General features: G+C 34.2%; 28 protein-coding genes (2 of these 28 running past the window's edge). 1 reads left to right on the top strand and 27 read right to left on the bottom strand.

The features are described 5' to 3' along the window. The 4 genes in view from FGM02_RS02405 to FGM02_RS02420 are tightly spaced (at most 56 nt apart) and all read right to left on the bottom strand, a layout consistent with a single transcriptional unit that may run on beyond the window. Positions 1-656, bottom strand: the 5' portion of a protein-coding gene (locus FGM02_RS02405; RefSeq protein WP_166461118.1) for an alginate lyase family protein. It extends 598 nt beyond the left edge of the window; 656 of the gene's 1,254 nt are visible here — the first part of the coding sequence; the start codon lies at positions 654-656; the stop codon falls past the left edge of the window. A gap of 56 nt (positions 657-712) precedes the next feature. Further along, the gene (locus FGM02_RS02410) at positions 713-1,447 is read right to left on the bottom strand and encodes an SGNH/GDSL hydrolase family protein (protein ID WP_139956584.1); all 735 of its coding nucleotides are present in this window, start codon (positions 1,445-1,447) and stop codon (positions 713-715) included. A 5-nt stretch (positions 1,448-1,452) separates the two neighbouring features. Next, positions 1,453-4,725 (bottom strand): family 78 glycoside hydrolase catalytic domain, encoded by a 3,273-nt coding sequence (locus FGM02_RS02415; RefSeq protein WP_139956585.1) that lies wholly within the window; start codon positions 4,723-4,725, stop codon positions 1,453-1,455. Positions 4,726-4,761: 36 nt separating this feature from the next. Further along, positions 4,762-8,034 (bottom strand): family 78 glycoside hydrolase catalytic domain, encoded by a 3,273-nt coding sequence (locus FGM02_RS02420; RefSeq protein ID WP_166461119.1) that lies wholly within the window; start codon positions 8,032-8,034, stop codon positions 4,762-4,764. Positions 8,035-8,207: 173 nt separating this feature from the next. On the opposite strand from FGM02_RS02420, the gene FGM02_RS02425 reads away from it, so the two are divergent. Continuing rightward, positions 8,208-9,092, top strand: a complete 885-nt coding sequence (locus FGM02_RS02425; RefSeq protein WP_139956589.1) for an AraC family transcriptional regulator — start codon at positions 8,208-8,210, stop codon at positions 9,090-9,092. Between the two features lie 10 nt (positions 9,093-9,102). Here the strand turns inward: FGM02_RS02425 and FGM02_RS02430 are convergent, their stop codons facing one another. From FGM02_RS02430 to FGM02_RS02540, 23 genes are all read right to left on the bottom strand, one after another. Next, positions 9,103-11,019, bottom strand: coding sequence for a hypothetical protein (locus FGM02_RS02430; protein WP_139956592.1), 1,917 nt, complete (start codon positions 11,017-11,019; stop codon positions 9,103-9,105). Positions 11,020-11,073: 54 nt separating this feature from the next. After that, entirely contained in the window at positions 11,074-14,286 is a 3,213-nt protein-coding gene (locus FGM02_RS02435) for a BNR-4 repeat-containing protein (RefSeq protein WP_139956594.1), read from the bottom strand. Positions 14,287-14,469: 183 nt separating this feature from the next. Continuing rightward, positions 14,470-15,171, bottom strand: a complete 702-nt coding sequence (locus FGM02_RS02440; protein ID WP_139956596.1) for a fibronectin type III domain-containing protein — start codon at positions 15,169-15,171, stop codon at positions 14,470-14,472. Between the two features lie 6 nt (positions 15,172-15,177). Continuing rightward, on the bottom strand, positions 15,178-18,993 hold the full coding sequence (locus FGM02_RS02445; protein ID WP_139956598.1) for a T9SS type A sorting domain-containing protein: 3,816 nt from the start codon (positions 18,991-18,993) through the stop codon (positions 15,178-15,180). A 240-nt stretch (positions 18,994-19,233) separates the two neighbouring features. Further along, positions 19,234-21,984, bottom strand: a complete 2,751-nt coding sequence (locus tag FGM02_RS02450; protein ID WP_139956600.1) for a family 78 glycoside hydrolase catalytic domain — start codon at positions 21,982-21,984, stop codon at positions 19,234-19,236. 6 nt (positions 21,985-21,990) lie between these two features. Next, positions 21,991-23,445, bottom strand: coding sequence for a sulfatase family protein (locus FGM02_RS02455; RefSeq protein WP_139956602.1), 1,455 nt, complete (start codon positions 23,443-23,445; stop codon positions 21,991-21,993). A gap of 34 nt (positions 23,446-23,479) precedes the next feature. Further along, positions 23,480-25,408 carry a sulfatase family protein gene (locus FGM02_RS02460; RefSeq protein WP_139956604.1) on the bottom strand — a complete coding sequence of 643 codons (1,929 nt, stop codon included), beginning with the start codon at positions 25,406-25,408 and terminating at the stop codon, positions 23,480-23,482. 230 nt (positions 25,409-25,638) lie between these two features. Next, positions 25,639-26,454 carry a T9SS type A sorting domain-containing protein gene (locus tag FGM02_RS02465; RefSeq protein ID WP_139956606.1) on the bottom strand — a complete coding sequence of 272 codons (816 nt, stop codon included), beginning with the start codon at positions 26,452-26,454 and terminating at the stop codon, positions 25,639-25,641. A 162-nt stretch (positions 26,455-26,616) separates the two neighbouring features. Continuing rightward, positions 26,617-27,378: a T9SS type A sorting domain-containing protein gene (locus FGM02_RS02470; protein WP_139956608.1), complete on the bottom strand. Its 762-nt coding sequence runs from the start codon at positions 27,376-27,378 to the stop codon at positions 26,617-26,619. 699 nt (positions 27,379-28,077) lie between these two features. Then, positions 28,078-29,208, bottom strand: coding sequence for a glycoside hydrolase family 88/105 protein (locus tag FGM02_RS02475; RefSeq protein ID WP_166461120.1), 1,131 nt, complete (start codon positions 29,206-29,208; stop codon positions 28,078-28,080). A 5-nt stretch (positions 29,209-29,213) separates the two neighbouring features. After that, positions 29,214-31,484 (bottom strand): glycoside hydrolase family 3 N-terminal domain-containing protein, encoded by a 2,271-nt coding sequence (locus FGM02_RS02480; protein WP_139956610.1) that lies wholly within the window; start codon positions 31,482-31,484, stop codon positions 29,214-29,216. Between the two features lie 30 nt (positions 31,485-31,514). Beyond that, a complete protein-coding gene (locus tag FGM02_RS02485; protein ID WP_139956612.1) occupies positions 31,515-32,864 on the bottom strand; it encodes a family 43 glycosylhydrolase in 1,350 nt (449 codons plus the stop codon). 187 nt (positions 32,865-33,051) lie between these two features. Next, positions 33,052-35,154, bottom strand: coding sequence for a BNR-4 repeat-containing protein (locus FGM02_RS02490; RefSeq protein ID WP_139956614.1), 2,103 nt, complete (start codon positions 35,152-35,154; stop codon positions 33,052-33,054). A 132-nt stretch (positions 35,155-35,286) separates the two neighbouring features. Further along, the gene (locus FGM02_RS02495) at positions 35,287-38,799 is read right to left on the bottom strand and encodes a sulfatase-like hydrolase/transferase (RefSeq protein WP_139956616.1); all 3,513 of its coding nucleotides are present in this window, start codon (positions 38,797-38,799) and stop codon (positions 35,287-35,289) included. A gap of 319 nt (positions 38,800-39,118) precedes the next feature. After that, on the bottom strand, positions 39,119-40,168 hold the full coding sequence (locus FGM02_RS02500; RefSeq protein ID WP_166461121.1) for a DUF5627 domain-containing protein: 1,050 nt from the start codon (positions 40,166-40,168) through the stop codon (positions 39,119-39,121). A 35-nt stretch (positions 40,169-40,203) separates the two neighbouring features. Then, entirely contained in the window at positions 40,204-41,925 is a 1,722-nt protein-coding gene (locus FGM02_RS02505) for a RagB/SusD family nutrient uptake outer membrane protein (RefSeq protein ID WP_139956620.1), read from the bottom strand. A 22-nt stretch (positions 41,926-41,947) separates the two neighbouring features. Next, positions 41,948-44,989, bottom strand: coding sequence for a SusC/RagA family TonB-linked outer membrane protein (locus FGM02_RS02510; protein ID WP_139956622.1), 3,042 nt, complete (start codon positions 44,987-44,989; stop codon positions 41,948-41,950). Positions 44,990-45,027: 38 nt separating this feature from the next. Then, the gene (locus FGM02_RS02515; RefSeq protein ID WP_139956624.1) at positions 45,028-46,896 is read right to left on the bottom strand and encodes a RagB/SusD family nutrient uptake outer membrane protein; all 1,869 of its coding nucleotides are present in this window, start codon (positions 46,894-46,896) and stop codon (positions 45,028-45,030) included. Positions 46,897-46,908: 12 nt separating this feature from the next. Beyond that, positions 46,909-50,043 (bottom strand): SusC/RagA family TonB-linked outer membrane protein, encoded by a 3,135-nt coding sequence (locus FGM02_RS02520; protein ID WP_166461122.1) that lies wholly within the window; start codon positions 50,041-50,043, stop codon positions 46,909-46,911. A gap of 566 nt (positions 50,044-50,609) precedes the next feature. Further along, complete coding sequence (locus FGM02_RS02525; RefSeq protein ID WP_139956628.1) at positions 50,610-52,091, bottom strand: FG-GAP repeat domain-containing protein; 1,482 nt, start codon at positions 52,089-52,091, stop codon at positions 50,610-50,612. A 126-nt stretch (positions 52,092-52,217) separates the two neighbouring features. Then, on the bottom strand, positions 52,218-53,525 hold the full coding sequence (gene fucP / locus FGM02_RS02530; RefSeq protein ID WP_139956630.1) for an L-fucose:H+ symporter permease: 1,308 nt from the start codon (positions 53,523-53,525) through the stop codon (positions 52,218-52,220). Between the two features lie 43 nt (positions 53,526-53,568). Next, positions 53,569-57,603 carry a hybrid sensor histidine kinase/response regulator transcription factor gene (locus FGM02_RS02535; protein ID WP_139956632.1) on the bottom strand — a complete coding sequence of 1,345 codons (4,035 nt, stop codon included), beginning with the start codon at positions 57,601-57,603 and terminating at the stop codon, positions 53,569-53,571. 3 nt (positions 57,604-57,606) lie between these two features. After that, on the bottom strand, positions 57,607-57,671 hold the 3' portion of the coding sequence (locus FGM02_RS02540) for a metallophosphoesterase family protein (protein WP_139956634.1). 1,801 nt of this gene lie beyond the right edge of the window; the window shows 65 of its 1,866 coding nt (coding positions 1,802-1,866); its start codon lies beyond the right edge, outside the window — the gene reads right to left on this strand; the stop codon is at positions 57,607-57,609.

Genomic DNA, 57,671 nt, shown 5'->3' on the forward strand with positions numbered 1-57,671 from the left:
ACGTCAATTGGTAGAATCCCATCGTTTTCAAACATTTGCATTGCTGTGATTACTTGAGATTGCTGACACCATTCCTGTACTCCGGCCTTTCTTCCATCTGCAAGTCCTGGAACTGCTTGACCAAAATTAATATTGGGATTTACCCTAGTTTCAAGATTCAAATACCAAACCTTTATCAATTCAATCGCTTTTTCTGCAAACCTTTTATCTTCTGAAAAATAATAAGACCATGTTAGCTTCTCTATGGCATCAAAAAAAGCTGTATTTCTGCTAAAATCTGTATCTGCACCAAGTGACACAGGATTAATTATACCGTCGCGAGCAATCCAAGGCAAGCCATCTGGCTTAGAATTATCTGGCCATCTATAAGGCGCGTAACTTAAATAATCGTGTAGATCTTTACTAGGTGGTATTTGGGTTTTATTTGTTACAGGATCCGCCACATAATCCAACGCCGCATGCCCTTCTTTTAACACCTCATGGTACTTATTAATGAAATAACTATCCTTTTCTTTTATTCGTTTTTTTACTAATTGTAAATGAAGTTCATTGTAATAAATCAAGATATTAGACTTATCATCTGCAATGCTATTTTCACCTATTGAGTTTAAACTCTTTTTCCCTGAAGCGTTACAAGATGTTAGTATTAAAACCATTAGTAGAGTATTAACTAATATACTTCGCAATAAAAAATGTTTCATATAATCTTTATTTATTCAAAATATTTAATAATTTGGTTTGCAATTAACTCATGTCCTTTTTTATTAGGATGATTTATTTGTGCCATATAACTATTCAATTCCTCTTTATCAGCATAAAGAAATTCGAATACTTTATAGCTATCTACCAAACCAACATTATACTTTTTGGCGAGCAACCTTATTTGATTTACATGCTGTTTTAATTCGTTTTCAGGGTTATTATAATCAACTCTCGTGTCTGGAGAAGGTGTTAATAATATAACAAGTATATCATTTTTTAATGCCTTTACTATCATGTACTCCCACGCTTTTTTAGCTTTTTCTAAACCAACACGTCTATCATTTAAAGCGTAGTCTATAAAAAGCACATCTGGTTTGTGGTTTAAAACAGTATTTTTAAACCTAGCAACACCCTTTACAGAGTTTTCTCCACCAATACCTGTTACAATAGTATTTATTACCGCATACGGATATTTTTCTTTTAACTTTTCTAAAACCAAATGCGGATATGCAGCTAGTGTATTTACATTTGGTGTTTTAAAATACCCCGACGGCACACTATGACCGTGAAATACAATGTTTATGGTTTTATTATCTGGCCACTCTTTTAAAAGTTCTTGTTTTACTTTAGACAAATAATTATGTGCATCTACCTCTTTAGCAATTACAATACGAGACGCTGTGCAACCACAAAAAAGGGCTACACAACATAAAGTGATAAAATACCTAAATCTTAAGACCTCCATTTTATTTAATTAGATTGATCTATTTTTATTTCTGAAATTGATGGTGCTTTTTTAGCATCTCTAATATAAATTCTACATTTTGTAGCTGTAACAGCATCGAATTTATGCGTTTTATTTGCACCACAAGTGGTACCAATTACAATATCTTTCCATTTGCCATTTTCCCAGTATTGTAATTTATATGAGGTAATATTATTCTCATATTCATCAATAATAATTTTATTAAATTTTTGAGGTTTTACCCACTCTACTTCTAGGTATTGATTTTTGGTTTCTGTAGCAAACCAACGCGTTTCTTCATCTTCATCATTCACTCTAAAAGCTTCAAAAACGGGTAGTTTTTCTGTTTGAATAAACATAGAGGATGCATTCATTCTACCTAATTTTGCCAAATTCTCTGTGTTTTGTAACGGTTCTATAAATTGAGTTACAGGCAATTCATCTACTTTAAAATTGTAAACTCCTGAGGTAACATTATAAATCACATAATTACCAACAGCTTTATTTTTTTCTGTTCCTACATAAGTTATGTTTTCAGTATTCTCAGCTAAAACACCGCTTTCTTTTATAACCTCTTTACTTATTGCTGGCAAAAACACTTTTGCTGTTGTATTTACAGGAACTTCAATATGAAACGTAGCTGTGTTTGCTTTCTTTGTCCAATTAACAACCACATTACCATACATCGATTCATATGCTGTATTGGCATAGGTTAAATCGCCAACAGGAGCTGGTTTTATAATCATATTTTGCATTCCTAAACTTTCCGGATTTGGTCTAATTCCACCAAAACCTTTAATAAAATACCCACCAATACCTGTGTAACAAGTGTGAATTTGACTATTTCCTACCGCAGACCAACGCTCTGGCCATACTGTTTTACCTTGTTCTAGGAAGTAACCATAACTTGGGTGGTGTTTGTCTCTTAACAACTCATAAATTAAATCCATACGCTCACCAGACTCTGTAAAATAGCGTGTATAAAGGGCTTGCCCAGAACTACCTGTATCGTAATATGGAAAATCATACAAGACATTATTAACCAATTGCGCCTCTGCTTTTTCTTTTTCTGATGCTGGTGTTACTCCCGATAAAAGTGCAAAAGCTTGATCTACTTGATACCCCTTTAAATATTTACCCGTTTCTGGATTGTAAGACAATTTATGGGTTGCTTCTTGCTGCACTTTCAATCTATTTTTATAAGCTAGCGCATCTTCAGTTTTATTCAGTGCCTCTGAAATATGCATCGCATTTTCTAACATAAAAGCATATAAACAATTGTTAAAATGTGCTGCGTCTGGAGAATTACTACTTGTCCAGAAATTACCACGTGGCGTACACCAATCTCCCAAACCTGGCATTTCTCTTTTTCCTTGTTCACCAATTATTAAAGCACCACCAGTTTTGTAATTAGAATGCTCATACAACCAAGTCATCCATTTTTGCATCGATTCGTAATTATCTTCTAGTACTTTTTTATCGCCTAACATTCTGTAAGTTTCCCAAACTGTTAGTGGGTTATTTGCTTTCCACATTAAAAACGGACGATCTTCTTCATTTAATACGGCTCTAGTTTGACCATCTGGAAATTGTGCATCTCTAGTATATTGTAAATATTGATCCATATACGCGCCACTTTCAAAATTGGGCAACGCGTCACCATACATTGCAGCTACAGTAACTTCTCCCCAACCACGTCGTTCACGGTGTGGACAATCGACCAAAATACCATCCATAGTATTGGCTAAATAGGTATTTAAATTAACTTGATAAATTTGATTCAATTGCGCACTTGAAGATTCAAATTTGCTGATTTGCTTACGATTGTTAGTCACTACATAACCTCTTGCATCTGCTATTTTAGGTTCATATTTTAACCCATAAACGGTAACCCAACGTCCTCCTGCAACATTAAACCGGTTGGAAAACTTTCCTTTTCCTGATTTTCCAAAAATATATTTACTTTTTTGACTCCAATTCATAATTCTTTCGGTCTGATCACTAATTTCAAACAAAATAGAATCACCTTCCTTTCCATTATACAAATCCATTTCAAAAAAACCTGTATAGTTTTCTCCTAAATCAATACGATAGGTTCCATCATCATTTTTAGCAACCCCAATAGCTTTTATCTTCTTAAATTTTACTTGAGGCTCTACCATTTGAGCGCTTAACTCAGCTTTTATTGGGCTATACAATGCACGAACTTCTCTGTTTTTATTACTGTTTAAGGCAAAACTTATATTGTTACCTTCAGGTATTTTAGCATTTAAAACTTCATAATCGTACACACTTGCATTCATCCAATTGCTGTCATTATATTGTGCAGTATTCCAATCGTCTTCTCTTTTGCTATCATCAATCGTTTCACCTCCAAAACGCAGTATATCCCAATCTCCATAATATTCAGAATTACTTTTTTTAGTTTTCCAAGTTTCATCTGTACTTAAAGTAATATTTTCTCCTCCTGCAACAATTTCTGCTTGTGCTTTAAATACAAACGGAACCATTCTATATTCTCGAATACGTGTCCAACGTGCCCAACCAGCAGCGTGCCATACCGCAATAACATTGTTTCCTTTTTTTAATTTATCAGCAATATCATATGTTAAATAAGGAATCCTTTTTTTCATATAAGATGCCACAGGATTCAATACATTATCGGTAACTTTTTCACCGTTCACATACAATTCATGATAACCAAAAGATCCTACGTGCACAAAAGCCGAAGTCGCATTTTCTGAAAGTGTAAACGTTTTTCTATACCAGTTATGATCGGTCTTTTTTTGATCTGCTTTGTAAATCCAATCCCCTTTCCAATCTTCTGATTTTAAAAGTCCCATTGAAAATTTACCAGAATCACTCCAATTAGATTCCTTGTTTGTAGCATCCCAAACTTTTACTTTCCAAAAACAGGCTTGGTTAGATGCTAATTTTTTACCCGCGTAAACATTATTTACAGACGCATTGGTTTCCGTTTTTCCAGAATCCCATAAATCGCCAATATTATTGTTCAAATTATCTAAACTACTCGCAACAAGTATTTGAAACGCTGTTTGTTTTTGTCCTCTTTTTTGATGTTGATCAACTAACTTCCAACTTAATCTTGGCGCAGTATTATCTATACCTAAAGGATTTACTCGGTATTCGCAACGCAAATCATTCACTTCAAGTATTTCTGAATTATCAGATTTACAACTAGATAGTAATGCTAAAAAAAGTATAGTCAGCATAGTACCGCCTACCCATTTTAGATTTGTATTGAAGAAATTATTCATTTTATAAATTTTGTTTGTAGTATGATATTCAACTATTTATTTTTGATACACTTCAAATTCTGAAACACTAGGTTTATCTTTAGCGCTAGTGATAAATAATCTACATTTTTTAGATGTAACCGTTTCAAAATTGAATGTTTTAAGATCTCCAATAGAAGTTCCGTTAGCAAGATCTACCCATTGGTTTTCTTTTAAATATTGAATTTTATAATTGGTGATATGCTTGTCTATTTCTTTAAGTACAATAGTATTGAAAGTTACAGGCTTCACCCATTCTATCTCTAACCATTCCTTTTCTAAACCACTTGCTTTCCAATGCGTTTCAATATTTTCATCATTCGCTCTAAAAGCTTCAAAAACTGGTAATTTATCAGATTTAATAGTCATTGAAGACGCATTCATTCGTGCTATTAAAGCTAAATTTTCTTGCTGATTTAACGGCTCTGGATAGGTTGTTTTTGGAAGTTGCGTCACGTTAAAATTGTACACACCAGAACTAACTTCATAAATAACATAGTTTCCAACGGCATCACTTTTTTCTGTGCCTGTATAATTAATTCCATCAACATCTTCTGCAATAACATTACCTTCTAAAACATCTTGACTTGAAGTAGCCGGAATGTATATTTTAGCTGATGTATTTACAGGAACTTCAACTTGAAAAACTGCTGAATTATCCGTTTTTTTCCAATTTACAGCAATATCGCCATACATCGATGTATAAGCTGTGTTAGCGTACGTTAAATCGCCTACCGGAGCAGGTTTTACAATAAAACGTTTCATTCCAAATGTTTCAGAATCTGGTCTTATACCTCCAAAACCTTTGATAAAATAACCACCAATACCTGTGTAACACGTGTGTATTTGACTGCCACCTACCGCAGACCATCGCTCTGGCCATACCGTTTTTCCTTGCTCAATAAAATACCCATAACTTGGGTGGCGTTTATCTTGAAGTAGTTCGTAAATTAAATCCATACGCTCGCCGTACTCGGTAAAATAACGCGTGTAAAGTGCCTGACCAGAACTACCTGTATCATAATATGGAAACTTATACAATACTTGGTCTACCAAATTATCATATACCTTTTGTTTTTCTGATTCTGGCGTAATACCTGCAATTAATGCAAAAGCCTGATTTACTTGATGTCCTTCGCCATATTTCCCTGTTTCAGGATTGTAAAGTTCATTATGCGTAGCCTTACGTTGCACCTCTAAACGGCTTGCAAAAACTTTTTCATCTTCATCCTTATCTAATGCTTCGGCAATATTTTTTGCTGATTCTAGCATAAAAGCATACACACAATTATTAAAATGAGCTGATTCTGGGGAGTTACTAGATGTCCAGAAATTACCTCTTGGCGTACACCAATCTCCTAAACCAGGAAAAGCCATAGAACCTTGCTTCCCTACTTTTAACGCTCCGCCTGTGTTGTAATTTGAATGTTCGTATAGCCAATGCATCCATTTTTTTAATGCTGGATAATGGTTGTTAAGTAATTTTTTATCGCCCAACATTCTATACGTTTCCCAAATGGTAATTGGGCTGTTTGCCATCCACATTAAAAAGTTAAAATCATCACCATTAATTACGGCTCTCATTTTACCATTATCTGCTTGGGCATCTTGCATAAACTGTGCGTATTGCTCCATATAAGCACCGCTTTCAAAATTAGGTAAAGCATCACCGTACATAGCTGCTACGGTAACTTCTCCCCAACCACGTCTTTCACGATGCGGACAATCTACCAAAATACCATCAATAGTATTTGCGATATAAGTGTCTAAATTAATTTTGTAAATTTTATTTAAAAGTTCGCTAGAGCTTTCAAATTTGCTAATCTGTTTACGATCGTTTGTAATTACGTACCCCTTAATATCTTTTAATTCTGGCTTGTAATTTATCCCCTGAATAGTAACCCAACGACCACCTGCTAAATTAAAACGATTGGTAAAATGACCTTTACCAGATTTATCAAAAATACACATACTTCTTTGTTGCCAAGAAGAAGTTTGCCCTAACTGGTCGCTAATTTCGAAGGTAACTGTATCGCCTTCTGAACCGTTAAATAAATTCATCTCGAAGAAACCTGTGTAGTTTTCTCCCATATCTACCACGTAAGTACCATCGTTATTTTTTTGAACACCAATAGGTTTTACCTCTTTAAACTTAACTTGAGGTTCTACCATTTGCGCACTTAGAGTCGCGGTTATTTTACTTGTTGGCGGATTATTATCGGTGCTTTCTACAACTTTAGCTCCTTTTAAACCCAAATAAATATCGGCTTTACCAATTTCTTTTGCATCAGACTGATTGAAAACAACGGCATTTGCCCAATTGCTATCGTCATAATCTGCTTTGTTCCAATCATCTTCACGTAAACGCTCATCAATGACTTCACCACCAAAATTTAAAATATCCCAAGGCCCGTAATACGCGCTGTAACTTTTTTTACATTTCCAGGTTGTATCTGTTGCTAAAACCAAATTATTACCTGCAACAGAAATAGTAGCTTGCGCTTTAAATACAAACGGCGCATCGTGATACTCAACCATTCTTCCCCATCTAGCCCATCCTGCGGCGTGCCAAATACCAATAACGTTATCTCCTTTTTTAAGGTGATTTTTTATATCATAAGTTAAATACGGTAAACGTTTTTTCATTACCGAATACACCGGATTCATAACAGCATTACTTACTTTTTCGCCATTCACATAAACTTCGTGGTATCCAAAAGAAGCCACGTATATAAGTCCAGATTCTGGAACATCAGTAAGTGTTACGTTTTTTCTGTACCAGTTATGATCTTTTTTTGTTTGGTCGTTTTTGTAAATCCAATCGCCTGTCCAATCTTTTTCATTTAACAATCCCATTGCAAATTTGGCTGGCTCGCTCCAATTAGAAACGCTACCAGATGCATCCCAAACACGAACTTTCCAATAACAAATTTGTCCGGAAGTTAATGCTTTACCTTGGTATATATTATTAACAGATTGCGCATCTGAAACCTGACCAGAATCCCATACATCACCTTTATTTGCGTTTAGATTTTCTATACTATTGGCTACTATTATTTGAAACCCTGTTTGATTTTGACCACGGGTTTTATTTTTATCTATAATTTTCCAACTTAATCTTGGTTGTACATTATCTATTCCTAACGGATCTTCACGGTATTCGCATTTAAGATCTATTGGTGTAACCTCGCTTTTAATTTTTGAATTACAACTGATTATTGTTAACATAAAAACGGTAACAATAACAACTTTAAAAACTGAATTAAATGGACTTAATAATTTATTTTTCATTTGTAATAATTTAAAAATCTTATAATACATGTTACCTGTTTGTTATCATAAAACACAGATTTGAAAACATGCTTTATTTTAAATTGAAGTAGGGACTTTATTTTTTTATAAATTTCTATAATTAAACACTATTTATCAATTAACAATTTGATATATTAGTTGCACAAAATGATATGAAAAACACGTACCGAAAATATCTAATAACTCTTGAAAATGATAAAAAATGGGGTTTTTACATAAATAACCTAGGACGAACTGTTATCGAAAAAAACAGTAATTACCCTCCAAAAGACCATCCAGATAATTATTTTTTCACTTGGAACAGAGGTCGTGTTTTAGATGAATTTCATGTTGTGCTTATAACCAAAGGCGAAGGTTTTTTTGAAAGTAAAGAAAGTGGACCTCTAAAAGTATCTGATGGGGACCTTTTTTTATTATTTCCTGGAGTTTGGCATAAATACAAACCGTTAAAAAAAACAGGATGGACAGAACGCTGGGTTGGATTCTCTGGTGACATAGCCAATCAGTTATTATCAAATGGTTTTTTTACGCCTAATGAGCCTGTAATATCTAAATGCAATAAACCTCAAGTTTTAAATTATTTTAATTCCCTTTTTAAATTATTTGATGAAGAACCTTTTGGGTTTCAAAAATTAGCCTCGGGTATATGTATGCAACTTATGGCAGAACTCCATAACATAAAGCACGGAGGAAACAACATAGAAGACCTAAACTCTATGGTCTCTAAAGCAAAAGGTTTAATGTATGAAAACATTAATAAAAACATTGACTTAAAAAAAATGGCTGCCGAATTGGGTGTGAGCTATTCTAAATTTAGATTAGACTTTAAAAAGCAAACGGGTGTTTCTCCTTTGCAGTATTATTTATTATTAAAAGTTGAAAAATCTAAAGAGCTATTGTTAAGTTCCGAAAAAAACCAAAAAGAAATAGCCTATGAGCTAGGTTTTGAATCTGATTATTATTTTAACAGATTGTTTAAAAGTAAAACGGGATTATCACCTGGTAAATTTAGAAACCTAAGTAAAATACATACTTAAAATTGTAGTTTTAGCTTACTGTTAATGAAATAAGCAGTTCCTTTATACCTTCTTCAAAAAATACTTCTAAAGGCAATGCTTCGACTCCTGGTACCATATTAAAAGTTCTTGAGCCTTCCATTTCTTTTATTCTGATAGGCACATTCGCTTTTACAGTAACCAATCCTTCCGATTTTTGAATACTTATTTCTGTATCGCTTACTTGATTAAAAACTTCTTTATTTGGAGAAACAATAGGTAACACAAATGCGGTTGGCTCTGAAACCACTTGTTTTGAATTTACTTTAATTTTCATAATATCTGCTGAACAGATATATGATATAAAAAACTCTGAAGCTGTATTTTCAATTACATTTCTATCAACATCTTTCAATTTTACATTTGCTAGTAATTCAACATTACCATTTTCATCTTTACTAGTTACAGTGGCTGGCAAATCATAAAGGTTTGTGTACCAAACCTCATCTTTAAATGTTTCAATTCGCGGCGTTAAACAAATATCTTTTCCAGGTTGTGACTGTTGATTATTTTTTTCAACCATATGATACTCTGCCATACTTGCAGCACATAATAGCCCAACTCTATTATGATACAACGCACCTAACGCACCTCCTGAAGCTTGACGATAATCATATTTATAATGGTACTCGGCATCATAAGCACTTACAGTTCCTCTCCAATCGCCTCGTGCAAAAAGTGAAACATCTAAATCGTCAAAGTGTTTTACGCCATCAGCCATTGTTCTTGGAAGAGCTGTGTTTGTATTTATTTCTGGCAGGTGTTCCCAGTGATCTAACATCGATGCCAAAGGTTTTGCATGCGCAAAGGTATGATGTACGCAAGGTTTTATTCCTGCCGACACAAAATGTGGTCCACCATGAATCAAACCATCTGCAGTGCAACGTTTTAATAATTCTGTATTTTTAACCGCTGCCGTTCCGAAAGCTGGATTTATGTGTGCCATCATTCCAAAGGCTGGCTGACTTCCATCACAAGTACGACTTCCCCAGTAACTCCATTTATACATACGATTCCCCCAACTATTGTCCCAAGCTCCATCTGGCATCATAAATTCTAAATGACTATTTAAAGATTTTGTAACGATTTGCAATAAATCTTCCTCCTTATGTTTTAAAGCATACATTACAAGACTATTCAATGTTTCTTCTACATTATACCCCAAATCTACCCCATGTAAACCTTTAGCACTTAACTTACTTGAACTTTTTTTACATTCGCCAAACAACAAGCCTTCATTTTTTGTAAAATACCTTTTTACCTCATTTGCTAGTTTTGCACTTTTTGTTTTAAAATCTTCATTCCCTATAACATCACCAATTAAATCCAATCCATAAATGGCGGTACCTCCGTAATTTATATTGGTAAAATCTATCGTAAATTCCTTATAAATAAACTGCCCTGCTTTCGTCAAACGTTCTGTCCAAGATTTACGTGTTTTTTCATCTAAAACATGACCATGATAATGCAAAGCCTCAGCCAAAGCTATAGCGCCAAAAACAGTAATTCCTTTCCACGATTTTGGATTTGGGATTACAGTCCAAGCTCCATTTTCTTGAGAGACATTATTTTCTGCCCAAGTCATCACTAATTTTGCAGCCTCTATATATTTTTTATCACCACTAATGTCTGCCATATACAAAAAAGGATAGACTGCGTCCATACAACGCCCGTGAATATGAAAACAAGAAGGACAATCTAGCGCACCATGCTCTTCTAAATTAGCGGGATTGTTTATTTGTACTTTTAGCATACCATCACACCAATCTTTTAGAAGCGCTGCTATCATTTTTTTAAATTCCACGGAATGTTCTGGGTGATTCGAACAAGAATTAAAAACACTTCCCGATGGAATTGACAAGCCTAATCCCGCCAGTGTTGACAATTGTATAAAATTTCTTCTTTCCATATTTCTTATTCCTATAATCCGTTCAACGATATCCCTATTCATTATTGACTTAAACTATTCAACAATTAATTTCGATTGAATCATTTTTTGATCGTCCGTTTTTAAAACGACAAGATAAATACCCCTTGTTAATTTTTCAGTTATCTCTGTACTATTTCCAACGACCTTTTTTTCAAACACTTTTGTTCCTAAAATGGTATAAATTTCAACCTTAAATCCATTTGATTTTTCACAAACTATGGTAAATTCATTTTTAGTTGGATTTGGATATACTTTTAAAGAAGAAATATTCGATTCGTATTTATGAACATTTAGCAATGGTCCGCCAGTACCTATAACTTGCCATTTACTTCTTTCATCATTTGCATCGACTGTAAGATTGTAAAACTTGTCATCTGTTTGGTGATACAAAAATCTACCTGTGTTTTTTGCTTCGAACCTAAAAGTATTGTCTGTTTCATCGTGATGAACAGTCCAAATTTTATCTGAATCATTCGCTGGCGGTGCTTTTGTTGTACTTACTACTAAATAAGCACCTGTTGCAAATCCACTTCCTGTAGCCCGTAATATCCCATTGTCCTTGCTATCTATATTATAATAATCTACCCCCTCTATAGTCGTTTTAACAAATTCCCATTTTCTATCTACGCCATCACCTGAATCACGCATCATAACGGGTTGGGAACTTCCCGCTGCACCCAAAAATTTTCCCGTTGCAACATTTACAAGCTGGTAAACGCCTACCTCACTACCTCCTTCATTTACTCCCCCACTAGATTGACCATTGGTTATTTTCATTCGATCAAAATTAAAACCACCGACTTCACCTACAATTTTAATTTTTTGAAGACCTTTTTTAAGTGAAATATTTGCTTTAGACCCCTTAAAAACGGTAAGACTTGGTGTTACTGTAAGCGAGATAGAACTAAGTTTGGTAGAACCACTCATGATTTTTAATTTTTTTAAAGATCCAGGGGATGCTGCAAAAACTTCGACTTGATAAGTTCCGTCGCTAGGCACATCAATCGTATATTCGGCAAAATCATCGGTATTCCAAGAATTCAAGTAAAAAATAGAATTACTCCATCTTGTAACATTTACACCATTTTTCGTTGTAAAATATTCAGCTTCAATCTCAGTTGGAAGAAGGTGCGTTTTTGGCTTTACAGTAATTGTTTTCGTGGCTTGAGCCGCAGTATAATATTCATTCTCCTCTGCCGTAACAGTAATTGTTGCACTTCCTGCGCCTAAAACTTCTCTTACCTGGTCATTCCAAACAATGGCAACTTGATTATTAGGACAAACAAATCTTAGATTTGCATCAGAATTATTACTCGTAGCTTGAAGACTAAATGGGCTATCTCCAGAAGTTACTTGTGGAATATCTTGAAAAGTAATTACTTGTTGACGCTTAGGAACATTAAATTCGTGACTTACAATAGGCGCAGCATTATACGTACTGTTGCCTATTTGTAAAGCATTAATTGCAGTAGTTCCTGCACGTTTCACCTGCAATTTTCCATCTACAACAACCGCAACATCAGTATTTGTACTTTCGTATTGCACAGGCAAACCTGAACTAGCTGTAGCGCTTAATACCTGGTCTGCACTATCCCAAGTATGTGTGCTTGACTGTAAATTGAATTCGATTGTTTGATTCGATTTTGAAACATTCGAATTTATCACTAAAGTTTTCGACCTATCGGCTGCTTTTTCATAAACGCCATTTCCACTTTGATGTGCAATTATATCACAAGTTCCAACTCCCATTATTCTTACTTTATGACCATCAACAATACGTGCAATATTCGTATTTGATGAAGTATAAGAAACCTCCAAACCAGAACTTGCCGAAGCACTTAGTATAAAATCCGGATCACCTTCTGTCTTTTCTAAATAGGCTCCAAAATTAATAGTTTGTGGCTGGTATTCTTCTTTTTGAATTCGAAGTACAAAACAATGAACTGGCACTTTATCACTACTTTTATTCTCACTAAAAACAGCTGCAATTACGCCATTGTCCATGATCGTAATACTTTTTTTAAGATTCACCCCAACACTCTTTCGAAAATCTTCACGCCATACATAGCTACCCGCCAAAGCACTTTTAATTACAAAATCACCACCTGTCATGATGAACTTATACATACGATTCCCGTACATAGCACCTAAAGAACCTTTATTTCGATCTACAGTAAATGTTGTTTCACCATCTTTTTTAAGGTAGTTATAATGATCAGTGTTTTTGGGTTTGATATACATATAGATATCATTTTTTGGAGAAATGGCAACCTGAGGACCACCTGCCCAACCTGCAGTACTCGGAACACTCCTAGGATCCGCTATAAAGAATGGAGCATGATCGATAATGGGTAAATCATAACTTTTACCATCAACAGTAGTTGCTTTATCATTCATACGTGCCCCTAGTTCCATTAAATAAATCCCCTCTCCCAAAGTAGTAGGTGATTCTGCCCATCTTGGTGAATATGCGTAGTAAAATTTACCATTGAAAAAATAGGCAGTCCCATAACAAAAATTTCGTTCTCCCTGACTTACTTCAGGCCCCGTTCCTTGTATAATAGTAGTTTCAGGAGACCAAGAATTCCCATCATAATACGTCATTACAATATTTCCACCAACAGCAGATCCAAGTCTTCTTTCAAAATACATTTCACCCTGATCGTTGTTAAATAAATCAGGATAGGTAACTCCATTAACTTTTTTCCCTGGAATTAAATAATTTTGTTGCGCAAGAAAATTGGCTGCGGTAAAGTCACTATCTGGACCGAAAGCAATGTTTTTCTTAGACTTTATATAATTTAAATCTTCATTATGATGATCGAACATCAAATGAACAGTGCCATCTATAGGGCAAATACCAATGTTTGTAGTTAAATGCGTATCTCCTTTACCTCCTACCAAACTCAACTTTGCAGGAAGTGCAACATGTATCCATGACCCTTCTCCAATTTTCTTACGGGAAACCATCAAAGTACGATCTGCCCAACCACCACGATACCAAGTATAAAAAACAAAACCATTAGAAACTTTGACACAGTTACCATGTGGATTAATAGCCGGCGCATAATGGTAGGGTTTTGGATCGTCTGCCTTCCAAAAGTAAAATGCTTCATCAGTTATTACAGAATTTTCCAAAAACGTTACTTGTGCTGAAATTTTCTTTGGAAATAAATTTGTGATCATTAACAAAAGGATGACAAAACTGTTAATTTTAAAATAATTTGAGTGCGTCTTTTTTTTCATAAAATCAATTAATTTACATCGGCAACGTTGGTTCTTTTTTTAATCGGCTAAAAAGAATTGCTATATACCTGAACTTCATCTCTAAAATTAAACAGAACCTCACTAGACATTGTCCTGCACTATCCTGCCAATTAAAATCTTAATCTATTTGATATAAGAAATTACTCCCCTTGAAAAAACCTGTTAATTCGTTTTAAAACTCCATATTTGACCAATGGTAACTCCACCTTTTCCATCTTTTACAACTACTTTAAAATAGTAAGTTGTTGCTGCCGTCAAACCTGTTGCATTAAATGTTGTGGCTGTTTGATTTTCTGAAATTTTTGTTACCGGCGCACTTGCCGTATCTAAATACACATCAAAAAGTAGTGAATCATTATCTACATCATTTGCAGTCCAACTCAAAGTTGCATTTGCTCCGCCTATTGTTTCATCTAATTCTGGCGAAACCAATTCTGGCGCAAATGGCAAATGATTGGAAACACCTTCTCCTTCCGTTAAAAACTGACTTACAGCTGAAAAATCACTCTCCATATTTCGAGCATCCAATGCTCTAACTCTCCAATAAAAAGATTTTCCCTTTTCTAATAAAATAGTCGTAGATCGACCACCTACTTCTTTCTCTTTTATTAAACTTGAAAAATCACTCATTTCTGAAATCTCTAATTCATATGATATCGCGTCTCCATCTTCATCTGACGAAGCATTCCACTGAAAATTTATTTCATTATCGATACAAAGTGTATTATTTAATGGATAAACTTGACTTGGCACTGTTGGTGCGTTATTAACCGAACTATCAGGACCTCCATCCTCTCCGTCTCCACCTCCACATGAATATGTTAAACTAACTAGTACTACTAAATATAAATACGCTTTTCTCATCTTTATTTATTTCTTTATTATTTTTACAAAAATCGGTTTATCTGAATTCAATTTCACAAAGTACAAACCCCTTGACTCATTCACTATATTCAATACTACTTTACCTTCTTTTACTTCGTAAGTTTTTGAGGCTATTAGTTGTGAGTATACATTATAAATCTCCAAGTAAATAGTATCTAAACTATAAGGGACATACAATATAAAAGTCCCCTTTGTTGGATTAGGATAGGCTTTGATATCTTCTAACAAATTAATTTGCTTTAAAAGTTCTCCTTGACAAGCAGATTTACTTTGAACCTGCAGATTATCTCCATGATCTACATTAATTGAAAAATTAGTTTCGTTGGTTACTAAAACAGTTTCTCCATTTTTAAAAACCGTATAGGGTGCGGTTCCTTCCAAAATACGAACTACGGCCGAATGCTTATTCACATCAATTTTACCACTTAAATTAGCTCCTCCTACAATTGTGACTTGATAACACTGCTCAAACGATTCTTCTTCCACAGCTATACACAAGTCATACGTACCGGGACCTAAGTTTTCAATACTTGTTTTTTTCGAAAAATGATAGGAATTTCCAGCTATACTAGCAACGTAATTACTCGTTACGGCAGCGTCTATTTGAATACTTCCATTTCTCTTAGAGGCACATGTTTCTCCAATAGATTCTATTAAGAAATTCTCAGCAGTAATTGGAAAGGTGTACGCATAATCTAAAGCAAGTTTTTTGATTCCTTTTCCTTCCTGATCTGCTTTAAAAACTTCTCCATTAAAACGAAGCTCTTCTCCTTCTCCTATGTACATTGACACATCGGTAACTCCATTTTTCACTTTCAATCGAACCACGGCGAACCTCCCTTTAAAACTAATATCATATGCTTTTAAGATACTATTCCCTGTCGAACTATCATTCGATAAAATTATATCTGTAACTCTTTCTCCATTTACTTCAGACACCACTTTAACTCCGACTACTTTGTCATTATAAAAAATAGTCGACGTTTCTATTATGGTACTTTCGGAATTTCCAGAGGATTCATAAATTGCTATAAAAGGTTTATCCCAAGCTTCTCCATATTTACGCATGATAAACATTTGCGTATCTTTTTTATCATAGCCATTTTTTACATCTTGTGTTGGTGGAGCTAAAGCAGAACTATATTCTTTATCAACACCTCCCGGAACGCTCACATGTAAATAAGCATTCGTTGCCTGTAAATCAAATCTAGCCGTAATAGCATCACTCGTAAGTGCCGATGTTTTTGGATTCGTATAATATTGCCAACCTGGTTGATTACGAGGGGCTCCTGACTCTGCTGGATAACGATTTGGAGTATTGGATAAAGCAAGTGAAGCTTCACCTGTTTTTATTTTCATTACATCTCCTAAGCCATGAAATAAATAATCATGAAAATTATTTGTTGCATTAGAAACAGATCGAAATATATCAACATAATAACCCGAGGTTGGACTTGTGCGTATGATGCTATTTGTTCTTTGTTGGTCTAAATCATTTATACCATCGTCTAAAAACTGCGTAGAAAAACTAAAATTTTCTGCTATTGGATTTGCTTTTACTTTTGGTTCACTTGCTTGCAATACAATGGGATCCACAATATTATCCCAGGTTCCAGAACTTGGAACACCACGTTTAGTAGTTCCATTTACTATAATGGTATTATGAGCGGCATGAGACACAGCGTATTCTTCATGAAGCGTTGTACCATAACCAGCAGCATCCCCACCATGATCTGGCCCGATTACATAACCTGCACCATAAAACTCCATATCTAACCCTGTTGCATGGGCATGTACATAAGTACCACCTCCAGTATAATACATGAGCCCATACTGTTCATTATCTGCCTTTACATAATTACGTTGCATTACAACACCAGCATGCGTAGCTGTAACTGTTCCATATTGAGGTTCGCCTAGAGCACTTACTTCGTCGCCTATATTAACACCCCATAATAATTGTAGTGGGTTGTTCCATTCTAGTCGCTGGTCTTCTATAAGGGGTGCGTAGCCTCCTGCTGCTGTATAAATTTTTCTAAGGGTTGAAGCCGCTCTTTCTTTTATATCCATATACCCATTTTTAGCTGCAATTGCCAAAACATTTCGAAAAATAGGTGCATGATCATTGAAATCTCTGCCAATATCTCCATAAGCCATAGTAGCCCCATTTGGATATAAAAAATTCTCATAAATAAAGATACTCTCTAACAGATCTTTATTATTATCTAATAAATTTAATTCTGGTTTGTAGCGATCTGCAATACTTAAAGCTTGTAAAAAAATAGAATGTGTAAACTTAGCATAACCTGTAGATTCCGGCCATAAACGATCCCCGTCGCTAAATCGATCCAACATCCAATTTATCCCAGGTTGTTTAGAATTGGCTGCCCCATTTAGCAATTTATCAAAATAAGCAGCTCTAATTGCGTCATCTTCCATACTCAAAACGCTATACAAACCTCCTGGTAATTCTAAAACAGGATGATTAGAATTATTCCCACCTACTTGTATCACATTATCAGCCATCACTTCAAATGCTTTTTGCGAAGTAGTAAAATTAAACGGTACATTTGTACCACTATCCAAATCATAAACTGTAGTTCCTTGTTTTGACAAAAAAGGTTGTACAAAATCATAAATCATAGCAACTCTTGGAAAAAGCTCACGTGGTGGAATTAAATGATTAAAACTCCCCGTATAAAACTCGAAGCTTAAAGGATCCTGAACACTTATTAATTTCACATATTGATTTAAAATATCTGCAGATAACTGAGCATAGTCTTCATCTCCTGTTAAGTAATATAAAAAAGACGATTCTGCTGCTGCATTAAGTCTATTACGGTGTTGTGTTCTGTCACCGGGTATTGCAGGAATTTGATTTAATATAGCAGTTGGATTGGAACTATGACTCGATTTAAGACTAGATTGCCTTGTTTTAAGCTGGTTAAACAGACTACTCGCCCATGTAAAGTTTGCAATATTATCCAATATCTTTTGCTTATCTGAATTTGTTACCCATATATGTGGGTGTACTAAGGATTTTGTAACTGGTTTAGGAGCATAATCATTTAAAAAATCTTTGTACTCAAAATTATCAAAATCTAAAGTAGCTAAAGGTAAAAATGAATTATTTTGTAATTTAAAACTACCTAATTCTAAGTCAGGATTATTGGCACTAATATCATTAAAAACTTTTGTTGTTCCTATCCATATTTCCCAAGTATCATTTGCAATAGTTTCTGTACTTGAATTTGGAGCTTCATAAGTTTGTGAAGTACCCGAATTATTTGCGACAAATGTAATTGTTTGATTCCCTGAAAACTCAGATGAACTTGTACCTGAACTTCCAATTAACTTTATAAAAAAGCTCCCTGAGGTTTCACTTATTCCTAGTCCAAAAGCACAAAATGATTTTGTAATTGAAGAAGCTTCGTTTGAGTAAGCTGGTCCAAAATAAAAAGGGATTTCTCTACGATTATCTGGGTGATTGGGATCATTATTTGTGACTTCAAAATCGAATTTTAATTGTATAAATGTTGGAGCTGGAGAAAGTGCAGGATTTGGTGTACGGTAAAAATAAGATGAAGAGACTGCCTTTTTTTCAAACCTTAATTTACCCCCGATTATACTTGTAGGTGTATTAGAGCTATTACTAACACCACTAAATTTCCCGACATCCGGCACACTGCTAACATAATCAGAAACTGTAGTTGATTCGCTAAAATTTTGTTTAAAAAGCTGAGCTTTTAAGGAAAAAGAAACGACTAATATGAAAGAAAAAATCAGAATATTCTTCACCATTTTCACTATTTATTTATCAATGAATTTTTATTTGTCATAGTATTCAACTGATTTTATTTCTATTTTTATAGCGTTCACTAAAAAAAAGCACTGCAATCGAAATCTATTGACCATAAAACTAATTTTCTAGTCAACAGATATCATCCTGTACTGTCCTGTTTAAAAACTTTACTTCAGTTTAAAACACTTCTAAACGGCAATCCATTTATGAAAAAACAATTAGGCACCAAATAACCTAAGCTATTTTTTAATATTGAATTTAAAAACACCTGATTTTACATCTACAGCTTTGTTAGGAAGTATAATTCTTGCAGTACAATTAACAGGAATTGTTCCTGAATATTCATAGGTGTCTTTAGCTGTTTTTTTCCATTCAGCTTTTATTTCTCCGTGAATCGAATTGTAACTTGCTTTCGCAAAATCCATTGCTTCTATAAAGTTGGGTTTTAGAATTATTTCTTTAAAGCCTGGTGTATTTTCGTCGAAATTAATACCGACCATATGGCGATAAAAAAAATTATCTACAGCCCCCATAAAATGATGAATATCTGAAGATTCAAACTTATATCCCTCTGGTAATGTTGTGGCTCCTTCTTTAATCAACCAACCAAAAGAAGGCCATTCTTCATTTACCACAACTTTATGCATCATATCTGCATAACCATTTTTCGGCAAATACTCGTAAGCAGAATGTACTGTAAACACACCTCCCCACAAATGGTAATTTTTATCTTTTACGATATTGTCAACTACTTTTCGCTCCAATTGTTCACGGTATTTTTCTGGAACTATATCATAATTAAGTGCCAAAATATTTACCACAGGTAAAAATTCATTAAACGGTTTTAACCCTGCGTATTCTACTTTTTCTTTATCAAAAGCCCATTTCTGAATTCCTGCATGGATACGTTTTACTTGTTGTTCTAAACGTTTTTTATCTTTTTTCTTAGCTAGCTTGTCTGCCATAATAGCCAAACGTTTTAAAACTAAATAAAAATTCATAGAAGCTATCACCTCATTTCCTCCTGGTTTACCTCCTCCTTTATATGTTCTATCATAAGGGGTTACCCAGTCGTTATACATTTCAGTAAACATGCCATCTTTTTCTGCTACATTGTTATGTTTCCAAGAATAGTCTACCCATAACATCATTTTTTTCCAATATTCATCAAACAACCTTGTATCTCCATAATAGGTATACATATACCAAGGCACATGTACACCTGCCGAAGACCATAAAGTAGACCTCCCTGTTCTATAATCATTTGCTGGTGCAATGGCTGCCATTCCACCTGCTTCATTTTGAGTATCCCAAATATCACGAGTAAACTTGGTCATTAATGCTGCCAAATCATAGTTTGCCATACCAAATTCCATACCTGTAACTACGTCTCCTAACCATCCGTTTTTTTCTCTGTTTGGGCAGTCGGTAGCAATACTATGTAAATTAAAAATTAAAGACTTTCTACAAATAGCATCAACCGCATTTACTACTTTATCCGAAGATTCAAAATGCCCTACTCTTGGCACATCAGAATGTACAATTTTTACCTCAACGTCATCTTTCGTTATTTTGGTTTTATACCCTTTAACCTGTACGTAACGATACCCTTTATAGGAAAAACGACATTCTGCAAATTCTTCTTTTGCTCCTTTACCAATGTACCCCATTTGTTGCCAACGACCTGGTTGACCACTAGAAGTTGGGTCTTCATGTTCTCCATAAAAAATTAAAACTTGCTGTCCTTTTTTTAAGTTTTTAAGACGAAGTTTGATCCAACCCGAACTATTTGTACCGGTATCAATCCATTGCCCATAATTTCCTTTAGATTGAATTTCTACAGGTTTAAACGTTTTGGTAACACGAATAGGTTGACACATTTGCGACACCAACTCACCTCCTGGATGCGGAGATGGTTTTACTGTTTCCCAACTAGAAGCATCAAAGTTGGCTAAATTCCAATTCGGAATTTCTTTTGTTGCGTCGTAAATTTCTCCCATGTGTGGGCCATCATAAATAATGGGACCTCCTGTAATTTTCCAGCTTAAATCGCTAATTACATTTTCTTCGCTACCATCTTCATATTCTACTCTTATTCGGCACATTAATTTAGGCTGACCTATATAACCATCTTTTTTATAAAATCCCCAATGATCGTAAGCTAACTGCCCGTAATTACCACGACCTAGCATAACTCCTGCCAAATTAGCTCCGCTTTGCAGCTCATTTGTAATATCGTGGGTAGCGTATAAAATTGTTTTTCTGTAATCTGTCCATCCCGGATCTAAAACTTGATTTCCAATTCTTTTTCCGTTGATAAACAATTCATAATACCCAATTCCACTAATGTATGCTTTGGCTGTTTTTACTTTTTTAGTTACTTTAAAATCTTTTCGGAGCAAAGGAGCTGCATCATACGGGCTATCATGATGAAATTGATAACGTTCCCATAAGGTCATACTAGCCCCAAAATAACTTGGCAACTGAAATTGCAAGGCTTTAGATTCTACCTCTTTATTACCCCACCATTTTTCTGCCCATTCTTCTTGATTTCTCCATGCAATCCATTGCGCTCCTTTCCAATCTTCTTTTTTATATAAACCCGTTGAAAAATAAGCTAATGCACTCCATTTAGAAGCTTTATGGTTTTTATCCCAAACCTTTACTTTCCAGTAATACTGAGAGGTAGACCTTAAGCTTTTGCCTTTGTATACTACCTGAGTAGTTTGCGAACTTCTTACTTTTTTAGAATCGTAAGCATCACCTATATTTTTATCTAAATTTTCTTTTGATGTTGCGACTAAAAGTTGATAAGCTGTTTGATATTCCGCTGCTTCTTTTGATTCTAATTTCCAAAAAAATCTTGGTTTTATAACATCAACACCTTCTGGATTCGAACGATATTCTAATTTAAGATCGTAAGGTTTCATCTGGGAAAACCCTGAAATTGCAATGAAAACTACTAAAAATATTGAAAATATTTTATTCATAAATAATTAATGTTGTCTATAAGGAACTGTTTCTGTTTTATCTATTGGGTACCCCCATTTTTTTATGTAAGTCAAGCCTGGCAAAAACTCGTCTTTGTTTTTCTTTAATCGAGCTAGCAATCGATTTTCCAAATCAGCTTGTATTTTCGCTAACTCTGGCTTACCTATTAAATTATTCATTTGATAAGGATCCGCATGATTATCAAACAATAGCCATGGTCCCTTTAAATCTTTTACATACGTATACTTTTGAGTAACCAAAGCTCGGTATTCTTTTCCATGATGCACAGGTCTATTCCATTGTCCAAACGGCTGGACACAAGTAAGAATGGTTTCTTCTCCAATATCACTTTGCGCACCCTCCATATAAGATCGATAATTTAACCCTTCAATGCTACTTGGTTCCTGTATATTAGACAGACCTAATAGTGTAGGTAAAATATCCTCTGAGTTTATCAAAGCATCTCTTTTACCTGGCTTTATTTTATAAGCTTTTGGAATATAAAACAACATAGGAACTTGGGCAGATTCAGCATAAGGCTGTTGCTTTTTATAAGCACCGTGCGAGCCAAGTAAATCACCATGATCTGATGTAAATACAATAATCGTATTTTCAAGCTGATTTGCTGCTTCTAAATTGTCTATTATTTTTCCTACCATATCATCAATTGCTGCAATATGCGCGTAATACCCTGCCAAGTCCTTCTTTACTCTTTCATGCATTTTTTCAGGAACATTAGGCCTAAGCTTCATGTTTTCTGGCTTAAACATACCTTTATACTCCTGTGGAGCCGTATGATATGGTGCATGTGGCGTTCCCCAAGAAAGCACTAATAAAAAAGGATTATTCGTATCTTTTTTTGAATCCATATACTTCAAAGCTGCATCTGTTTGAGCAAAAGTGTCGTAACCTTTCCAATATTTGGGTTTTGGATCATCGTTATCATAATAAACAGAACGATTGTAATTATGTGTACATTCATTGGCCATCCAAAACTGAAACCCTTGTCGCCTATTTCCAGGTGGTATAAATCTCTGTCTGCCGTGCCCATCCATATGCCACTTACCAATATATCCCGTGTCGTAACCTGCTTTTGAATAGATTTTCCCCATAGATATGGCGTTCGTATCTAACTGAACATCGTTCATAAACAAACCATGAGTGAGCGGTCTTTGCCCAGTTAATAAAGATGCTCCATACGGAGTACAAACGGGCATTCCGGATACTGCATTTTTAAAATTCACACTCATAGAAGCTAATTTATCTATATGTGGTGTTTTAATATTTGGGTCGCCCCCATAGCCTGTAGCTTGAGTTCTTAATTGATCCGTTAATACGATCAATATATTTGGTTTCTTTTCTCCTGCTACAGCTACTGAGCTCTCTTTTTTAACTCCACAAGAAAAAAGCATTGTTACGCCAATGACAACTAAAGCTAGTTTATTTAATCTTTTACACATACTCTTTTATTTTTCTATTTTACTTACTTATAAATTAATCCACCCTCCTTCTTTGAGGCCAAAGTTTTATTGCATCGTTTATGATTCTCTTGCTATACTCTTTACCAAATTTATCCACTGCATCATCTGTTGTGAATTTTTTGTTTTTGAAAAACACCCAATCTTGTTTTGTCAAATATTCATCCGTATGAGAATACTGCAAGGCATTCAAACCGAACAAAAACACGAAACCATCTCTTGCCGATTTTGTATCATCATATAGATATGCAAATGCGTTTTTTTTATCTCCTGAAACCGCTAATGCTTGAGCCAATATCAATCGGTTTACAGGAATTTTTTCTTTTGCTATTCGTTTTTTTAATTCCTTTTGAAGTTTTTTATCATCCTTTGCTATTCTAAAAATCCCATAAGCGCCCCAGTAACGAACAATTGGATCTTTATCGCATAGAAATTTCAAGAAGTCCTTTTTATTAGAAACATCCCCTTTGGCACAAATTTTTGCTATCGGTAAAATTCTCTCAATAGCATAATCATCACTTTGCGCAAATTCATAAATGGTCACATATTTTTTACCCGTACCAACAAGATCATGAAACATAGGCTCAGGTATCAATCCGATATCCTTAATCTCTAGCATCCAACGATCTAATTCCTTTGACAACTCTACTAATTTTTGCTGATACTCCGTTTCATTAGCGATACTTTTAATATGATAAGGATCCTTTTTTGTATTAAATAACTCCACTGGATTTTTCGGTTTATAGAATTGTGCTTGCACAGCATTTGATGTTCCATTTGCAAAACTCTCTTCATTGGCTCTCCAATTTTGTTGCACCGTATATCCATATCGAGTTGAACGTCCACGAGGTCTATGCGGAACAAAATTTTGAATCAGATAGTACTCGCCATCTGTCACCGCTCTATTAAAATCATAACGTTCAGACATACGATCTCTGTAAAAATGTACATACTTAGGTTGTGCTTCCATCTCTTTTCCTAAAAACACTTTACCTTGCATTTTTTCAGGAACAGGCAATCCTAAAACCGATACGATTGTTTTTGAAAAATCTACAAATCGCACTATTTTATCTTCTGTGCTTCCTGATTTATAATCTGGAACTAGGTGCTGCCACTTTTTAGGAACATGCACTAAAAAAGGTACTTGTGTTCCTACATTATACAAATAACGTTTCGAACGAGAAAGCATACCTCCGTGATCGGAAAAGAAAAATACGATTGTATTATCATCTAGTTTTTTATCCTTTAGTTCTTGTAACAGACTGCCTACTTTTTTATCCATTAAGGTAATTAAATCATGAAAACGTGCCCAATCTTCTCTAACTTCTGGAACATCTGGATGGTAGGGAGGCAACACAATACTTGAAGGATGTATTCTTGATTCTTTAGGTATCTCACCTCGCTCAACATACCCTTTAATTTTATCTGCTGCCAGCTGACTTTCATGTGTTGTTTTGATGTTAAACACGGAAAAAAAAGGTTGTCCTTCTTTTCTGTTTTTGTAATGTGCTTTGCTATTAGATTCACTCCATAAAGTACGATCTGTTTCGTAACTAGAATTGTAATCTCGTTTATAGTTATTGGTACAATAGTAACCTGCTTCTTTAAATATTTTTGGATATGCTGGAATTACAGATGGAAGCAGTGTATTGGTTCTAAAATTATGACTTCCAATAGTTGGAGCATACATTCCTGTTAAAAGAGTAACTCGAGCAACTCCACAAACGGGCGCATTGGCATAGGCATTTGTATATCTAATACTTTGATCTGCTAGTCTGTCTAAGTGAGGTGTATGTGCTTGTTCAAAGCCATAACTCCCTATGTATGGACTAATATCTTCACAGGTAATCCAAAGCACATTTGGTTTATTTTGACTTTGGACTGTACTTAACAGCACATTACTTGTAAAGAGTATGGCACATAACACTACTTCAATTTTTCTCATAGGATGGTGTAATTTAACTTAATCAGATTCCTTAAATTAAGCCTTCTTTTTAACCAAAAAAAACTCCGCTAAAAACTCTACTAATATAGGTTTCAAATAGCCTAGCAGTATCCTGTACTATACTGAGAAAACTTAAAGGATTTTGTTATTTAAAAATTTCTTTACTAAAAACAAAAAATCCCTTTTAATTAAAAGGGATTTCCTGTTCGAAGTAAAATAGAATAACGAACTTATTGTTTTATTACTTTCACGGTATGTTTTCCACTTATTCCTATTATTTCTACAACATATACGCCACTCGGAAGTGTACTTACATCTGTACTAAAAGATACTTGTCCCTCAACTTTTTTGGTTAAAATTTCACTCCCAAGTAAAGAATATACTGAAATTTGCTTTACAGTAGTAGGAAGCCCATTGATAATTAACTGATTATTTACAGGATTTGTAACAATAATAGATGCTGAATCAAATTCGTTCGTACTTAATGCAGATACAAATTTAAATTCAAGTTTATCTATTCCTCCACCATCGAATTGCACAGGGTCACCTGCTGCAGATGGCGCTACACCGTATCTCGAACCACCTTCACTTGGTGTTTTAATAAACAACGCATCGTTTCCACCATTATTGGTAGCTGATTTTCTTCTTTGAAACTGATCATAACCATAGTTTTCAGCGGTGTTGTCACTTATCGGATCGCCTAGTCTAACCGTAAGCGTAGTATTTTTACCACTTATATTTGCAGGTATTGTACCCATGGTATAGTTTCCTTCACCAGCAATAGTTGCGGTAATTTGCATATAACCGGTAGATGCTGGTGATACATGATCTACTATAGCCCATACTTGTTTTTCATCATCGCCTGGTAATTTTGCAGCCCACTCTAAATCACCTGAAGCATTAATTGTCATAAAAAGATCCTCACCAGGTACGCCAATTGTATACCAACCATTTTGAGTCCATTCTTCATATACTTGAGCTTGTACCTGAAGCGTCATAAATGTTAAAAATAAAAAAGAGGTCATTTTAAATGTAATTTTTTTCATGTTTTGTAGTTTAATTGATTATTCCTTAAATATACGTACAGTCCGTAGTTCAAAGAGTCCTGTAGTATCCTGAAAGCCCTGCTTTTTTTGTTATAAAATGTATAGAAAAAGGGCTATCCTAAACAAATTTGGAATAGCCCTTTCACACTGATTACTATATTATTAATTTGAAATAAGCACTTTATTTGAGTTTGCTGTTTTTAAAACATAGGTTCCTTTTGCAAAAGCCGATAAGTCGATACTTTTTCCTTTTCCATTTAACAATTCAGCACCTAACAAAGAATATACTGACCATTCCGTTTCAATATTCAATTTATACTGACCATTGTTTGATGGGTTTGGATACACCGTTAATTCATTTGACTCAAGCACATTTTCTTTAGTACTTAATACAGAAACAAAAACGAAGTCAAAGCTTATGGTACTACCTCCATTTAGCTTTACTGCATCTGTTTCATCTGCAGAGCCAACTACTCCAATTCTTCTTTTTGCGATACCTGACCATGAAGTTCCTGTTGCATCACTTTCCAAAAAAATTTGAGTTCCAGAACCTCTAGTAGGATTCCATTGATCATGTTGCCCTGAACCTCCAGCAGCATTCCCTTTGCAACCAATTGCTGGAAATGCAGTACCCGATGTAACTAAGGTCTCTATAGCTCCTTTTCCTGAAATACTAGAAGTAATAGAATAATGCGATCCGCTAGGGTGATTGTCTATTTCAAATAATTGCGTATCACTACCAGGTGCTTCAGCTTCATAGGTTAAATCTTCTGTAGAACTTGACTGTGTTAAATAAAGACTCGTTCCTTGTTTTTTAATTTTATAAACACCTGTTGTCCCAGTAACAAAAGCTTGCGCTTGCACCTGAATACCAGCCAATACAAATACTAAAAATGCGATAATTTTAAATGTAATTTTTTTCATAAAAAAGTGGTTTTAATTAAGTTACAGCTAAATTACACAGTCGCAACACTCTAAGAATCCTGCACTGTCCTGCCCAATACTTTAAAGCCTTATTCTATTTTTAAAATAGCAGAATTCTTCAAAAAAACCTTTAGCTGCTTGGGCACACAACATACCTAAGCCTAATAAATTGGTTTTTTATTATTTTTCCTTTAGCCAATTTCAGCAAATAGATTCCTGTTTGAATACCTTAAAGGACTTACCTACTTTATATTTTTTTTTGATTCTGACTTTTAAATCCGTCAATATTGTAGCCTATCAATTTAGAAATAAAAGTTTCTATTCATTGCATTAACATTGAATGAAGCTGCAATAGTGCTTGGTAAACAGAACTGAAATTGTTGTCTCGACATTGAAAGTGTAAAAGCTTATAACGCTGCAATAGCAGCTATTTTTATTCTTATTGGAACCTATTAAAACAGTAAGTAGGTAATTTTAAGTTTATAGGGACACAACTACAAAAGTTCTGCACAGTGTTCGCAACAACAACAACAACAACAACAACAACAACAACAACAACAACAACAACAACAACAACAACAACAACCTAATACCGGGCTAAACTTAAGCATGAAAACACGGGCATACCTAAAGCAAAAAAAAGCCACCACCCTAAAAAGAGTAATGGCTTCGATACGATGATCTATTTTTTAAGAGAACTTATTTTAACTTCAACACCTCACTACCTGCTAATAAATAAGCACCCGTTCCATAATTCTGCCAACTGTCATAAGATGCTGGTTCTGGTGAAGCTCCAATATTCTGAACCCAACCAACTCGACCATCTTCATGTTGACAAGCTGCTAAGGCATTCCATGCTTTTTTTACAGCAGGCGTATGCTTTTTATCTAACAAACCATTATTAATTCCCCAAGCTAAAGCAAAAGTATAAAATCCACTCCCACTTACTTCTCCATGATCATAACTTTCAGGACATAATAAGCTTGTTCTCCACAAACCATCTTCAGGTTGAAGTTCAAGTATTTTAGCCGACATATCTTTATATAAGTTTTCGTAAAAAGCACGGTGTTTGTAATCTTTTGGCATATCATCTAAAATTAACGCCAAGCCTCCTATAACCCAACCATTACCTCTAGCCCAAAATATTTTTTTCCCGTTTTCTTCTTTTAAATCTTTTTTATTCCCCTTCCAAACATAGCGCATATCTCTAGCAAACAATTGCTCATCTTTATCATATAATTGCTTGTAAGTTTCTAAATAAAACGAATGCATATCGTCCAAATACTTGGACTGATTGGTATGTTTTGCGTATAAATTAATTACAGGAGGGGCCATAAATAAAGCATCACACCACCACCATAAAATACTTTTCCCTTCTTTACCTATATGAGTCCCAGACTTGAAACTATCATCGTCGTATAAATGCGCATCGATAAACTTTTTTGTAGGTTCTAAATCTACAAAATTTCTCCTTTTATCATTCATTCCAATATATAAATAACTATACGATATCGCAATATCATCAGCATGATGCAAACGAACATAAGTCTGCCAATCATTCTTATAAGCTTGATTTTTCAATGCTGCCATATACATCATGTCTTTTGTTGTTTTATGAGCTCTAGAAACCCCCACATAATATGCTCCATTTGTCCAATCGGTGGGGGCTATTGCTATGATTGGATGCGCTTCTTGCCATTCTAATGCTTTGATCATTGATTGCTTGATTTCAGCCGCATTTAAATCCTTCTGAACTATTGTGTTTTTAGCAACTGAACAACTAACAAGTGTTAGCAGAATTACGAATTGTAAAATTAATTTCTTAATCATTTTTTTTATTTTATTAATTTGAACGTTGTTTCTAAATAATCATTAGAAGAAGCACCTATCATTACTTTATAATCTCCTGCTTCTAGTATTTTTTTCATTTGAATCCCTGTAAATTCTAACATGTTAGGTGTAATTTTAAATGTTACTACTTTACTTTCTTTTGGATTTAATTCTATTTTAGAGAAGGCTTTTAATTCTTTATCAGGTCTTGTAACCGACCCTATTTCATCTTTCACATACATTTGAACAATTTCTTTGGCTTTAATATTACTTGTATTTGTTACGGTAACACTCACCTCCAATTCTGTATTTTCTGAAATTGTTGAATTTGATATTTTTATATCAGAATATTTAAAATCTGCATAACTTAAACCAAAACCAAATGGATAAATGGGTCCGTCTTTAACAAATAAATAACCTTTTTTATAATTAATTTCTTTCATACTATAATGATAAGGCAATTGACCAATTGACCTTGGAACCGTTACGGGTAGTTTTCCTGAAGGCGAAACTTCTCCAAAAATGATTCTTGCAGTAGATGCATCCCCAAACTCACTTAAATCCCAAGTATCTAAAATCGCATCTGCTGCTTCTGAAATTGTATTGATAGATAAGGTTCTTCTATGTTTTAAAACAACAATTACAGGTTTTCCAAGTGCTTTAATTTTTTCTATCAATTCATCTTGTGGTCCTACAGGATCAATAGTTGCTCTGTCTCCAATTGCATTATTAAAAAAAGCTTCTTTTGAGGTAAATTCATCTCCTCCTAAGAACAAAATAGACAGGTCTGATTTTTTAGCTATTGCTAGCATTTTCGCAATGGCTTTTGGATCTCTTTTCAATAAACTTGGCGCACCTTTATTTTCATTTGTTAAATGAAATCCTTTTTCTTCAACAAATTTAATGTTAGCACCTGTTACAGATTCAAACATGGCTTTTGTATTCTCCTTTACAAGCGGTCCCAAAAGTGCAATTTTTATTGCTTTATTTTTATTTAACGGCAGGGTATTCTTTTCGTTTTTCAGCAAAATAATTGATTCTAAATCCGATTCTTTAGCCAAATTTAAAGAAGCCTCAGAGCGTACTTCTTTTTTTACTTGTTCAATATCTACATACGGATTATCAAACAGACCTAAAATAAATTTAGTTCTTAAAACACGTTTAACAGATCTATCAATCAATTTTTCAATTTCAGGGTTTTTCTTCACCATTTCTGGCAGAAGTGCATATGCATCCTCTGCATATAAATCGATATCAACACCTGCAGTCAACCCCATTAATGCAGCTGCTTCTGGTGTTTCTGCAACTTTCATAAAATAATGCAAACGCCCAATATCATTTGCATCAGACACTACATACCCATTAAACCCCCAATGATCACGAAGTACACCCGTTAACAATTCTGGATTTCCATGACTAGCCACTCCGTTTAAATCGCCATGAGAAGCCATAATACCTAAAGTTCTAGCGTCTTTTACGGCTGCTTCAAAAGGTGGATAAATTTCATCTATCAAGGTGCGTTCTGAAATTTCAATTGCGGCAAAGTTTGTTCCTCCTAGAACTTGACCATAACCTGCAAAATGCTTAGCAACAGCTCCAATATGAGTTCCTTTTCCTAAACCTTCATAATTTCCTTGAACCCCTATAATAGCATTTGTTACCATTTGAGTTGTTAAATAAGTATCTTCTCCAAATGCCTCACTCATACGTCCGAATCTAGGATCACGCACCAAATCTGCTTCTGGTGAATGACACATATGCATTCCACGTAAACGAGCTTCCTTTCCTACTACATCCCATACTTTTCTCGTTAATTCAGGATTGAACGAGGCCGCTGAGGCTATAGGTCTACCAAACTTAGTACATCCTTCTGCATCTACACCATTGTAGGATTCTGTTACAAATAATGCAGGAATTCCCCAGCGATTGTGTTCAATAATATACTTTTGCAATTCATTGTTTAATTTTGCTGCGGCAACTGGATGAATATGCTCTCCTGGATTTTTTATACCAGCAATACCTATTTCCAGTTTTTTAATTACTTTTTGCGAAAGTTTTAGTTTTCCATCTTTATCAGATTTAACGCCAATATTTGCATGAAAAATTCGCATTTGGGCTACTTTTTCTTTTAAGGAAAGTAGTGGTAACAATGCTTCTACACGCTCATCAACAGACAAGGATGCATCTTTATAATCTTTTGTAGATACTTCTTTTTTATCACAAGACTGGAACAAAACTCCAAGTGCGATTACCGATAGATAAAGTATTTTCTTCATAAGAGACTTTAATTATTGAATTATGTTTGTTTATAAAAATGAAAAAGAGTCTATTGACAAACTTTTCCCATTATGTTGTGTGAATAAAAAATACAAATCCTCTGTGTTTTTTGTATTTTTAAAATCTATTTCTATGTTTTGTGCAGGCATTTTTTTTGATGCTACTTGAAATGTTTTCACACCAATTATCTCACCAGCCAACTGATCTTTTCGGATTTGTACTGTAAACATGCCACCGTTAAATGACGTTACATTTAATTTAATTTTAGTTTTTCCAGTTAAATTTTTCACATTTGAAAAACTTAAGTAGCTTTTATTTGCACTTGTCGTAACTACAAAATTAGAATCAAACTCTTGCTTTTTTAAGCCATCTGCTTTGAAATAATCTTCTGCTTCAATTTTTTGTTGATTTACATCATAATTTGCAACTCCAATACCATCCACTCTAATAGCAGCCATTTCTCCATTCTCTTTGTAATGAATATAACTTATAAAAGCATCTCTAAAATAACGATTGCCTGTTTGGCTTATATCACAGTAAACAAAATACCATTGTTTGTGCCATTCAAAAAAAGAACCGTGCCTTCCTTGTTTAAATCCAGTTGGCCAAGTTGGTGCATCATAACCTTTTGCAAAACTCTCTTTTTTAATTACTGAATCCCTGTAATCATAGGGACCATAAAGATTTTCAGACATTGCATAAAAACAGCCCCAAGACAAATAGTACTTCCCGTTGTACTTATGCATAAAAGGTTTATCATCAGTAGGTTTTTCTTTATTTTCACCATCAAGGTTATAAGGTCCTTTTGGATTATTGATTATTAATTTCCTTGGTTTTTCCGAGAGACTGACCATATCATAATTTAACTTGGCTATATAATAATCCCAAACTCCAAAAATGATATAATGTTCTCCATTATCTTCAAAAACAGCCATATCATATTCATGTGTTGGAGTTAATTCTGATGACAAAAGAGGCTTTCCCAAAACATCTCTCCATGGTCCAACCGGAGTATCTCCAACAACTACACCTGTTTGCTCATTACCTTCTGAAAAATAAAAATAATATTTCCCATTTCTTTGCGCAACATCAGTTGCCCAACAACGAGAAAACTCTTTTCCTATATAAGTATCGATCGGTTTTAAGACACTTCTCTTTGTCCATTTTACTAAATCTGGAGATGACCAAACCCACCAGTCTTCCATAATAAATTTTTTATTCTCAATGGATTTATCATGCGAAGCATAAACATATGCCGTATCATTAAAAATATGAATATGAGGATCGTTTAAACCTTTATTCGGCACGATTGGATTTTGCGCTTCAGCAAAAACCACAATACCCAATAGAAAGAAAACAAAAACCTCTTTAAATTTCATGCTCATGAATTAGTTAAAATTTGAAAACTCAAATTCTCTTATTTATAAACCCTAAAAATATAATATGTACGCAAGGCATCTGTCCTGTACTGTGCGGCAATCAATTGATATTATTAAATAACCAAGAATTACACCTACAAAAAAAGTCTAACTAGTAAAACTCAAACAAAAAAGTATTGCATCAGTTTCATTTGATAATCAATTTACTTACAAAAGTATTGATTCCATCAATTAATTTCAAAAAATATACTCCTTGAGAATAATAAGAAAAATCCACCTTATCTCCTATTATCTTTCCATTTTCAAGAATTTGTCCATTTATATTTGCCAAACAATACAAAAGGCTATTCGCATTTGATTTTATATGAAAAACCCCACTACTTGGGTTGGGGTAAATACTTATGTTTTGATTGGTGAATTTTGAAACACTTAAATCCGATTTTAACTCAAATTCAATTTTATCAGGTTCACTTGACAAAGATTTCCGTTGTGTAATCTTAACTGTATTCTCCCCTAAAATCAAATTAATGTTGGATATTCTTGTTTCTAGATACACATCCCAATCGAATGTTCTTGTTATTAAAACATCTTCATGTAAACTTCCATTAATTTCAACATCCATTATGGAGTCATCTTTATTTCTATTCGCTGCAAAAAGGATAAAATCATAAACCCCTGGAGTTACCACTTGAAACTTATGTTCGAGCCATTGAGATCCTGCAAATGCATCAATATATTGCCCCCCAGATGCTGCTGAATTCGAACCAACTACAATACCAGCTGACGCGGTAGTATAATTTTCTGATTCCATTAACAAATTGTCAACTACCTCATCGGCTTCTACCTCCGATAAAGTAAACTCTTGAAAATACAGTGGACGCTTATCACCAACTCCTACGATATTATTACCCGTATCTTCCATTAAATAAACATAAAGTTTGTTTCCAGAAACAAAAGCATCAAAATGTTCAAACGAATTGGTTCCGGATCCTTGATAAACAATTTTCCAATTATTCTCTCCCTCTGGTGTTGTTTTTACAACTACCTTTCCTGAGATTATCTCCACCATAAAAACATAATTCTTATAACTGTACAACTCACCTCTTACTTCTGGGTTTGGAATTAATCCACTCGAAGCACTTGAAAAACTGGCATCTGTAGCTTTTTTAAAATAATGAACATTCGTATCATCTACACGTGTTACAAAGTGTATCGCCCCATTTTCAGTAACTGTCCAAGAGGGATCAGAAGAAGTTCGTGGTAAAGAAGCTGTACCATAATCATCACCTGGTTGTGCAAATTGAACTGGGTCTAAACTAGGATTGCTATTATTTTTGATTGGTAATGAAATAACAGCATCATCTACATCATACCATAGCTCCGATGAATTTTTAGGTATTCCGTTTGTATATGCATAGTACAACCCACTATTCAGCATATATCCATTACTTGTATTGGCATCGCTATTTGTTGCATATCGAATTGAGAATCCACTGTAAAACTTACCATTTAGAAAACGTTCACCCCCATACAAATTATTTGTATTTGGAGAAGACAAGGTCCCCTCGTGAAACAACCAATTATTACTCCACGACGTACCATCATAATGTGCAAAAAGAATATCACCATTTCCTGAACCTCCTTTTCTAAATCGAGCAATTAAACTACCATCATCGGCTCTATGAATCATTGGGTAAGTCATTCGTTCATAATCTCCACCTGATTTTAAATAGTTCCGTTTTGCATTAAAAATATCAATGGTAAATTCATTGTCAGGAACAAATGCTTTATTTGTTTTTGAAACAGAATAGTTAAAAAAATAATTTGGCAATGAAGAAAATCGATAGGCATGCATATCATAAAGTATATGAATTGTTCCGTCTATTGTACTAACACCTATTGCGGCTGTATTATGCGAATCTCCTCTTATACCCGAACCATTTAAAAGTTCTCCTCCTTGCCCAACATGTTTATGCGGAAACTCTATAGTCACCCACGGTGCATTAGAGACATTTAAATTTTTTCTTGACAACATCAAATTTCGATGCTCCATACCTCCTTTATACCAAGTAACAAAGGCATAACCATTGACCACATCGACACAATCTCCATGTGGACTTATTCTTTGAGAGAACCTGTAATTTACATTTTTGCTTCCTGCAAAGTAAAGCCCTCCTTCATTTGCTTCAGTTACCCTTGAAGAATTATCCAAGGTTACTTCTATCTTTTTTTGAGAATTTACGTTGGAAACAAATAGTAACAATAATAGTATGTTGTAATATTTTCTCATCTATATGCTTTTAAAAAAACTCATAACACTTCAATTCTACTTTACTAAAAAAAACACCATATGATATTAACTTTTAAAGCAATCTCATATGGCATTAACCAATCTTTAAAAATTTATGTTAAAGATTTTATTTTAAAATGAATTAATTTTCAATTGAATAATGTGTTTACCTGGTGTTAATCTAATGGTTTCAAATGCAGATGGCACAGTTTTCCCATTGTGGATTAATTCTTTACCGTCCGAACTATTCAACTCAAATTCAGCCACCATATTACCTGGAATCTCAATTTCATAGGTTTGCAATCTAGCCCCATTATAAGTGTATTTTGCCTTTATAGCACCTCTAATAGTAGGCACTTCTATTTCACTCGATTTTAACTTGCTCATCTGAGGTTTAATAGTTGTGATACCAAAACCTGGTGTTTTTGGCTTAATACCCCACAATCCTCTTGGAATTATATTTGCTGGTACGGCTCCCCAAGCATGATTCCAGTCTAAATTATTTTTGTATTGATTGTCCCAAGCTTCTAAAGTGATCGTTGAACCTATTTTTATCATATTATACCAACTTCTATCAGAAGTATCCGTTAATAATTTCAAAGCATAATCTTCTTCACCTGCATTGTACAAACCATCCATTAAAAACTGAGCACCGTAAACACTACAAGCCATTCCTCTAGACTTCACAAAATTAATAACAGACTCAAAATGTTCTTCTGGCACCAATCCAAATGCTAAAGGCATCATGTTTGCATGTAAAGAGGCATGGTCGGTACCAATACCATCTACATAAATACCACGATTTTTATCAAACATTTGTTCATTTACTTCTTTTTTAGCTTTGGCTGCTCTTAACTCGAAATCCAGCACTTCTTGTGTTTTCCCAAGAATTTTTGCAAACTCAGCCATTATCTTCATATTCTCATAGAAAAATGAATTTATCACAGTACTGTAAGGTTTAAACACAAAGCCATCACGTTCACCTTTAGTTTTACTTCTATTAAAATTAGCTCCAGGCCAATCTACAATATCCGTTAAAGTTTTTTTATACCCTTCAGGGAAACCTAATTTTTTCATAAAGGCTTTGTCAACTTTTGTTGAAGTAATCAAGCCATCTTCATTAGACAGTTCATATAAAGACTTATGCTTTAATGCCTCATAATAACGTTCAATCAATTCCGTATTTCCAGTATACATATAATCTGCATAAATCAGCAAAGGCACATGTTGTTGCCATTCAGTTGGCCATGTAGGATGTTGCATAAAATATTCTATGGTACGCCTTGCAATTGCAAACTCTCTATCTGTTGTATAATGACTTAATTGATTCAAATAAGCATCTGCTTCATAAGGAATACGTTCTCTGTCTCCGTCTACATACAATCCGTTAAAAGTTGTAGCCTTAATGGAATATTTACATAAATCCCATACCTGATCTAAGATTTCATTATTACTTTTAAAGCTACTTGCATTTTCATCCCAATAGGTATGAAATGCCAATTGTGTAAAATTATCAGCAGATACCGATTCTTTTGCTCCTTCAATTTCTGCATACCTAAATGGCACTAGAGCAGGGAAACCTTTTGGTAATGGAATTGCTTTGTTTGGTCTTGTATTTCTTTCATCAGTTTGTACCTGAATTTGATATTCAGTTTGTCCAGGTTTTACATCCACTTTGATCTCTTGATATCGGATATTACTTTTCTTAGGAGGGGTTCTGTTGACATTTCCTTTCTCATCTACCATCTCACTAACTCTGACCGTAATAGTATGGGCAGTCTTAGCTTTATAACTAAAATTCATTGTTGCAAATGCGGCCTTACCAAAATCAATAAAGTAGAAATCTCCTCTTTTTTCAAATTTCACAGGTTTCACCTCCGATCTAACAAATTTATTTTCCGTAGAAATAATATAAGAATCACTTTTACCTGTTGTAAATTGTTGTGCTTCTGCATAATCTACTAATCTATTTGCTTCATCCCAAATTCTAACTTTCCAGAAGTACGTTTTATCAACTTCTAATTCAGTTCCATTATACTCAACATCTGTAGATTTTGATGACGCTACTCTCCCACTATCCCAAACATCTCCATTATTCGCATCAATTGTAGCTTTATTGGAAGCAACTAAAATTTGATAGGCTCCTTGAAACTTAGCTCCTAAAGGCACCGTCCAACCAAATTCAGGTTTCAAATCAAAAATTTTCACTTCTGATTCTGGCTCTCTAATCAATTCAACAGTTAAATCTGTTGGTGCAGCTCTGTATTCATTGCTGTTTTTTTTAATCAGTTCATCCGTTTTAGCTCTTAAGTTTTCTAATATCTTCTTGTATTTTCTTTTACCAACAAGGTTTTTAATTTCCTGTGGATCTTTCTTTAAATTATATAATTCTTCTATTGTTTTGTCATTCACATATCTGAAATATTTCCATTCATTGGTACGTACACCCTCACTAGGAGGAATTTCACTAAAGTCCCAAATATGTTCAATTAAAATAGTATCTCGAGACATTGTATTCGTTTCCTGCTTTACAATAGGCAACAAGCTTTTCCCTTGCCATGAACTTGGTGCTTTTATACCAGCAAGATCAACTATTGTTTGAGGAACATCAATATTCAATACCATGTCATCAACATCCTGATGTTTGTTTACTCTAGGGTCAAAAACAATTAATGGTACACGAATAGAATTGTCATACATTAACCACTTCCCTGCCATTTGACGTTCTCCAAGAAAATAGCCATTATCACCCATTACAATGATTACCGTATTTTTATCTAATCCTTTTTCTTTTAATTTTTCACGAATTTTTTTGATTTCTAGATCAACTCCAGAAATCATTCTGTAATATCCTTTCAAACTATGCTGGTACTTTTCAGGAGTATCGTATCTCCAGGTCCAACGCAATCTATTAAATCCTTTTCTTACAATTTCAGGCTGTGCTTCAAAATACTTATCATCTCCCAAAGCAGGTTTTGGCATTGTAGTATTTGCTAAAATATGATCTGTTGTATTTTGCCAAAAATATTGATCTTCTGCCTTATCATGGGCATGAGGAGCACTAAAACTTAAAGACAAACAGAATGGTTCTTTGTTTGTAGAATTTTTCTCGATAAACTCTAATGCCTTATGACCTGTATATCTCGTTAAATGGACCGTATCTTTTTCTATGGTTTTATAGTAGTACCCTCTTCTATCGTTAAAACGGTTATTTCTATCATAAGATTCGTATTCATCAAACTGCTTTTCTAATTCGTTATATCTTGTCCCGTATTTACCAAAAAAACCAGTATAATACCCACCATCTTTTAGCAATCTTGGATAAGAATTATCCATATATTCCTCTCTAACATTTCCTGTTTGAAAATTAAAATTATGAGATCGTTCATAAAGTCCCGTTAAGATACTAGTTCTACTTGCAGCACAAATAGGTGTAGTAACGATGGCTTTATTAAAATAGGTTCCAGACTTTGCCAAAGCATCCATTTCAGGGGTTTGAACATATGGATTTCCTGCATAACCAATGGCGTCAAAACGTTGGTCATCTGTAAGAATAAAAATGATATTGGGTTTGTCTTGAGCCAATGTTTTATTTAAACACACGACAGACAATACTAGTCCGAATAAAAATTTGATTTTAAACATTAAATTTTAATTAACTGTTAAAGAATTATTCTTTTTATTTTAAGAGAGCGAACCTAAAATAATCTAAATATGCTAATACTAGCATAAATGTAAGACTCGTAAAAACTAACTTTATCCTGCACTGTCCTGAAAAAAACATTTCAGAACTAAATTTCTAATCAAGCGTATGAATTACCTTCGAGAAACCAACCTGAAAACCAAGTATATCCGTATATAAACTAGGATTGTTCACTAGCAATTTAAAACAAAAAAATAGCGAAAGAATACTCTCGCTATTTTTCCATTTGAATCCTACTTTATACTCAAGGAATACAAAATATTATTCTGTAAACTCAAGAGTGAACTCTTCAAATTTAACATCTCTATTTCTCAATACCAATGTATCCTTTACTGCATGAGTTTCAGCATTAACCGCATCTGTATATTGGTAATCCAAATAAATAACATCTCGTTTTTCACCACCCCATTCGTCTCCATCTTGTACAAACTCACCTGTACCAGACACATTGTAAGCATCGTCACCGAAACTACTAATAGTACAAACACCTTCATCATTAAAGGACAAATCTATATTAACACTTCCCGGGCTTGCTTCTCCTGCTCTACGAACAATATTTGACAATTCAACACTGTGCCTTCCACTAGTTGTTACGGGTACCAACTCGTCTCTTACTACGAATTCATCTCTATAAACAGTACTTACTGTTACTCCAGCTCCATCTGTCTTTTCATCAGCGCCACGACGTAAATAAACACCTTGGTATTTATTCATAAACTTGATTCCAAATAGCGTGTAATCTTTTGGAACTATTTGCCAATCGTCATTTCTTACTCTCATAGGAGCTAGAACATCCTCAAGAGCCAATCCAGATAATATCGTATCCAATTCTTGTTTATCAGTAATCTTTAAAGGAATCACATAATTTACCTCATCGTCACCCGCAAATGAAAGAGGATCTTCAAAAAAAGCATCGTTCAACTGTACTGGAATTCTACCTTTAGTTGAACCTGCCGGTATCGTTACTGGACTCTCTTGTTCAATTGTATAATAAGCAGATGGCAATACTTTTACATTTGTAGAAGTTACACCTAAAGCTACAGGATCAATTAAGTCTGGTGCCAATTCAAAATATACTTTTCTGTCTTGTTTATTAGTATAAACCCCAGACATGATTACTCCTATTTCAAATTTATGGTCATTATCATTATCGTTAAATCCTAAATCATACTCTCCTAACACCAAGCTTCTAGCAGGTGTTTGATAAGGAAAATACACAGCTGTAGAACCAAAATCTTCAAACACATTCTCCTGATTCTCGCAAGCCATCAAACCGATAGCCATAGCGAATATTAATAGTTTTGTTTTCATCTTTAATGTTTTAGTTAATTTTAAATACCCCATTCTTACCAATTATTATTTTGTTTAAGTTCATTGAACTTTAAAGTTTCGGCATTAGGAATAGGTAAATATATAGCGTGCGCTGGGTAATTTCTAATTTCAACAGAAGGAAGTTCTACATAAGCAGACCCATCATGGAAATAACCACTTGCTGCTTCATTTAAAGCCATACCCCACCTTCTAAGATCCCAAAATCTATGTCCTTCAAAACTCAACTCTATACGGCGTTCATTTCTAATCAACTCACGCATTTGTTCTTTGGTAGTCATAGAAGCTAGGTAAGCATCAGGTTGCGTAATTCCGGCTCTTTGACGAATTGCCCCTAAAATATCACGTGCAGACATTCCATTAATCGAATGATCTGGACCATTAATTTCATTAGCTGCTTCTGCTAAAATTAAAAACAACTCTGTATATCTGAAATACACGTTTACATGTCGCTTAGCATTTGTAGTTCCATCATTATTTATTCTTACATCTGGACGTAATAATTTTTTTAAATAATATCCTGTAGTTGTAGAAAATTGTTGAATAGAATCAATTCTATCTATTTTTCCACCTACTCCAGTATTAATAGTTCCACCTGCATAAGAAGATCCATTCACAACAACATATTTATCCAAGCGAGGATCTCTATTGGCATATGGATTTTGGGCATCGTAGCCATTTCCAGCTGTTGCAGGCAATCCATTTATCATTGGAAATGCCATGACAAAATTATGTGTTGGATTAATTTCTCCTTTTCCATTTACAGATGGAGGAAAAATTCTTTCTTCATAAGTTGAACTATTACCACCAACAGAACTACGCCATAACATTTCGCCACTAGTCAGATTGTCGTCGGTTGCATAAAATTCAACTCCTTGAGGATCCATTCCTGCAATTCCTCCAACCGTATTCAAAACTTCACTAGCCATATCTGCAGCAACATCATAATAACCACTCTGACCATTTAAAAAAGAAGGACTTGCTGCAAAAAGAGCCACACGTGCCTTAAGAGCCTTTACAATTCTTCCTGAAACACGTAGGTTGTACTGCGCCCCATTTGCAACTTTATACTTACCGAAATCAACGTCTGAATACCATGCATCAACTGCTCCAGCATCATCAGAATAATCGGTTGGCAATAAAGTAAGTGCATCATTAAAATCGCTCATAATAGCTTCAATAGAAGCCGTAAAGGATAAACGCGGTATATTAAAATTACCATCGGCCCCAATAAACTCAGTAAAATAAGGAATTCCTAACAATTGACCTGAAGCATCTTCCCCCGCATGCGCTTGAAGCACATAGAAATGATGCAATGCTCTCAAAGCCAAAGCCTCTCCTTTCAGTCGTTTATAAAACAATTCATTAATAACTTCGTCTCTATTCCATACAATCTCTCCTGCGTTAATAATTTCTAAAAATTGATTCACAAAAAACACTCTTTCAAAACTATTCCAACGTGAAGCAGGATTGTATTGAGCATTTAACTCACCTAATGCCATTCTTTTGTAGCCATTGTTCAAAATATTATTTACAGCATCATCAGTGGCAGCTTCAGAAAATGAATACTGACTAATCAATCCTGAATAACCTTGCAACAATATTCCCTCAGCAGCTTGGGGTGTCTTACTTACATAATCAAAGTCTAACCTGTTCTCATCAATAGGCTCTAACTTATCACATGCAATCATGCCAGTAAAAACCAACACAACTAAAATATATTTTATTAAATTTTTCATTTATCTAAATTTTGTGATTAAATTAAAATGACGTTCTTAAACCAAAAGTTAAAGATCTAAATTGAGGGTTTCCACCAATGCTCAACTGACGAATATCTCTATTTTTAGCTATTTCAAAAAGATTCGTTGCAGAAATATTCACACTAAAATCTTTCATTCCTAGGCTCGTACATACATTTTTATCAAATTCATACGTTAACTGAGCTCGATTAATTTTAAAGAAACTCGTATCGTACATCCAAAAAGTTGAATTTCTAAAATTGTTCTGGTTTGCACCTGAAGATAATCTTGGGAATGTTGCCGTACTCGCTGTTTCTTCAGTCCAACGACCTAAAACAACTTCTGAATATTTATCAGCTCCATCTACTCGGAAATAATTATTCGTCTTCATTGCATCTCCTCCAAATTGCCCTGTACCAAGAACAAACAAACTAAATCTTTTATACTTTAAGTTCAAATTTACACCGTAAGACCATGGACTACTAGCCATTCCAATTTCAACATTATCATCATTGTCAATGATGTTGTCATTATTTTGGTCTTTATATTTAATGTCTCCTGGCTGAACATCACCAAAGGCGGGTACATCTAAACCATCTTTTAAAACCAAACTACCATCTCCATCAGCATAAAAATCATCTACAGAATAAAATCCTTCGTCAACCAAACCAAAAATTGCAGATGTTGGTTTCCCAACTCTATTTTGATAGGCATATTCATTTACTTCAGATCTTTTTGTTACTTCCACTTGGTTGTATAAAACATTAGCTCCTACATTTACTGTAAAATCTTTAATCTTTTTACTATAATCCAATCCAAATTCAAAACCAGTATTTGTATCCTTATTGTAATTATCATAAGGTCTAAATGTATTGTAGTATGAAGGATATTGGTCGCTTAAAAACCCTACTTGCTTATCAAGTTCTGATTTAAAAAAGTTAAACTCTAACCAAATTGATTTCATTAAATAACTTTCAAAACCAATATTCAAATCAACACGTTCTTCATATCCTAAATTTAGATTTTCTCCTTGTGAAACGTTTTGTCTACTGTTTACTCGTCCATCTGCCCAATTAAAGTTTGATCCCTCTGAATAATTTGAATCATAGGTATAATACCCATTAATTCCACTATCAGACTTAATAATACCCCCTGAAGCTTTTATTTTCAAATAATCCACAATGGTATTGTCCTTCAAAAACGGTTCTTCACTAAGAATATATGCTACTCCTAAGGTTGGTGACAAATCCCCTCTGTTACCTTCCGCCAATTTAACAGAATGTACATAGGCTCCACTTAAATCAACAAACATTTTTTTCTTAAAATCATAAGATATATTAAGTCCTAGATGCGCATCACTATTTGGTTGAATTACATTATTAATTGTTTCAGAATTCATATACCCTAAGAAGGTAGCGTCTATTGAATGATCTTCTTTAATTGTCTTCTTATAATTTAACAAACCATAAAATCCAAATCTAGAGACAAAACCATTCGTTCCAATATTTTCGGTTAAATCTTTTTTGTCATCACCAAACGCTTGAAAATTAACAATTTTATCTTTATCCCAGTCGTTGTTATTTCGATCTACTTCATAGGTTTTAAATTGATTCTTAATCGTTACATTATATGAATCATAAAAATCAAAACTCAAATAGGTTTTAGCAGACAATCCTTCGGTAACTTTATCTAAATTAAAATTAATTGAATTATTGAACTGCGTAGAACGAAACACATTGTTCTGATATCCACCCGCAATTGCCATTGCAACAGGTGCATCTGACTGTAATGCTTGCGTTGATCCTAGAAGCATACCATTAAAGGTACGTGCCGAAGCTACTTGCCCAGCAAACTCAGGATCGTTACTTGTATCTATCATACTTAAAGGTAACAATGGTGCATAAGCATTTGGTTTAAATGAAGTACCTGCACTCAATAAATTAGCTCTTGACGATCTATCTGAACTAATGATTGCAACTCCATCAAGACTACTAGTAATCCAATTGTTTACTTTAAAATCAATATTACCTCTTACATTAAAACGGTTGGTACCTGCATTGATGTCTTCATTAATATTAACCCATGCCTCATTTCCAGTCCAACCAACATTTACATAATATTGAGATTTTTCATTCCCTCCAGAAAACTCAGCTGTAACGTTTGTTGAGTTTACAAAAGGTTGAATAAACTCTTTAGAATAAAAGTCAACATCTGGATACTTAAATTTATTAGAACTTGTTTTGTATTCTTCTATTAGAGATTGGTCATAAAAATCATCTAAGCCATCATTGTTTCTAGCCTCGTTAAAAAGCTCCATGTATTGGGTTGATCCTAAATAGTTAGGCAAAGCCAATGCAGTTCTAAAACCTGAACGCACATTCACATTAACCTCTTTTCTATTTATTTTTCCTCGTTTGGTATTGATAATAATTACTCCATTTTTCCCTTGACTACCGTATAAAGCTACAGAATTCGCATCTTTAAGAACCGTAATCTGATCAACCTCCTCCATATTTAATATATTTGGATCACGACCAATTACACCATCAATCACAAAAAGTGCATTCCCTAATCCTCTAACATTTGCGGAACCTTTAACTCCTAACATCAAACCATTGATATAATCTCTAACATACTGTGTATTATCAAACGTTAAACGATCTTTCGTGTTGATTGACGAAATTGACCCAACTATGTTACGACGATCTTTATTGGTAACCCCCATTTTTAATTCATCATCTTCGGTAGCTAAGAATTGAGATTTCTCCAAAGTAATATTACCTGTTAAATCAGATATAACTATCAATTCTGATTCATAGCCCTTTTTACTAATAACAATAGACTCATCATTAGCCAGTTTAACTTCAAATTGCCCATTAACGTCTGAAGACACTTCATCTCCATTAGGACTAAAAACAGTAACTCCACTAATAGGATTACCTTGTTCATCAACTATTGTTGCTTTTACATCTATTCCTTTTTTCTGAGCGTTTGCAACATTACAAAAGCAAAACAACATCAAGCATGATAGTGTAAACAACCTATATAATTTATTTTTCTTCATTTTTTTTGTTTATGTTAATTAAAACGAATTGTATAAAACTACCATCCAGGATTTTGATCGAAACCTTCATATATTTGAGTTTGTTTAGCCTCAAATGGTATCCAATAATGTTTAGGATATTCACAAAGTCTTTCAACAAGTAACCTTTCTGTAAATGATGAATGGTCTTGTGGAAATTCAAAAGCTGTTTTCCTTCTATACTTTTCTAGATGTGCTACTCCCCAACGGCGCATATCTACCCATCTATGAGCTTCATAACTTAGCTCGACACTTCTTTCTCTACGCAATTCATCCATAAATTTATTTTTATCAGCTACAATTGATGGATGTACGTTTGGAATTCCTGCTCTAGTTCGCAATAAATTAATAGCACCTTCTGCCGTTAATGGATAAGAAGCAGGTGCTACAGTTGCTCCTTTAGAAGCATGCAATGCTTCCGCATACATTAAATAAACATCTGTAAGCCTCATTGGTAAAAGAGCTCCCATATATTGACCTATAATTCTATTCCATTTACTATGTAATTCTCCATTCTCTACAGGATAAAATTTCTTACGCATGTATCCCGTTGTAGAAGGTTGGTTATCACTCCCTGTACTACGATGCTCACCACCAGTAAAAAGCTGAGCTTGTTTATGTTTTGCCGGAATACTTGCTTTCGTTCCAATAGGATCTCCATCTACCACGATCCATCTATAAAAACGTGGATCACGATTTTCGAATGGTTTCGTAGGGTCATACAATGTAGGTCCATAGTTTCCACTCATATCGTCTTCAATTGATAATCCATTAGACATCCCAAAATTGTTATGAATAAAATTATGTGTTGGACTAGAAATTTCGGACCCAGACCTACCGTGAATATCTCTATCCATTCCTGAGGTCATAAATCTTTCTGCTTGAGCGGTATTTCCACCAGGAGCAGATAAGATTAACTCCGTACCACCAGGCATCATTCTAGCTGCTGGTGTTTTCCAAAACACTTCATCATAATTATCCCAACTAGCCAAATCATAACGTCCTTGATCATCTAATTTCAAAATCCCTGCAAAGGCATCAACAGCCATATCACACAGTTCGGTATCATAATCATACGTATTTATACCAGGTGCGTTATTAATTTTCATTAAAGGACTTGCCGCTAACAAAAGGTTTTTACCTTGAAAAGCATATGCTGCACCTTTCGTAAGTCTACCTCCATTATCTCCTAAGGTTTTTTCACCGTAAGACATTGTATCCCAATCAACAGGCAATAACTCAATTGCTCTTTTATAATCTTCATTAGCCTCTAAAGCACATTCTTTGTAGGTTGCAGGACGAGCTAAAGAAAAGTCACCCACTAAAACTTCTTTTATATAAGGAAAACGTCCCCAAAACTTCATTATTTCATTATGAAAATACGCTCTAAAAAAGTAAGCTTGCCCCAGAATAACATCTCTTTCTTCATCCGTTGCATTTACCATTAAATCAATATTCTCTATCACAATATTGGCATTACGAATTCCTTTTAGACTTCCATCATAAACACCAGGTCTTCTAGATGCATTAGCTTGATTGGTATTGTTGTTGGTAGAACCTAAAGCGCTTCCTTTCCATGGCGTTAAATAACTGTAATTATCAGTTCTTAAACCATTCAAGTTTCCATTATCAATTTTATAACTTGGTTTCCATGTTCTGTTACCATGCGCATCATCACCATATAAGTAATCTTGAAAAGTATGTCCAGAGGTTCCGTAATCTACAACTAGTGCATACATTTCCTCTACAAATCCTTGTGCATTGTTAAAGGTTGAGAAAACCTCATTCTGATCTAAGTCAGATTCTGGCGCTTTATCCAAGTAATCCTCGCACGAATACGATAATACAAGTACCAGAATAAATAATATTTTTATTATATAATTTTTCATTCCTTTTTCTTTTTAAAAATTCATATTAAAACCGAAGTTAAATCTTTTCAAGGTTGGATAATCTCCCCTGAAACTTGAATCTGCAGTTACACTACCGTTAAACTCTCTATCATCTGGTAAGTTTGTCCATAAAAACAAATTATTACCATTTGCAAAAATTTTAAGTTTACTAATCCCTAATTTTTCACACACACTTTTCGGAATGTCATAAGACAGCGAAACCGCTTTTAACCTCGTTAGTGATGCGTCATACCAGTTATCTCTTGGATTTGTAGCTCCTTGAGCTCTCCATGCAGGCTGAGTATCCGTATTGTTAGGAGTTTGTTTTGTCCAATAATCTATGTCTTGTGAAAAAATCAAATGTGTTTGATTACCAAAAGTTCTGTTTCCAAAACTTCTCTGAGCATTTTGTGTACCATACAATTGAGCTGAAATACTGAAACCTTTGTAACGAGCCCCTAAAGTAGCACTCCAATTACTCTGTGGACGATTTGTATAACCAAATGGAGCATTATCAAAGGAACTGTTATAAACACCATCTCCATCAAAATCAACAACATCATAATAACCAACTCGTGTTTTATCCTGATTTGTAATTTGTGGTGTAGACATATAAATATCATCCCAATTCGTTAATATGCCATTAGGAATAGCCGATCTAGATTGCCCTATTGCATAACCCGCAAATTTTTGGTAAAAAGGTCTAAATTCAGGATCTTCTCTTTCAATAATCTTATCTCTTGAATGGGTGAAATTGAAGTTACCAAAAGCATTTATGCCATTATCAAATGTATGATTTCCAGCTAGTACAAGTTCAAATCCTCTTACCTCAACCTTACCTGCATTAAAATCAGGAGGTGCAGTTCCGAAGAAATCTGGTACACTACGATCTTCACCTCTAACAATAATATTGTCACGATTTTCTCCAAAATAATCAAACTCAGCTGTTAGAGAACCATTTAACAAAGAAAGCTCTGCTCCGAAGTTGTACTTAACCGCTGTTTCCCATTGAAGATTCGGATTACCAACACTTGCCTCTTTATAGAAAACATATGGAGATCTTCCTGTATAGTTACTAGGTACTATGAATGCAGATCCTCCATTTTGCCATTGTGTTACGTATTTCCATCTTCCACTAAAATTATCATCCCCAACAACTCCATAAGAACCTCTGAATTTAAGTTTATCTAGCCAATTCACGTCTTCCATGAACGATTCGTTCGTCACCGTCCATCCCGCAGCTACAGAAGGGAAGAGATCAAAACGAAACCCTGGACCAAACTTTTCAGAACCATTATAAGCCCCATTAAAATCAATAAAATATCTAGTGTCGTAGTTATAGGTTACCCTTCCAACCCAATCTTCACGGAATCTTGGAAACACACTACCTTTAGCAGCTTGTTGTCTTCTCATTAAGAATAAAGCTGTTAAATTATGCTTATCTGCAAAAGTTTTGTTGTAGTTAAATGACATATCATAAACTAACCTACGTTCTCGCTGACCGTTCTCTACACTTGAAGAACCTAATGTCCACGGAGTCTGAACAAAATCAAAATCGTTTACACCTTCAGGAGATAAAAAAGTCTCGTTATCCCCATCATAAATTCTATACGTCAAATTTTCAACATCATTTCCTCCTCTATCAACCAAGGATTGTTTACTTCTCATATTATTATCAAGTGAAAATCGACCTTTAAAAGACAAACCTTTTGTTATAAAGTCTAATTTTTGTTTCAAAATAAAATCCGTATTTACCTGAAAATTCTTAAATGTATCATATCCCGTATTTGTTAAACTTACAATAGAATTCGTGATCCCAAACCCATCATCCTTATATTGACCATACAAGCCGTCTGGATATACTGGGGTATACAAATTAGGTGCAATTTCATAAATACCATTAACTACTGTATTTAAATTACTAGGTGTTTCTCTAATCCCTATATAACCAGAAAGATTTACAGAAAGCTCTGTACTTTTTGTAATCTTAAAATCAATATTACTTCGATAATTAAATCTCTCATAATTATACTCACCTAAATAGCCTTTTCCACTATCGTATTTTCCACCATCAAAAATATCATCAACCGTTTGGTAAGCTAAACTCCCAAAATATTTGGCCGTATCACTTCCTCCACGAACAGATAAATTAATCCTATAATCTTGGGCAAAATCTTTCAACAATTCATCTTCCCAATTAACGTTAGGATACCTATAACTCTCTTCTAAAGAAGATGGGTTACGATATTTATCAACGATACTCATTGGAGTATAATCTCCCCATCCAATTGGTGAGATAGCTAATTCTCTCATAATAGAACTATTCGCTTGCATTATTGCATCGTAAGAATCTAATTTTTCAGGTAGTTTAGAAACCATTTTAATGGTCGTATTTACTGCTAAAGACAATTGAGCCTTTCCGGTTTGACCACGCTTCGTAGTTATTAATATTACTCCGTTAGCCCCCTCAACACCAAAAACAGCTGTAGCAGAAGCATCCTTAAGCACAGAAAGTTTTTCAATATCATTCATATCTATATCCGTCATAGACCTTTTTACACCATCAACAAGAACTAACGGACCTCCATCACCATTCCAAGAACTTTGACCACGAATAAATATTCGCATATCCGATTGACCTGGAATACCACTACCCTGTATAGTTGTAACACCTGGTAAGTTTCCTTGTAAAGCTTCTTCAACATTTGAGATACCCGCTGACCTATCCAATAATTCTGACCCTTTTATTTGAGTAATTGCTCCTACTACACTCTCTTTCTTTTGTGTACCATAACCAACAATTACTATCTCGTCCAATACTTCTCCACCTTCTTTTAAGGTTATATTAATTTTATTCCTTCCATTAACAGCTACCTCTTGCGAATCAAAGCCGATATAAGAATAAACTAACGTACTTTTAGCACCTACAGCGATGCTATAATTTCCATCAAAATCCGTTATCGCACCATTTTTAGTACCTTTCTCTATAACATTTGCACCCGGCAACGGTAATCCATCTTTATCGAAGATCGTCCCTGACACTATATTTTGAGCCTGCAGACTAATACTTGAAAAACTGGAAAGTACAAGCACAAGCATCAACAAGACCCCAGAAACAGGAAATCGTTTTTTTAATTTTTGCTTCATTTTAAGTTTGAGTTTTAACATATTAATTTGATTTATTTAGTTCACGCATTTAAAGCCTGGTATAACTGCATCGGTTTACATTTTTTAGTTCCATCATTAGTTTTAGTTTTAGTTTGAATAATTGATTAAAATAGTTTTACAATATGATCTCGAAAAAATCATAATTATATGTTAACAATTTTACAACATATGCAAAATATTAGTGTCCTGTACTGTACTGTGAACACTCATTTTAACAATTACCTCTCAAAAAAAACACACAAACACCTGATTTTATAAAACTTAAACATTCAAGTAGAAATTTCAAGTTCTTTAAAACAAAAAACACAACACCCCGCTTGTTAATAAATCAAGTAATGAAAATACGAAACACATTCTTTCTAAACATAATTGTTTAAAAAAAACAGTTTGATTAGTTTCATTTATTATTTTAAGAATCAAGAAAAAGTAAGATGCAAGCTATCGGTTGCTTTGAAATTAGAAGGAAACAACATATTCAAGAATGCTCTTTTTACTCCAGAAGCATAACATCTCTTCTTGTTTTGAAAGTAGGCAATTAAAAAAAATTAGTTGGTTTTATTTTCAAGTTTTACCCAACTTATATTTCCTTCATTTTTGACGATAGATTCTTTTGGGCCGATGTTCATGCCAAACACCCCCAAAAAGACATCTAAATCTCCGTCAGAATCAGCATCTGCGACATCCATGGTTTGCCATCTTAAATTAGGAAGTTTTTTTATTTGCTGGGCTTGAAAATTTAGACCACCCTTATTTTCTAAAAGCTGAACACTTTTAAAATTTGGATCTGCAAAATTCCCGAAGTTTGAAATTAACATGATATCCAAATCGCCATCCAAATCAAAATCTTCCACAGCCACTTTGCTAACTCCGTGCATTGCATAAAAATAAGACTCTTCAAATTTCTTGTGCCCATTATTTAAAAAGATACGAACGCCATGCTCCTTTTTTAAAGACATAGACAAATCTGCATTGTCGCCATTGCATAAAATTAGGTCTTGGTCGCCATCGGCATCTATATCTCTAAATTGATAATCGACACTTCCAAAAGCGGGTTGAAATTGCAAAACTTTTTCAGCTGTGAATACGCCATTTTCAACATCCCAGATTAGTAAAGACTCCTTTTCTTGAGCAAACAAAACAACTATTTCATTTGCTTTATCGGCATCTAAATTTACACTTACCACCTTTATGGCACCAGAACCAGAAAACAAGACTTCTTTTTTGTAAGTACCATTTTTCAGATTGTGGTACAAGGAAAAATCGCCAATAGTATTCCCATAATTACAAACAAAAATATCCTCAAAACCATCCAAATCAACATCCTGAACTAAAAAATCTACAGGTCTTATCAAAGAATCGATCAGCTTTGTTCCTACATATAATTTTCCTTTAGAAGCATCAGAAGGGTTTAATTCTCCGATAATAAGCAGGTATTGAATGCTGTCTTTGACTACTATTTTTACGGGTGCTGCGCTAAGCTTTTTAGTTTCCTTCAACTTCCCTAAAGCAGTAAGAGTATGCAAAGACGAATTTTCAGCATCTCCAAGAAGTAAATTTTGATTCAGACTGTCATAGTGAACCAAGGTGATAAAATTATTATTTATAGAATCATTTGAAAATGCAAAAGCCTCAAATACTTGAGTCGATTCTAAAATAGTTTCTGGTTTCGGAATATAGGACGGTAAAGAAAAATGACTATAATAAAGCACGATTTTTTCCCATTCCGCTTGCGATAACATTTCAGGATTGTCTGTTTTACTTACTGTCCCTTGAGCATCATAATACACGGGGCCATGATGCGTCATTCCCATTTTATGTCCCATGTTAGGCAGCACATTTTCCAACCACATATTTTTAGATAAAACAGTGGGTTCAGGGAACAAATGGCAACTGGCACAATGCATTCTCACTAGTTTTTCTCCTTCTGTTTGTTGTACTTTTTTTGAGCAAGAACAAAACAAACAAAACAGCAAAAAATAAGAAAATAGCAATTGCAATGAGTACTTTTTTTCAACTTGCTCTGTCATTTGTAAAAAATATGAGTGTATAAACGCTAAATATTCTCAAATGTACTAAAAGCAATAGCAAGCCCAAAAGTTATGAGCTAAATATAAATACATATTGTCTTTATAGATCTTTTAATTTTTAGCGATTCACACTTCTACTTCTTTGCTTACAGAAAAGCCATACCAAGTGATGTATAAAAAACAGAACAATGGTAAAATAAAAGAAAAATTCACCTCAGACACGCCTACTATTTTTATATCGGCGACTCCATTACCACCGAAATCAATAATTATTCCTTGCAATTTTGGCATTAACGCACCCCCCACAATGGCCATAACCAAACCAGCTGAACCTACTTTCGATTGTTCTTCTGTTAAGTCGCCTAAGGCAATACCGTAAATGGTTGGAAACATTAAAGACATACTGAAAGAAACGCCAACTAAGCAATACAAACCAACCAAACCGTGAATAAAAATTGTTCCTAAAACGAAAAGCATGGCCAAAACAGCAAAAGACATTAAGAGTTTTCCTGAATTCATAAATCTCAACAAATAGGTACCAATTGCCCTACCAATGGTAAAAATCACAAAGGCAGCCATTTGATAATAACCTGCAGTTACACTATCCATTCCAATACCTTCAGCGTATTGATAAATATAGGTCCAACACATAATTTGAGCGCCTACATATAAAATTTGAGCAAGCACCCCTAGTACATATTTTCTATTTTTTCCTAAAGTTTCAAAGGTTCCTCTCATACTAGGTAAGGCTCCTTCTTCTTTTGATTGCGGCATTTTACTAATTACAAACAACACAAAAACTCCGATAAGTACCAATCCTAAAATAACATAGGGATTACGTATCACTAATAAATCGGAAGTTTTGATTAATATTTTCGAAGCTTCATCCAAAGCACTAAAATTTTCAATGTCATCCGATTTCAAATTTTTTAAAACAAAATGTTGCGCTACAAACAAACCTGCTAATAAACCCACAGGATTAAAAGCTTGCGCCAAATTTAAACGTTGTGTTGCCGTTTCTTTTGGTCCCATTGCTAAAGCATAAGGGTTTGCTGCAGTTTCCAAAAACGCCAATCCGAAGGTTAGCACATACAGCCCCAAACAGAAAAACCAAAATTGCTCTGTAATGGCAGCAGGATAAAACAAAAGCGCACCAACGGCATATAATGCCAAACCGATGAGTATACCTACTTTATAAGAATATTTTCTCATAAACATTGCGGCTGGCAATGCCATACAAAAATAACCACCGTAAAAAGCCATTTGTACCCAAGCAGCTTGTGAATTGGACAATTCCAAAACTTTTTTAAAAGCTTGCACCATAGGATCTGTTACCGCATTGGCAAAACCCCAAAGTGCAAATAAAGACGTGACCAAAATAAAGGGAATCAAGGCTTTTTTTGCTACAACAGGTACTTTTTTTTGTTCATTCATAATTTTTATTCTTTGGAATTATTAAACATTAATAAGGGCACTTTTATTTGATCAATTTACTTGGTGGAAATCCGAATTGTTTTTTAAAACATCTACTAAAATATAAGGGATCATTAAAACCTACTAGGTAGGTGACTTCGGTTACATTGTGCTTTTTAGTTTTTAGCAATTGCGCCGCTTTTTTTAAACGAATTGTTCGAATAAATTCATTGGGTGCCAAATCTGTCAATTCCTTTATTTTTCTATATAAATTGGAAGAACTCATTCCTAAATCATTGCATAAAAAAGTGGTTGTCAAATCTGTTTTGGCTAAATTTTCATTGATTAACAGCGTTACTTTATCCATAAAAACCTCATCCACTGGCGAATGTGTCAACAAACTTATTTCACTCTCAATCTCCCCCGAAAATTTCGTTTTTAATTCCACACGTGAATTGATAATATTTACAATTCGAGTTCTTAACAAATTCGGATCAAAAGGTTTTACCAAATACCCATCAGCCCCCACTCCATAACCACGGACCTTATCTTCATTTTCTGAAAGCGCCGTCAATAATATGACTGGAATATGGCTTATAAATTCATCCTTTTTTAAGGCTTCACAAAATTCCAAACCGTCCATAATAGGCATCATCACATCGGCAACACATACCACTGGTTTAATTCGTTTACATATTTTTAAGCCCTCTTCACCATTTTCTGCTTTGTATACTTTGTAGTAATCAGACAAATAATCGACCAAATAATTTCTTAATTCGGCATTGTCTTCGACAACCAATATTTTTTGTTTTAAACCAGTAGTTTGCAATATTTTTTTAGTGGGCTTTACTTTTAGCAATTCAGGCTCAATAACCGCTGTGCTAAATTCAAAGACTTCTTCTTTGGTGTAATTTGTTCGATTTATAGGGATTTCTATGGTAAAAATAGTTCCTTTCCCTGGGCTACTTTTAAAAGAAATTGTTCCCTTGTGTAGTTCTATAAGCGACTTTACCAAGGACAAACCGATACCTGAACCCGTATTATTTTCTTTGCTACTTGAGGTTTGGTAAAATCGTTTAAAAATATTTTTTTGACTTCTAAAAGGAATTCCAATTCCGGTATCGCTTACCTCTAAAAGTAGGCGATTTTTATTTTCGTTTTTTAAACTAATAAATATATCAACACTCCCTTGTTTATTGGTGAATTTAATAGCATTCGACAGCAAATTATATAAAATCTTATCATACTTGTCATTGTCAATCCATCCTTCAATAGAATTGTTTTCACTGATAAAGTTGAAAGAAATATTTTTATCCTTCGCCAAATCTTTAAAAGTTTCAAACACGGTTTTAGAATGCAATAAAATGTCTGTTTTGGAAACCTTCAATTTTAACGCTCCTGTTTGTGCTTTTCTAAAATCTAAAATTTGATTTACTAAATTCAGCAGTCTTTTTGCATTTTGATAAATTAATGTAGATTTTGTTTGCTGGTAATTGTTGCCTGCTTTTTCACCTTCTTTAATTAGCTGCTCTGCTGGGCCTAATATCAGCGTCAATGGCGTTCGTAATTCGTGAGAAATATTTGTAAAAAATCGAAGTTTTTCATTATTCAGCTTTTCATTTCTTTCTTGTTTTAATTTTTCAGTTAATAACTGTTGTCTCAATACAATCCGATCTTTTATAGTTCTGCGTACCAAATAAAACACCAAAGCTAAAATAAGCACCGCTAAAAACAAAGCTTTGTAGGTCAGCCAAAATGGTGGTGAAATTTTAATTTTATACGAAACCGCATCGCTTAGATAACCATTACTATTGCTGGATCGCATTTTAAATACATAATCATTTGGGTACAGGTTGGTGTATTGAATAGTTCTAGAATTACTATTTGTAGAAATCCAGTCTTCATCAAAGCCCAACAACATATATTCAAATTTATTCAGCCTTTCATTTGAAAAAGAAGGGCTTGAAAATTGAATAGAAAAATTACGATTGTCATAATCAAGTTCAATGTTTTTATCGAAGTTTAAGTTCTTTGGAAGAAACTTTTGATTGTTAATTTCCATTCCAGAATACACTTCTTTATTCTGAACTTTAAACTCTGTGATAAAAGGGGTAGGCGACCAATAATTTTCTTTAATTGTATAGGGTGAAAAGTAGATAACTCCATTTTTACTTCCCAAATAAATCTGTGAATTATTAAAGTGATAAAAACCACTAGAGCTAAAAACATCCAATCTGTAACCGCTGTTTACATAATAGATATTTGTTTTATTGGTCGTTGTATTGTATTTCGCAATGCTATTGTTATTCATGTTTAGCCACAAATCGCCATTGGAATCTAACACCATGTCCGAAATCCATTTTCCAGCCAGTTCTTCTGGAGCTGTCATGGCTTTAAAATTATTTTGAAGTGCATCATACCTAGCCAAACCCAAACGAGTGGCTGCCCACAAATTGCCAGAAGCATCGACAATAACATCACTTACATTGTTGTGCGGTAAGAATTTTTTATTGGCAGTAGCATTGTGTTTTGTAATTTTCTTTGAATTGAGTAAGTATTGTGCTACACCATCTTCCGTAGCAAACCATATACTTTTTGCTTGGCTTCCAAAAACAATTTTATTGATGGAACTTCCTTCAAGTATTCGTCCAAAAGAGGCCTCTTTTTGTAAGCTTTTACTATTTAACACGATGGCACCTTCTCCAAAAGACCCCACCATAATTTTATGTGCTTCTAATTTCAAAAAAGTTAGCACTGCCGATTTTTCAAAACCAACATCTATCAATTTCGCACTATTGCTTAAATAATTATAGACCAAAATTTTCCCGCTCCAAAGTCCGCAATAAAATATTTTTCCATCATCAGAGAAAATACTTGCAATATCATATTGCTCATGAAACAAAGGAACAATCTCCTCCTTCTCTGTAATAAACAAACCATTATGCCGAGTAGCAATAATTACTTTTTTATCATAGGTTTCAGAAAAACCTCTTACACGAGGCGCTTGATTATCGATATAGGTTGAAATATCTTTGTTTAATTTGAACTGATTTTGATAGGGATCATACCGATCCAAACCATCCCCTGTTCCGATCCATAAAATACCTGCCGGATCAAAATACAAAGCAGACACCAAATTATCTTTTAAAGAGGTGTCATTAGACAATACGGCATAATGCCTTTTGAAATCCCCTGTAGCAATGGCTTCTAAATTATCACAAACCAACAAACCTCCTAAGGTACCTACCCAATATTTTCCTTCAGGCGAGCGAGCTACAGACAAAAAATAAGGCCCTAAATTTTCTCTTATGGTATCATCTTCAATATAAAGATTTTTAAAAATATTGTTTTCTTTATCTAATTTATAAAGCCCCTCACGCGTCCCTACAAAAATATCTGATTTAGCATCTTCATAAATAAAATTGATGTAGGGGTTTTTATCTTTTGAATTATTTATGTTTAGGGTATAAGTTTGAAGTTGCGCAACAGCTCCTTTTTTATCTAAGCTTATTTTCGCCACAGATCCAGTTCCATAACTACCCACCCAAATATGTCCATTTTTATCTTCAAAAATTTCTTTTACATACTCAAAACCTTTGATGTTTACTTTTTCAAATCTATTTTCTTTGGGATAGAACATGTAAACACCCTTGGTTTTTGTTCCTACCCAAACACGTTTAAATTTATCTACATATACAGCTCGAATTTCTTCATCTGGCAAACTATTCGGATTATTTTTTTCTGGCAAAAAAGTAGTAAACGTATAGCTATCTGTTTTAAACAAAGTCAAACCTTTTCGTGTCCCAATCCATAAATTATTAGATGCGTCATCCAACTCTAAGGCGGTAATATCATCGTTGTAAATTGTATTGTCTTTAGAAGAGGAACTTAAATAAGGTTTGAATTGATACCCATCAAAACGATTCAGACCTGCAAAAGTACCTAACCATAAAAACCCTTCTTTATCTTGTACAATATGCCTTACTGAATTGTTCGACAAGCCAGAATTATGATCATAGTGTTCAAATTTTATATTCTGAGAAGTAGAACACAAACAACAAATCATACTGAAGAATAGTAAAAAATATTTTTTTCTCATGAACTAATTATCATTGTAATTTCTAGGTTTGACACGGTGTATCGTATTTGCTTTTAAATCAATTTTAA

The organism is Flavicella sediminum (assembly GCF_006381105.1).
Lineage (GTDB): Bacteria > Bacteroidota > Bacteroidia > Flavobacteriales > Flavobacteriaceae > Flavicella > Flavicella sediminum.

Bases quoted from the DNA above. Each gene is read 5' to 3' on its own strand.
- FGM02_RS02410 (WP_139956584.1), bottom strand. From the start codon at position 1,447: ATGGAGGTCTTAAGATTTAGGTATTTTATCACTTTATGTTGTGTAGCC.
- FGM02_RS02415 (WP_139956585.1), bottom strand. From the start codon at position 4,725: ATGAATAATTTCTTCAATACAAATCTAAAATGGGTAGGCGGTACTATG.
- FGM02_RS02420 (WP_166461119.1), bottom strand. From the start codon at position 8,034: ATGAAAAATAAATTATTAAGTCCATTTAATTCAGTTTTTAAAGTTGTT.
- FGM02_RS02425 (WP_139956589.1), top strand. From the start codon at position 8,208: ATGAAAAACACGTACCGAAAATATCTAATAACTCTTGAAAATGATAAA.
- FGM02_RS02430 (WP_139956592.1), bottom strand. From the start codon at position 11,019: ATGGAAAGAAGAAATTTTATACAATTGTCAACACTGGCGGGATTAGGC.
- FGM02_RS02435 (WP_139956594.1), bottom strand. From the start codon at position 14,286: ATGAAAAAAAAGACGCACTCAAATTATTTTAAAATTAACAGTTTTGTC.
- FGM02_RS02440 (WP_139956596.1), bottom strand. From the start codon at position 15,171: ATGAGAAAAGCGTATTTATATTTAGTAGTACTAGTTAGTTTAACATAT.
- FGM02_RS02445 (WP_139956598.1), bottom strand. From the start codon at position 18,993: ATGGTGAAGAATATTCTGATTTTTTCTTTCATATTAGTCGTTTCTTTT.
- FGM02_RS02450 (WP_139956600.1), bottom strand. From the start codon at position 21,984: ATGAATAAAATATTTTCAATATTTTTAGTAGTTTTCATTGCAATTTCA.
- FGM02_RS02455 (WP_139956602.1), bottom strand. From the start codon at position 23,445: ATGTGTAAAAGATTAAATAAACTAGCTTTAGTTGTCATTGGCGTAACA.
- FGM02_RS02460 (WP_139956604.1), bottom strand. From the start codon at position 25,408: ATGAGAAAAATTGAAGTAGTGTTATGTGCCATACTCTTTACAAGTAAT.
- FGM02_RS02465 (WP_139956606.1), bottom strand. From the start codon at position 26,454: ATGAAAAAAATTACATTTAAAATGACCTCTTTTTTATTTTTAACATTT.
- FGM02_RS02470 (WP_139956608.1), bottom strand. From the start codon at position 27,378: ATGAAAAAAATTACATTTAAAATTATCGCATTTTTAGTATTTGTATTG.
- FGM02_RS02475 (WP_166461120.1), bottom strand. From the start codon at position 29,208: ATGATTAAGAAATTAATTTTACAATTCGTAATTCTGCTAACACTTGTT.
- FGM02_RS02480 (WP_139956610.1), bottom strand. From the start codon at position 31,484: ATGAAGAAAATACTTTATCTATCGGTAATCGCACTTGGAGTTTTGTTC.
- FGM02_RS02485 (WP_139956612.1), bottom strand. From the start codon at position 32,864: ATGAAATTTAAAGAGGTTTTTGTTTTCTTTCTATTGGGTATTGTGGTT.
- FGM02_RS02490 (WP_139956614.1), bottom strand. From the start codon at position 35,154: ATGAGAAAATATTACAACATACTATTATTGTTACTATTTGTTTCCAAC.
- FGM02_RS02495 (WP_139956616.1), bottom strand. From the start codon at position 38,799: ATGTTTAAAATCAAATTTTTATTCGGACTAGTATTGTCTGTCGTGTGT.
- FGM02_RS02500 (WP_166461121.1), bottom strand. From the start codon at position 40,168: ATGAAAACAAAACTATTAATATTCGCTATGGCTATCGGTTTGATGGCT.
- FGM02_RS02505 (WP_139956620.1), bottom strand. From the start codon at position 41,925: ATGAAAAATTTAATAAAATATATTTTAGTTGTGTTGGTTTTTACTGGC.
- FGM02_RS02510 (WP_139956622.1), bottom strand. From the start codon at position 44,989: ATGAAGAAAAATAAATTATATAGGTTGTTTACACTATCATGCTTGATG.
- FGM02_RS02515 (WP_139956624.1), bottom strand. From the start codon at position 46,896: ATGAAAAATTATATAATAAAAATATTATTTATTCTGGTACTTGTATTA.
- FGM02_RS02520 (WP_166461122.1), bottom strand. From the start codon at position 50,043: ATGAAGCAAAAATTAAAAAAACGATTTCCTGTTTCTGGGGTCTTGTTG.
- FGM02_RS02525 (WP_139956628.1), bottom strand. From the start codon at position 52,091: ATGACAGAGCAAGTTGAAAAAAAGTACTCATTGCAATTGCTATTTTCT.
- fucP (WP_139956630.1), bottom strand. From the start codon at position 53,525: ATGAATGAACAAAAAAAAGTACCTGTTGTAGCAAAAAAAGCCTTGATT.
- FGM02_RS02535 (WP_139956632.1), bottom strand. From the start codon at position 57,603: ATGAGAAAAAAATATTTTTTACTATTCTTCAGTATGATTTGTTGTTTG.